This window comes from Mesorhizobium sp. WSM3864 (assembly GCF_002294955.1).
Lineage (GTDB): Bacteria > Pseudomonadota > Alphaproteobacteria > Rhizobiales > Rhizobiaceae > Mesorhizobium.
Genome location: NZ_NSGD01000001.1, coordinates 115344 through 171505, shown reverse-complemented (window position 1 = coordinate 171505; position 56162 = coordinate 115344). Strand labels below are relative to the sequence as shown.

General features: G+C 63.6%; 55 protein-coding genes (1 of these 55 only partly in view). 34 read left to right on the top strand and 21 right to left on the bottom strand.

Translation table 11 applies throughout. The features are described from left to right. The 4 genes in view from CK215_RS00810 to CK215_RS00795 are tightly spaced (at most 38 nt apart) and all read left to right on the top strand, a layout consistent with a single transcriptional unit that may run on beyond the window. Positions 1-1058 carry the 3' portion of a beta-ketoacyl-ACP synthase gene (locus CK215_RS00810; RefSeq protein WP_066999798.1) on the top strand. It extends 133 nt beyond the left edge of the window, so only the last 1058 of its 1191 coding nucleotides appear in the window; its start codon lies beyond the left edge, outside the window; the stop codon is at positions 1056-1058. A gap of 17 nt (positions 1059-1075) precedes the next feature. Beyond that, entirely contained in the window at positions 1076-2347 is a 1272-nt protein-coding gene (locus CK215_RS00805) for a beta-ketoacyl-ACP synthase (protein ID WP_095829830.1), read from the top strand. A gap of 38 nt (positions 2348-2385) precedes the next feature. Then, on the top strand, positions 2386-3414 hold the full coding sequence (locus CK215_RS00800; RefSeq protein ID WP_095829829.1) for a zinc-binding dehydrogenase: 1029 nt from the start codon (positions 2386-2388) through the stop codon (positions 3412-3414). Positions 3415-3420: 6 nt separating this feature from the next. Then, positions 3421-4407: a lipid A biosynthesis lauroyl acyltransferase gene (locus CK215_RS00795; protein ID WP_095829828.1), complete on the top strand. Its 987-nt coding sequence runs from the start codon at positions 3421-3423 to the stop codon at positions 4405-4407. Between the two features lie 141 nt (positions 4408-4548). On the opposite strand, the gene CK215_RS00790 is transcribed toward CK215_RS00795, so the two are convergent. Both CK215_RS00790 and CK215_RS00785 read right to left on the bottom strand, forming a co-directional pair. After that, the gene (locus tag CK215_RS00790) at positions 4549-5511 is read right to left on the bottom strand and encodes a hypothetical protein (protein ID WP_141245435.1); all 963 of its coding nucleotides are present in this window, start codon (positions 5509-5511) and stop codon (positions 4549-4551) included. Between the two features lie 76 nt (positions 5512-5587). After that, positions 5588-6019: a L,D-transpeptidase gene (locus CK215_RS00785; protein ID WP_066999783.1), complete on the bottom strand. Its 432-nt coding sequence runs from the start codon at positions 6017-6019 to the stop codon at positions 5588-5590. Positions 6020-6273: 254 nt separating this feature from the next. Here CK215_RS00785 and CK215_RS00780 point away from each other — a divergent pair, with 254 nt between their 5' ends. The 5 genes from CK215_RS00780 (at position 6274) to CK215_RS00760 (ending at position 12607) form a co-directional block, all read left to right on the top strand. Next, positions 6274-7551 (top strand): acetylornithine deacetylase/succinyl-diaminopimelate desuccinylase family protein, encoded by a 1278-nt coding sequence (locus CK215_RS00780; RefSeq protein WP_095830143.1) that lies wholly within the window; start codon positions 6274-6276, stop codon positions 7549-7551. 115 nt (positions 7552-7666) lie between these two features. After that, positions 7667-9145: an ABC transporter substrate-binding protein gene (locus CK215_RS00775; protein WP_095829826.1), complete on the top strand. Its 1479-nt coding sequence runs from the start codon at positions 7667-7669 to the stop codon at positions 9143-9145. Positions 9146-9174: 29 nt separating this feature from the next. Then, on the top strand, positions 9175-10122 hold the full coding sequence (locus tag CK215_RS00770) for an ABC transporter permease (protein ID WP_095778476.1): 948 nt from the start codon (positions 9175-9177) through the stop codon (positions 10120-10122). After that, complete coding sequence (locus CK215_RS00765) at positions 10119-10988, top strand: ABC transporter permease (protein ID WP_095829825.1); 870 nt, start codon at positions 10119-10121, stop codon at positions 10986-10988. Before CK215_RS00770 ends, CK215_RS00765 begins: the two co-directional genes overlap by 4 nt. Then, a complete protein-coding gene (locus CK215_RS00760) occupies positions 10985-12607 on the top strand; it encodes a dipeptide ABC transporter ATP-binding protein (protein ID WP_095829824.1) in 1623 nt (540 codons plus the stop codon). The genes CK215_RS00765 and CK215_RS00760 overlap by 4 nt, the downstream gene beginning before the upstream one ends. A 15-nt stretch (positions 12608-12622) precedes the next feature. Here the strand turns inward: CK215_RS00760 and CK215_RS00755 are convergent, their stop codons facing one another. Then, positions 12623-13048 carry a TerB family tellurite resistance protein gene (locus tag CK215_RS00755; RefSeq protein WP_066999766.1) on the bottom strand — a complete coding sequence of 142 codons (426 nt, stop codon included), beginning with the start codon at positions 13046-13048 and terminating at the stop codon, positions 12623-12625. 113 nt (positions 13049-13161) lie between these two features. On the opposite strand from CK215_RS00755, the gene CK215_RS00750 reads away from it, so the two are divergent. From CK215_RS00750 to CK215_RS00735, 5 genes are all read left to right on the top strand, one after another. After that, the gene (locus CK215_RS00750) at positions 13162-13947 is read left to right on the top strand and encodes a TSUP family transporter (protein WP_095829823.1); all 786 of its coding nucleotides are present in this window, start codon (positions 13162-13164) and stop codon (positions 13945-13947) included. Positions 13948-13999: 52 nt separating this feature from the next. Next, the gene (locus CK215_RS00745) at positions 14000-14170 is read left to right on the top strand and encodes a hypothetical protein (protein WP_082954093.1); all 171 of its coding nucleotides are present in this window, start codon (positions 14000-14002) and stop codon (positions 14168-14170) included. A gap of 139 nt (positions 14171-14309) precedes the next feature. Next, positions 14310-14726, top strand: a complete 417-nt coding sequence (locus tag CK215_RS32380) for a DUF6597 domain-containing transcriptional factor (RefSeq protein ID WP_348628577.1) — start codon at positions 14310-14312, stop codon at positions 14724-14726. Further along, positions 14710-15144 carry a helix-turn-helix transcriptional regulator gene (locus tag CK215_RS32375; RefSeq protein WP_348628576.1) on the top strand — a complete coding sequence of 145 codons (435 nt, stop codon included), beginning with the start codon at positions 14710-14712 and terminating at the stop codon, positions 15142-15144. The genes CK215_RS32380 and CK215_RS32375 overlap by 17 nt, the downstream gene beginning before the upstream one ends. Positions 15145-15230: 86 nt before the next feature. Then, complete coding sequence (locus CK215_RS00735) at positions 15231-15650, top strand: VOC family protein (protein WP_095829822.1); 420 nt, start codon at positions 15231-15233, stop codon at positions 15648-15650. 152 nt (positions 15651-15802) lie between these two features. Here the strand turns inward: CK215_RS00735 and CK215_RS00730 are convergent, their stop codons facing one another. After that, complete coding sequence (locus CK215_RS00730) at positions 15803-17278, bottom strand: cobyric acid synthase (protein WP_095778482.1); 1476 nt, start codon at positions 17276-17278, stop codon at positions 15803-15805. Continuing rightward, the gene (locus CK215_RS00725) at positions 17278-17883 is read right to left on the bottom strand and encodes a dimethylsulfonioproprionate lyase family protein (RefSeq protein ID WP_066999751.1); all 606 of its coding nucleotides are present in this window, start codon (positions 17881-17883) and stop codon (positions 17278-17280) included. The genes CK215_RS00730 and CK215_RS00725 overlap by 1 nt, the downstream gene beginning before the upstream one ends. 138 nt (positions 17884-18021) lie before the next feature. On the opposite strand from CK215_RS00725, the gene CK215_RS00720 reads away from it, so the two are divergent. Next, positions 18022-19188 carry an isobutyryl-CoA dehydrogenase gene (locus tag CK215_RS00720; protein ID WP_095829821.1) on the top strand — a complete coding sequence of 389 codons (1167 nt, stop codon included), beginning with the start codon at positions 18022-18024 and terminating at the stop codon, positions 19186-19188. A 24-nt stretch (positions 19189-19212) separates the two neighbouring features. Beyond that, entirely contained in the window at positions 19213-20097 is an 885-nt protein-coding gene (gene mmsB / locus CK215_RS00715) for a 3-hydroxyisobutyrate dehydrogenase (RefSeq protein WP_095778484.1), read from the top strand. A 320-nt stretch (positions 20098-20417) separates the two neighbouring features. Here mmsB and CK215_RS00710 read toward each other — a convergent pair whose 3' ends face one another. The 4 genes from CK215_RS00710 to CK215_RS00695 form a co-directional block, all read right to left on the bottom strand. Next, positions 20418-21797, bottom strand: a complete 1380-nt coding sequence (locus CK215_RS00710) for an aspartate aminotransferase family protein (RefSeq protein ID WP_095829820.1) — start codon at positions 21795-21797, stop codon at positions 20418-20420. A 50-nt stretch (positions 21798-21847) separates the two neighbouring features. Beyond that, a complete protein-coding gene (locus CK215_RS00705; RefSeq protein ID WP_095829819.1) occupies positions 21848-21970 on the bottom strand; it encodes a capsid protein in 123 nt (40 codons plus the stop codon). Positions 21971-22002: 32 nt separating this feature from the next. Continuing rightward, the gene (locus CK215_RS00700) at positions 22003-24072 is read right to left on the bottom strand and encodes a prolyl oligopeptidase family protein (RefSeq protein WP_095829818.1); all 2070 of its coding nucleotides are present in this window, start codon (positions 24070-24072) and stop codon (positions 22003-22005) included. An 89-nt stretch (positions 24073-24161) separates the two neighbouring features. After that, positions 24162-25322: an MFS transporter gene (locus CK215_RS00695; protein ID WP_095830142.1), complete on the bottom strand. Its 1161-nt coding sequence runs from the start codon at positions 25320-25322 to the stop codon at positions 24162-24164. A 255-nt stretch (positions 25323-25577) separates the two neighbouring features. Between CK215_RS00695 and CK215_RS00690 the strand changes: the two genes are divergently transcribed. From CK215_RS00690 to CK215_RS00675, 4 genes are all read left to right on the top strand, one after another. Beyond that, positions 25578-27155 (top strand): trimethylamine methyltransferase family protein, encoded by a 1578-nt coding sequence (locus CK215_RS00690; protein ID WP_095829817.1) that lies wholly within the window; start codon positions 25578-25580, stop codon positions 27153-27155. 53 nt (positions 27156-27208) lie between these two features. Next, entirely contained in the window at positions 27209-29779 is a 2571-nt protein-coding gene (locus tag CK215_RS00685; protein WP_095829816.1) for an FAD-dependent oxidoreductase, read from the top strand. A 92-nt stretch (positions 29780-29871) separates the two neighbouring features. Continuing rightward, the gene (locus CK215_RS00680) at positions 29872-31380 is read left to right on the top strand and encodes a glycosyltransferase family 39 protein (RefSeq protein ID WP_170950189.1); all 1509 of its coding nucleotides are present in this window, start codon (positions 29872-29874) and stop codon (positions 31378-31380) included. Between the two features lie 17 nt (positions 31381-31397). Next, positions 31398-32744 carry a Xaa-Pro peptidase family protein gene (locus CK215_RS00675; RefSeq protein ID WP_095828853.1) on the top strand — a complete coding sequence of 449 codons (1347 nt, stop codon included), beginning with the start codon at positions 31398-31400 and terminating at the stop codon, positions 32742-32744. Here CK215_RS00675 and CK215_RS00670 read toward each other — a convergent pair. After that, positions 32706-33551, bottom strand: coding sequence for a PhnD/SsuA/transferrin family substrate-binding protein (locus tag CK215_RS00670; RefSeq protein WP_095829814.1), 846 nt, complete (start codon positions 33549-33551; stop codon positions 32706-32708). The two genes, CK215_RS00675 and CK215_RS00670, sit on opposite strands and share 39 nt — an antisense overlap. Positions 33552-33626: 75 nt before the next feature. Beyond that, entirely contained in the window at positions 33627-34637 is a 1011-nt protein-coding gene (locus tag CK215_RS00665) for a fatty acid desaturase (protein WP_066999712.1), read from the bottom strand. A 228-nt stretch (positions 34638-34865) separates the two neighbouring features. Here CK215_RS00665 and CK215_RS00660 point away from each other — a divergent pair, with 228 nt between their 5' ends. Together CK215_RS00660 and bmt are read left to right on the top strand one after the other, a co-directional pair. Beyond that, positions 34866-35723 carry a helix-turn-helix transcriptional regulator gene (locus tag CK215_RS00660; RefSeq protein WP_095829813.1) on the top strand — a complete coding sequence of 286 codons (858 nt, stop codon included), beginning with the start codon at positions 34866-34868 and terminating at the stop codon, positions 35721-35723. A gap of 155 nt (positions 35724-35878) precedes the next feature. Further along, entirely contained in the window at positions 35879-36895 is a 1017-nt protein-coding gene (bmt, locus tag CK215_RS00655; RefSeq protein WP_066999705.1) for a betaine--homocysteine S-methyltransferase, read from the top strand. Between the two features lie 12 nt (positions 36896-36907). On the opposite strand, the gene CK215_RS00650 is transcribed toward bmt, so the two are convergent. The 6 genes from CK215_RS00650 to CK215_RS00625 form a co-directional block, all read right to left on the bottom strand. Then, on the bottom strand, positions 36908-37309 hold the full coding sequence (locus tag CK215_RS00650; protein ID WP_245299688.1) for a hypothetical protein: 402 nt from the start codon (positions 37307-37309) through the stop codon (positions 36908-36910). 14 nt (positions 37310-37323) lie between these two features. Beyond that, positions 37324-39492 (bottom strand): VWA domain-containing protein, encoded by a 2169-nt coding sequence (locus CK215_RS00645; RefSeq protein WP_095829812.1) that lies wholly within the window; start codon positions 39490-39492, stop codon positions 37324-37326. 2 nt (positions 39493-39494) lie between these two features. Then, the gene (locus tag CK215_RS00640) at positions 39495-40058 is read right to left on the bottom strand and encodes an RNA polymerase sigma factor (protein ID WP_095829811.1); all 564 of its coding nucleotides are present in this window, start codon (positions 40056-40058) and stop codon (positions 39495-39497) included. Positions 40059-40131: 73 nt separating this feature from the next. Next, positions 40132-40863, bottom strand: a complete 732-nt coding sequence (locus tag CK215_RS00635; protein WP_095829810.1) for a dienelactone hydrolase family protein — start codon at positions 40861-40863, stop codon at positions 40132-40134. A 104-nt stretch (positions 40864-40967) separates the two neighbouring features. Then, entirely contained in the window at positions 40968-41657 is a 690-nt protein-coding gene (locus tag CK215_RS00630) for a hypothetical protein (RefSeq protein ID WP_095778495.1), read from the bottom strand. Between the two features lie 89 nt (positions 41658-41746). Further along, positions 41747-43321 carry a trimethylamine methyltransferase family protein gene (locus CK215_RS00625; RefSeq protein WP_095829809.1) on the bottom strand — a complete coding sequence of 525 codons (1575 nt, stop codon included), beginning with the start codon at positions 43319-43321 and terminating at the stop codon, positions 41747-41749. A 281-nt stretch (positions 43322-43602) separates the two neighbouring features. On the opposite strand from CK215_RS00625, the gene CK215_RS00620 reads away from it, so the two are divergent. Continuing rightward, the gene (locus CK215_RS00620; RefSeq protein ID WP_066999684.1) at positions 43603-44301 is read left to right on the top strand and encodes a B12-binding domain-containing protein; all 699 of its coding nucleotides are present in this window, start codon (positions 43603-43605) and stop codon (positions 44299-44301) included. An 83-nt stretch (positions 44302-44384) separates the two neighbouring features. Here CK215_RS00620 and CK215_RS00615 read toward each other — a convergent pair whose 3' ends face one another. After that, entirely contained in the window at positions 44385-44522 is a 138-nt protein-coding gene (locus CK215_RS00615; protein ID WP_019858698.1) for an entericidin A/B family lipoprotein, read from the bottom strand. A 56-nt stretch (positions 44523-44578) separates the two neighbouring features. Between CK215_RS00615 and CK215_RS00610 the strand changes: the two genes are divergently transcribed. The 7 genes from CK215_RS00610 (at position 44579) to CK215_RS00580 (ending at position 50089) form a co-directional block, all read left to right on the top strand. Further along, positions 44579-45208: a DUF1638 domain-containing protein gene (locus tag CK215_RS00610; RefSeq protein WP_066999681.1), complete on the top strand. Its 630-nt coding sequence runs from the start codon at positions 44579-44581 to the stop codon at positions 45206-45208. 167 nt (positions 45209-45375) lie between these two features. Further along, positions 45376-45951: a DUF4893 domain-containing protein gene (locus CK215_RS00605; protein ID WP_095829808.1), complete on the top strand. Its 576-nt coding sequence runs from the start codon at positions 45376-45378 to the stop codon at positions 45949-45951. A 115-nt stretch (positions 45952-46066) separates the two neighbouring features. Next, on the top strand, positions 46067-46849 hold the full coding sequence (locus tag CK215_RS00600; RefSeq protein ID WP_095829807.1) for a formyl transferase: 783 nt from the start codon (positions 46067-46069) through the stop codon (positions 46847-46849). Between the two features lie 135 nt (positions 46850-46984). Further along, entirely contained in the window at positions 46985-47287 is a 303-nt protein-coding gene (locus tag CK215_RS00595) for a virulence factor (protein WP_066999671.1), read from the top strand. After that, positions 47280-47879, top strand: coding sequence for a methylenetetrahydrofolate reductase C-terminal domain-containing protein (locus CK215_RS00590; RefSeq protein ID WP_066999668.1), 600 nt, complete (start codon positions 47280-47282; stop codon positions 47877-47879). The genes CK215_RS00595 and CK215_RS00590 overlap by 8 nt, the downstream gene beginning before the upstream one ends. Beyond that, positions 47876-48970 carry a methylenetetrahydrofolate reductase gene (locus CK215_RS00585; protein ID WP_095780812.1) on the top strand — a complete coding sequence of 365 codons (1095 nt, stop codon included), beginning with the start codon at positions 47876-47878 and terminating at the stop codon, positions 48968-48970. The genes CK215_RS00590 and CK215_RS00585 overlap by 4 nt, the downstream gene beginning before the upstream one ends. A gap of 141 nt (positions 48971-49111) precedes the next feature. Then, a complete protein-coding gene (locus tag CK215_RS00580) occupies positions 49112-50089 on the top strand; it encodes a methyltetrahydrofolate cobalamin methyltransferase (protein WP_095778498.1) in 978 nt (325 codons plus the stop codon). A gap of 79 nt (positions 50090-50168) precedes the next feature. Here CK215_RS00580 and CK215_RS00575 read toward each other — a convergent pair whose 3' ends face one another. Beyond that, positions 50169-50411, bottom strand: coding sequence for a hypothetical protein (locus CK215_RS00575; RefSeq protein WP_245299687.1), 243 nt, complete (start codon positions 50409-50411; stop codon positions 50169-50171). An 89-nt stretch (positions 50412-50500) separates the two neighbouring features. Between CK215_RS00575 and CK215_RS00570 the strand changes: the two genes are divergently transcribed. The 3 genes from CK215_RS00570 (at position 50501) to CK215_RS00560 (ending at position 54132) form a co-directional block, all read left to right on the top strand. Continuing rightward, positions 50501-52570: an ASKHA domain-containing protein gene (locus tag CK215_RS00570; protein WP_095829806.1), complete on the top strand. Its 2070-nt coding sequence runs from the start codon at positions 50501-50503 to the stop codon at positions 52568-52570. Between the two features lie 185 nt (positions 52571-52755). Continuing rightward, positions 52756-52941, top strand: a complete 186-nt coding sequence (locus CK215_RS00565) for a hypothetical protein (protein ID WP_067329623.1) — start codon at positions 52756-52758, stop codon at positions 52939-52941. Positions 52942-53172: 231 nt separating this feature from the next. Beyond that, positions 53173-54132, top strand: coding sequence for an alpha/beta hydrolase (locus CK215_RS00560; RefSeq protein ID WP_095829805.1), 960 nt, complete (start codon positions 53173-53175; stop codon positions 54130-54132). A 1-nt stretch (position 54133) separates the two neighbouring features. On the opposite strand, the gene CK215_RS00555 is transcribed toward CK215_RS00560, so the two are convergent. Continuing rightward, on the bottom strand, positions 54134-55033 hold the full coding sequence (locus CK215_RS00555; protein ID WP_066999645.1) for a LysR substrate-binding domain-containing protein: 900 nt from the start codon (positions 55031-55033) through the stop codon (positions 54134-54136). 220 nt (positions 55034-55253) lie between these two features. On the opposite strand from CK215_RS00555, the gene CK215_RS00550 reads away from it, so the two are divergent. Then, on the top strand, positions 55254-55439 hold the full coding sequence (locus tag CK215_RS00550; protein WP_066999640.1) for a hypothetical protein: 186 nt from the start codon (positions 55254-55256) through the stop codon (positions 55437-55439). Between the two features lie 254 nt (positions 55440-55693). Here CK215_RS00550 and CK215_RS31175 read toward each other — a convergent pair whose 3' ends face one another. Continuing rightward, positions 55694-55960 (bottom strand): hypothetical protein, encoded by a 267-nt coding sequence (locus CK215_RS31175; RefSeq protein WP_170950188.1) that lies wholly within the window; start codon positions 55958-55960, stop codon positions 55694-55696. Positions 55961-56162 lie beyond the last annotated feature (202 nt).

Here is a 56162-nt window from a genome sequence, read left to right as displayed (position 1 = left end):
CCTACACAATTCATCCCCTGCCCGAGATCGACTGGAACCTGCAGATCGCCAAGCGCGGCGACCAGCGCCAGATGGAAACCTGGCAGCGGCTCGGCACCTATGTCGCCGGCCTGGCGCTGGACGACGCCGGGATCAAGGGCAATGACGAGCTTTGCGCGACCATGGACATGGTTGTGGCGGCCGGCGGCGGCGAGCGCGACGAGGCCGTGGACAGCGCGATACTCGCAGCATCCGAGAGCCGCAACGACCGCGACGTGCTGCTCAACGAGAAGCTGACCACGGAGTTGCGGCCGACGCTTTTCCTCGCCCAGCTTTCCAATCTGCTCGCCGGCAACATCTCCATCGTGCACAAGGTCACCGGCTCGTCTCGCACCTTCATGGGCGAGGAAGGCGCCGGCGTCTCGGCGGTTGAGACGGCCGCCGCGCGCATCCGCTCGGGCCAGTCGACCCATGTGCTGGTCGGCGGCGCGTTCCAGACCGAGCACTCAGACATGCTGCTCGGCTATGAACTCGCCGGCTATCTGCATCGCGGCCCGTGGAGGCCGGTCTGGCAAAGACAGGGCGCGGAAGGCGGCGGCGTGGTGACGGGCTCGGGCGGCGCTTTCTTGGTGCTCGAACAGCGCGAGCATGCGGAGAGCCGCGGTCGCAGGATCTATGCTGAGCTCGGTCCTGTGGTTTCCGGCCGGGCCCGGCGCCGGCGCGGCGAGCTGAATGCCGACATCGCCGCTTTGCTGAAGCAGGCGGGGCTGCCCGCCGGCCAATTGCTGACGATTTCCGGTGCCTCCGGCGCCCATGCCGCCACGGCGGCCGAAAAGGCGGCACTCGATGCCGACCCGGCGCTTGCAGTGCGCGCCTTCTCGACGCTCACCGGCCACATGAAGGAAGCGCAGTTCCCCTTCGCCGTGGCGCTTGCCGCGCTCGCCGTCGACCGCAAGGCTCCCTACCCTGTCTTCGATGCCACAGTGGAGCAGCCATTCGAAGGCGCCCCCAGCTCCGTCCTTGCAACGGCTATCGGCTATCACCAATTCGAGGGCCTGGGGCTGATCAAGGCCGCTTAGAGCGAGACAGACAGAACATGGCCAATCTCCGCGATCACATGGGCAGGCCGATCGTTGCCGTGACCGGCATCGGCGTGGTGACTTCGCTTGGCGTCGGCAAGGCCGACAACTGGGCGGCGCTGACCTCAGGCAAATCCGGCATCCATCCGATCACCCGTTTTCCCGTCGATCATCTGAACACCCGCATCTCCGGCATGGTCGATTTCCTGCCGTCGAGCTCCAAGGGTGCCAGTCCCCTCACCTACGAGCTGGCCGAGACGGCCGCCCAGGAAGCGGTGTCGGAGGCCGGCCTCGATTCCGGCGATTTCGGCGGCCCGCTCTTTCTCGCCTCGCCGCCGGTCGAGCTCGATTGGGCCGACCGCTTCTCGCTCTACAATTCCGACAAGAAGGAAAGCGGTTCCGAGAGATTGCTGCGCGTGGCGCGCGGACTGAAGGAGCTCGGCATTTTCGAGACCACCCAGTTCGGCTCGATCGCCGATCGCCTGGCCGATCGTTTTGGCACGCGCGGCCTGCCGATCACGCTGTCGACAGCCTGCGCGTCAGGCGCCACCGCCATCCAGCTCGGTGTCGAGGCCATCCGCCGCGGCGAATGCGACAAGGCGCTGTCGATCGGCGCCGACGGCTCCGCGACGGCCGAAGCCCTGATCCGCTTCTCGCTGCTCTCGGCGCTTTCCACCCACAACGACATTCCCGAAAAGGCCTCGAAACCCTTCTCCAAGGACCGCGACGGTTTTGTCCTTGCCGAAGGATCCGGCGCGCTGGTGCTGGAATCGCTGGAGGCGGCACTTGCCCGGGGAGCCACCATCCTCGGCACAATGCGTGGCTGCGGCGAGCGCGCCGATGACTTCCACCGCACCCGCTCCAAGCCTGACGGTTCGCCGGCCATCGCCGCGGTACGCGCCGCCCTCGCCGATGCCGGCCTGAGCGAGGACGAGATCGACTACGTCAACGCGCACGGCACCTCGACGCCGGAAAACGACAAGATGGAGCATCTGTCGCTGTCGACCGTGTTCGGCGAGCGGATCGGCTCGATGCCGATCTCGTCGAACAAGTCGATGATCGGCCACACGCTGTCCGCCGCCGGCGCGGTCGAGGCCGCGTTCTCGCTGATGACCATGCGCGAAAGCGTCATCCCGCCGACGATCAATTATGACAATCCTGATCCGGCAATCGTGCTCGACGTGGTGCCAAACAGGAAGCGCAACGCCGAGGTCGGCACGGTTCTGTCGAATTCCTTCGGCTTCGGCGGCCAGAACACCTGCCTTGTCATGGCGCGGGAACCGGTCTAAGCGGACGTTTTCCCGCTCCCAAAGCACCGACAGGCCAAATGCGCGCATTGCAACTTATCGAGGACCGCCGCCTTGAAACGGTGGACCTTCCGCCTCCCCCGCCGCCTTCGCAAGGTGAAGTGACGCTCCGCATCAAGGCGGTGGCGCTCAACCATATCGACGTCTGGGGCTGGCGCGGCATGGCCTTCGCCAGGCGCAAGCTGCCGCTGGTCGTCGGCGCCGAAGCCTCGGGCGAGGTCGAGGCGGTCGGACCCGGCGTCTCCACCCTCCTGCCGGGGCAACTGGTGTCGATCTACGGCGCGCGAACCTGCGGGCTCTGCCGTGCCTGCCGCGAGGGCCGCGACAATCTTTGCGAGCACGTCTCCGGCGTCCACGGTTTTCATCTCGACGGCTTCGCGCAGGAAAAGATCAACCTGCCTGCCCGTCTCCTGGTGCCTGCGCCGCCCGGTGTCTCCGAGATCGGCGCTGCCGTCGCACCCGTCACCTTCGGCACGGTCGAGCATATGCTGTTCGACAACGCGAAACTGGAGCCCGGTGAGACCATCCTCGTCCATGCCGGCGGCTCCGGCATCGGCTCCGCAGCCATCCAATTGGCGAAGCGCATGGGCTGCACGGTCATCACTACGGTCGGCTCGAACGACAAGATCGACAAGGCGAAGGCGCTTGGTGCCGACCATGTCATCAACTATCGCGAGGATCGCTTCGAAGGCGTGGTGCGCAAGCTCACGAAGAAGAAGGGCGTCGATGTCGTGTTCGAGCATGTCGGCGCCGACACCTTTGCCGGCTCGATGCTGTGCCTGAAGCGCGGCGGCCGCCTCGTCACCTGCGGCTCGACCTCCGGCGTCTCGACGCAGGTCAATCTGATGCAGCTTTTCCAGCAACAGCTGAAGCTGCTCGGCTCCTTCGGCTGCCGCATGGAGAACATGGCCGATGCCATGCAGAAGATGGCGGCCGGTCTCGTCGCGCCCGTGATCGACACCGAAGTCGGCTTCGACGACATCGACGCCGCGCTGAAGCGCATGGAAGGCCGCGACGTCTTCGGCAAGATCATTCTTCGCGTTTCCTAAGACAAGATGGTCGGCAAGGTGCTCAAGAAAGCCCGCCGGGACTTCATGTTCCGCTATGGCCGGCGGCTACGCCAAATGGAGCACTGGCTGGTGGCGCGGCTTGCCATGGCGATCATCGGCCTGCTGCGCCTTTTGCCGCCTGACAGCGCGCTCAACTTCGCCGACCGCGTCGCCCGCCGCATCGGGCCGATGGTCGGACGGCACAGGGTAGCCGTCAACAATCTGCGCCTTGCCTATCCGCAAAAGAGCGATGCCGAAATCGAGGCCATCGCGTCCGACATGTGGGGCAACATGGCCCGGCTTGCCGCCGAATACATCTTCCTCGATGCCCTCTTCGATTTTGACCCGAATGCCGCCAAGCCGGGCCGGGTCGAGGTCAGCGGTATCGAGCATTTCGTCGAAATCGCAGGCGAAAAGAAGCCGCATATCCTGTTCACCGGCCATCTCGGCAATTTCGAGCTTTTGCCGGTCGCCGCCGCCACCTTCGGCATGAACATTACGGCACTGTTCCGCCCGCCCAACAATCCCTACCTTGCCGACTACATCCACTCGACTCGCCGCTCGAGCATGGGAGGCCTGCTGCCGTCCTCGACCGGCGCATCGTTCGCCCTTGCCGCCATCCTGGAAAACGGCGGCAATATCGGCGTGCTGGTCGATCAGAAATTCACGAACGGCGTCGAGACGACCTTCTTTGGTTGCCCCTGCCAGAGCAATCCCGTGCTGGGCATGCTCGCCCGCCACTATGACTGCGATGTCTATCCGGCGCGCTGCGTCAGGCTGCCGGGAAACCGTTTCCGATTGGAAATCGAAGACAAGCTCGACTTGCCGCGCACCGAAACCGGCAGCGTCGATGTTCACGCCGCCACGCAGCTGCTCGCCGACGTCGTCGAGCGCTGGGTGCGCGAGGATCCCGGACAGTGGATGTGGTTCCACAAGCGCTGGGAGATGAGCGGCCGCCGACGTAAGCGGCGTGAGCAGGCCAAGGTCAGCTAAAGCGGCCCAGAACGTTCAGATCGCTTTCGTCTGGATCAAACACGGAACCGCTTTGAAATAGCTTTCCCCTAGCCCTGTTGCGACCCATGCGCAACGCAAAGCCGCGAGGACTAAGTCCACGCGGCTCCAGGTTCAGCTGTCTCAAAGCGGAGCGGGGATGGTGAAGTTCGGCCGGAACGTATCCATCGTGGCACCGTTGCGATCCTCGGAAAGCAGTGTGTCCGAGCCGAAGCTTGCCCGCAGGCCAACCACGTATTTGTGGATGTTCACGCTGCCTGAAGCCTCCGAGAAGGTCAGGTGATCCAGCTGATAGCGGCCAAATACCGACCAAGGGGTCCCCGAGAACCGATAAGTAGCCTGCAATGCCGCCGTGACCGTATCGAAATGTCCGCCAAAACCGGACAGCCGCGAGAAGCCGAGTTCACCGTCGAAGCGGAGATTGTCTTGCGCGAAATACCGCACGACACCCCGGCCGCCCCAATTGTCGAAATGTTCGGACTCGCCGCTGGCCCGCAACTGCCCGTAGTAGGCCTGCCCGTAGATCGTCACGTTGCCGAAATAGGCCTGAGCCTCTGGACCGACAGTGAAGGTATAAAGGTCTAAGTCACCGATGCCGTTATTGCCGCCAAATCCGTTTATCGTCGCAAATCCACCCAGCGCATATGAGCTCGGATCGCGCCAGTAACCGTGGATCGCACCCCCGTAGCTGTAGATGTTCGTGCCTTCGACCCAAAGCGAATCGATCACCCCGTCGGTCTGGATGTTCCAGCGGGCGTCGATCGGGAAATTCACCCGAACGGCGCCGCCGGCAGTCGTGCCATCCGAGTCGTCCCCGGGGGTCGCGAAATAGAGACCTCCGAGATAGATTTCGCCATAACCTGATATATGCGGCTGCGCGAGTTCCTGGTCCAGAAGAACGGGTGCATCGGCAGCAAAAGCCGAGGTTGCGGTTGCCGCGATCGCAGCGCTCAATAGAAATCGATACATTAAAGTCCCCAAGCAGCCAGAACAACGCTTCGCACTTACCACTGCGCCGTCATGCAAACCAGCTTCGGCGATGCTCACGCTAGTATAAGCTGTTTGTTTTCGAAGCATGTGCGGCATTGCTGCAACGCTCCGAAAGGAGCAGGCGCAGCCATCAGATGCTGCCTGCGGCGTAGTCAGCCCTCTCCGGCCCGTTTCAATCGGTGACGACGATTCGCGTGTTGCCGTAGCCGGCTTCCTTCACCATCGAATAGAAAGTCGCGGCATTGGCCGTATGCAGGCGCACGCAGCCATGCGAGGCCGGACGCCCGAGATACTTCACGGCGCCGGTGCCGTGAATAGCGTAGCCGCCGCGGAAGAACACCGAATACGGCATCGGCGAATTGTCGTACTTGCGCGAGTACCACATCCGCGCGGTCCATTGCGGCCGGTAGCTGCCGCGCGGTGTGAAGTAGCCCCTACGGGCCGTCGATACATTCCAGCGATACAGCACCTGGCCGTATCTGCTGACGGTCATCGTCTGCGTCGAGACGTCGATATTGGCGACCAGCGAAGCCGCCCGGCTTGCGATCGACGTGCCGAGCAACGTGGTTGCCAGCACGGCCGCCATGAGGCTGGATTTTTTCATGCGATGAACCCCCTTCGATTGCCCCCTGCCATCACGTGGTTCTTTTCCATCATTTTTGCCGGCAGGTGCGTTAAGTACCACACACTCCTTGACAAATTCGCCAATTCGATTCGCGAATTTGAATGATTTCCCGTCATAGTTGCTGGGCCGCCACCCACTCTCAACGGTTTAAGCGCGAGCCTGCCCTCAATCATTGTCCGGCAACCGCGAAAGGCAGCTTGCAAAAGCGCCGCGTTGCTTTTTCAATCGGCAGGATGAATGAACGACTCCTCCGGGCCGTCGATGACCGGGTCGACGACCTGATAGCGCTGACCGCCGAGCTCATCCGCTTTCCGACCGTCAATCCGCCCGGCGAGGCCTACCGGCCATGTGCCGAGTATCTCGGCGCACGCCTCAAGAAGCTCGGCTTCGAAACCGAATTCATTCGCGCAGAAGGCACACCCGGCGACACCGACCGCTACCCGCGCGTCAATGTCGTCGCCCGCTTCGACGGCCGCTCGCCCGGTGCCTGCGTCCATTTCAACTCGCATATCGACGTGGTCGAGGCCGGCGAAGGCTGGACCGTCGATCCTTTCGCCGGCCTGGTGAAGGAAGGTAGGGTCTACGGCCGCGGCGCCTGCGACATGAAAGGCGGGCTGGCGGCTTCTGTCATTGCCGCCGAAGCCTTCATGGAGGTCTACCCCGACTTTCCCGGCGCCATAGAGATATCCGGCACGGTCGACGAGGAATCTGGCGGGTTCGGCGGCGTCGCCCATCTGGCGAAGCTCGGCTATTTCTCGAAGCCGAAGGTCGACCACGTCATCATCCCCGAGCCGCTGAACAAGGACCGCATCTGCCTTGGCCATCGCGGGGTCTGGTGGGCCGAGATCGAGACCAAGGGCGAGATCGCGCATGGCTCGATGCCGTTCCTCGGCGACAACGCGGTGCGCCATATGGGTGCCGTCGTGCAGGCCTTCGAGGACGAGCTTTTCCCGGCGCTCGACCGCAAGGTGACGCGCATGCCGGTGGTGCCCGAGGGCGCCCGGCGCTCGACCATGAACATCAATTCCGTCCATGGCGGCCAGACCGAGGATTTCCGGCCGGGACTGCCCTCGCCCAACGTGCCGGATTCCTGCCGGCTGACCATCGACCGCCGCTTCCTGCTCGAGGAAGACCTCACCACCGTCAAGGGTGAAGTCACCGGCATCCTCGACCGGCTGAAGCGCGAGCGAGAAAAGTTCGACTACGAGATCCGCGACCTGATGGAGGTGCTGCCGCTGATGACCGAGCGCGACGCGCCGGTGGTGAAAGCCGTCGCCAAGGGCATCATGGAAATCTTCGACCGCGAGCCGGAATACGTCATCTCGCCCGGTACCTACGACCAGAAGCATGTTGCCCGCATTGGCCAGATCTACGACTGCATCGCTTATGGCCCCGGCATCCTCGATCTCGCGCATCGGCCGGACGAATGGGTGGGCATCGCCGACATGGTGGACGCGGCCAAGGTGATGGCGATCGGCCTCGACGTGCTGCTGCGCGGTACGACCGGCTGATCGGGAAAAACATTTCCCTTGGCGCCACCCGGCAGCACGAAACGCAATTTACTCACAGGCCAAATCACGCTTCTATCCGCTGGGCTTGTCCGTTTGACCGCATGGGAGTTCGGCAATGAAACTGTGGAAGACCATTTTGGCCGCCGCTGTGCTTACTTTCGCTGCCGCCACGTCGGCATTTTCGGCCCGCACCGACCTCGTCATCGGCATTCCGCTCGAACCCCCGCATCTCGATCCGACCGCGGGCGCCGCCGCCGCCATCGACGAGGTGCTCTACGCCAATGTCTTCGAAGGTCTCACCCGCATCGGTCCGAACGGCGAGGTGATCCCCGACCTTGCCGAAAGCTGGACCATCTCGGATGACGGCAAGATCTACACTTTCAAGCTGCACACCGGCGTGAAATTCCACGACGGCAGCGATTTCAGCGCCGATGACGTGAAATTCTCTCTCGACCGTGCCCGGGCCGACAATTCGGTCAACGCCCAAAAGGGGCTGTTCGCGCAGATCGACAAGGTCGATGTCGTCGATCCGGCGACGGTGAAGGTCACGCTGAAAAACCCGCAAGGCTCCTTCCTGTACAATATGGGCTGGGGCGACGCAGTGATCGTGTCACCGAAATCGGCCGACACCAACAAGGAAAAGCCGGTCGGCACCGGCCCCTTCAAGTTCCAGAGCTGGGCCAAGGGCTCGTCGATCACGCTTGTGAAGTCGGATAATTACTGGGGTGCCCCGGTTGCGCTCGACAAGGTCGAGTTCCGCATCGTACCCGACGCCGCCGCCGCCGTGCCGGCGCTGCTTTCCGGCGACATCCAGGCCTTCCCCTTCTTCGATCCCGATAGCGTCTCTCAGGTCAAGGACGATCCGCGTTTCAAAGTGGTGATCGGCTCCACCGAAGGCGAGACGATTCTTTCGATCAACAACAAGAAGCCGCCCTTCGACAAGCTCCAGGTGCGCCAGGCCATCTCCTTCGCGCTCGACCGCAAGGCGATCATCGACGGTGCCTCGGCGGGCCTCGGCGTGCCGATCGGCTCGCATATGTCGCCCGCCAACAAAGACTATGTCGACCTCACCGGCCTCTATCCGCACAATGTCGACAAGGCCAAGGAACTGCTGAAGGAAGCCGGCCTAGAAAAAGGCTTCAAGGCGACGCTAAAGCTGCCACCGCCGTCCTATGCGCGGCTTGGCGGCGAGATCATCGCGTCCGAACTGCGCGATGTCGGCATCGATCTGGAGATCATCCCCGTCGAATGGGCGCAATGGCTGGATCAGGTCTTCACCAAGAAGGACTACGACCTCACCATCGTCTCCCACACCGAGCCGAACGACATCGATATCTATTCGCGCAAGGACTATTACTTCAACTACGACAACCCGGCCTTCGACGCCATCATCGCCAAGCTCAACCTGACCTCGGACGAGGCGAAGCGGAAAGAGCTGCTGGCAGAGGCGCAGAAGATCCTGGCCGACGACGCCGTGGTCGGCTTCCTTTACGAGCTGCCGAAGGTCGGGGTCTGGGACGCGAAGCTGCAGGGCCTGTGGGAGAATGCACCGATTCAGGCCAATGACCTTACCAAGGTGAAGTGGACGGATTGACGGCCGGCGCGGTCGCCTGATCGCCTCCCATGGCCACCTATCTCCTCAAGCGCCTCATCATCGCGGCCATCACGCTGGTGCTGGCCTCGATGGTGGTGTTTGCGGTCATGGAAATCCTGCCTGGCGACCCGGCGCGCCTGATGCTGGGCTTCAACGCCAGCGCCGACCAGGTCGAGCTGTTGCGCAACCAGATGGGCCTGAACGCGCCGCTTGTCCTGCGCTACCTGCACTGGGCGGGCGGGTTGCTCAGCCTCGATTTCGGTCGCTCCTACACCTATTCGGTTCCCGTCATCGACCTCGTGGGTGAGCGCGTCGTCGTTTCTCTGCCGCTGGCGCTAATCGCGCTGGCGCTGTCGACCGTCATAGCCATTCCGGTCGGGGTGTTTTCCGCCGGCCGCCAGGGCCGGGCCGGCGACACAGTCGCCATGGGTGCTGCCCAACTCGGCGTTGCCGTGCCGAATTTCTGGTTCGCGCTGATGCTGATCTATCTCTTCGCCGTCTGGCTGCGGCTGGTGCCGGCGGGTGGGTTTCCTGGCTGGGGCGCCGGGATCTGGCCGGCGGTAAAATCGCTGCTGCTGCCGGCGGTGGCGCTGGCGCTACCGCAGGCGGCGATCCTGGCGCGCGTCGCCCGCTCGGCGCTGATCGAGGTGCTCAACGAAGACTATATCCGCACCGCCCGCGCCAAGGGCCTGCCCTACCGCGCCGTGCTCTGGCGCCACGCGCTGCGCAACGCCATGATCCCGGTGCTCACCATTCTCGGCCTGCAATTCGCGTTCCTGCTTGCCGGCACCATTATCATCGAGAATGTCTTCTATCTGCCGGGGCTTGGACGGCTGGTGTTCCAGGCCATCACCCAGCGCGACCTGATCGTCGTTGAGAGCGTCGTGATGCTGCTGGTCGCCGCCGTGATCGCCGTCAATCTGCTGGTCGATTTCTCCTACGCCGTTGTCGATCCGCGGCTCAGGGGGCGACAATGACGGTGCGCGTCGACCTGCCCGAGGAAACGCTTGCCGGGGTTTTGGCCAAAGCCTTCGGCAACCGCTCATTTCTGATCGGCTTCGCCATCACGCTGCTGGTGGCCGCGATCGCGCTGCTCTCCTTTGTATGGACGCCCTACGACGTCACCAAGCTGGTGATCGCAGACAAGACGCAGGCGCCCTCGTGGACGCATTGGTTCGGCACCGACCATTTCGGTCGCGACATCCTTTCGATGATCATGGTCGGCGCACGCAACTCGATCGCGGTGGCGCTGGTGGCGGTCGGTATCGGCATGGGCATCGGCGTGCCGCTCGGCGCCTTCGCGGCGGCGCGGGGCGGCCTTGCGGACGAGGCGCTGATGCGCATCAACGATCTCGTCTTCGCCTTCCCGGCGCTGCTGTCGGCGATCATGATCACGGCCATTTTCGGCCCGGGCGCCGTCAACGCCATCATCGCCATCGGCATATTCAACATCCCGGTCTTTGCGCGCGTGGCCCGCGCCGGCGCCTTGGCGATCTGGCCGCGCGAATTCATCCTCGCCGCACGGGCTGCCGGCAAGGGCATGACGCAGATTTCTATCGAGCACATCCTGCCCAACATCGCGACACTGCTGCTGGTACAGGGCACGATCCAGTTTGCGCTGGGCATCCTCGCCGAAGCGGGGCTTTCCTATGTGGGCCTGGGCGCGCAGTCGCCAATGCCGAGCTGGGGCCGCATGCTGTTCGACGCGCAGACGCGGATGGTGACGGCGCCGTGGATGGCGATCTTTCCCGGCATGGCGATCATCGTGACCGTGCTTGGGCTCAACCTGCTCGGCGACGGCATCGCCGACATCCTCGATCCGAAATCGCGGCGGCGGCGATGAGCCTGCTCCAGATCGAGAACCTGTCGCTTGTCATCGGCGGAACGCCGATCCTGAAGCAGGTCGATCTTGCGATTGCGCCCGGCGAGGTGGTCGGCCTGGTCGGCGAATCCGGTTCCGGCAAATCGATGACGGCGCTGACGATCATGAGCCTGCTGCCGCATCTAGCTCAAGCCCGCGGACGCGTCACTTTCGACGGCATCGACCTCCTTGCAGCGAGCGAGGACCAGATGTGCGCGCTGCGCGGCGACGACATCGGCATGGTTTTCCAGGAGCCGATGACGGCGCTCAATCCAGTCAAGACCATCGGCGAGCAGGTGGCCGAGGGCATTCGCTGGCACACCAGGGCGGGCCGCGCCGAGGCCGAGGATCGCGCGCGAAAAATGCTCGACCGTGTCGGCCTGCCGGAAGCCAAGTTCCCACTGTCGCGCTACCCGCATGAGCTCTCCGGCGGGCAGCGCCAGCGCGTCGTCATCGCCATCGCCTGCGCGCTGAAGCCAAAACTGCTGATCGCCGACGAGCCGACCACGGCGCTCGATGTGGTGCTGCAGGCGCAGATCCTCGACCTGCTGCGCGACCTCGTCAGCGAAAACCGCATGGGCCTGCTGCTCATCTCGCACGATCTCGCGGTGGTGACCGAGATGGCCGACCGTCTGACCATCCTGCGCGGTGGCGAAGTGATGGAGGCCGGCGACACCGCGCGCACGCTGTCGGCACAACACCACCCCTACACGCGCGAGCTGGCGCTGGCTTCCATGCATGTGCCGGCGCGGCCCAAAAAACACCTTGCCGGTTCGGCAAGGCCGCTGCTCGAAGTCGAAGGCCTGAGCCGCGACTATCCGGGTCGGCGCAAATCCTTGTTCCGGGCGGCAGAACCGATTCGCGCCGTCGACGATGTCTCGCTAACCATCGAGCCGGCCCAGTCGGTAGCCCTCGTTGGCCGTTCCGGCTGCGGCAAATCCACGCTCGCCCGCATGATCCTGGCACTGGACAAGTCGACGGCGGGCTCAATCCGCTTTCGCGGCGAGACCATCACCGGCAAGTCAGAGGCCGAACTGAAGCCGGCCAGGCGCGACATGCAGGTTGTCTTCCAGGACCCTTACGGTTCCTTCGATCCACGCCAGAAGGTCGAGAAGCTGGTCGCCGAGCCGTTGCATCTTCTCGAGACCCAGCCGTCGAAAGCCGAGCGGCGCGAATTGGTCGCGCATGCGCTGCATGAGGTCGGACTCGGCCCGCGCGACATGGACAAATATCCGCATGAATTCTCGGGCGGCCAGCGCCAGCGCCTGTCGATCGCCCGCGCCATCATCACCCGCCCGAAACTGGTCGTCGCCGACGAGCCGGTCTCGGCGTTGGATGTGTCGATCCGCGCCCAGATCCTCGACCTCTTCGCCGAGCTTAACCAGAAGCTCGGCATCGCCTATCTGTTCATCACCCATGACCTGACGGTTGCCCGCGCCATGTCGGACGAGGTGCTGGTCATGCATGAGGGCAAGATCGTCGAGCGCGGCAGGACGGCCGATGTGCTCGACAGCCCGCGCTCGGAAGCCGCGCAGGCGCTGGTCGCGGCGGCGCCGGACCTTCACCGTGCCATAGCGCGACGCATGCAGGAACAAGGGTAAGCGGCGAGCCCGCGCTCAGCCCTCCGGTTTGACCAAATCCACCGGGCTGATGTCGAGCAGGTCGAGCGTGCGACGCAGCAGCTTCACCTCGCTCTCGGCAAGCTTGGAATCCGCCTTCGCGATCTCGGCCATGTGGCGCGCAAGCAGCTTTCGCCGCTCGACATCGAGGTCGCGGAACAGCGCGATCGCTTGTGAGCCGTTGGTCTCGTAGCCGTAGTCGTTGAGATATTCGACGACGCTGTCGATCGAGGCTTCGGGAATGCCAAAGGCTTCCTTGCAGATGTGCCGGAAGGCGACCATCTCGCTCTCCGACACCGCGCCGTCGGCCAGGATCATCCGGAACAGCATCAGAAGCTCGGCCGACAGCACCGGATCGTCCGCTACCTTGCGCACGCCCGGGTCGCCGTCGAAGATCGAGCGTATCTGGTCGAGCAGCGCCATCGCCGTAAGCCTCCCTTTGCGATTCCGTTGAAATTGTTAGCGTGGAATCGGTCTTGCGCAAACTGTCTAGGCATGATGGAAGCAGCCGTCCCCCCGCCTTGACCCACAGCCCGATGATCGACCTTACCTTGCAGACTGTCTTCATGCTCACCGCAGCCGCTTTCGCGGCGGGCTTCGTCGACTCGATCGCCGGCGGTGGCGGCCTGATCACCATCCCGGCGCTGCTCCTGGCGGGCTTCTCTCCGGTGGCAGCGCTCGGCACCAACAAGCTGCAGGGCATGTTCGGGTCCGGCTCGGCCACGATCCATTATGCCGCCAATGGCCAGGTCGATCTGCGCCGACAACTGCCTCCCGCGCTGCTGGCCCTTGTTGGGGGCGCCATCGGCGCCCTGCTGGCGACGATCGTGCCCGGCGACTTCCTGCGTGCCCTTTTGCCGGTTCTCCTGATCGCGATCGCTCTCTACTTCGCGTTCAAACCCAACATGAACGACGTTGACCGCGCAGAACGTCTGTCGCCGCTCCTCTTCGGCCTAACGATTGTGCCTGCCATCGGCTTGTACGACGGTCTGTTCGGCCCAGGCACGGGCTCGTTCCTTATGCTCGCCTTCGTCAGCCTTGCCGGCTATGGTCTGCTCAAGGCGACCGCGCACACCAAGCTGCTCAATTTCGCCTCCAACATCGGCGGCTTCGTCGTCTTCGCCGCCGTCGGCGTCATCGACTGGAAGATCGGTCTGATGATGGGTGTCGCCCAGTTTCTGGGCGCCCGCCTCGGCGCAGGCCTCGCCATCAAAATCGGCGCAAGACTGATCAAGCCGCTGCTGGTGATCGTGTGTGTAGCGCTGGCGGTGAAGCTGCTTGCCGACCCGGCCAATCCTCTACGCCAACTCATTGGTGTGTGACTGTCCTGCTGGTAGAATTCGGGTGTTGCGAATCATGTTGGAGGGACCGGACATGAATCTTAGTGCGCCCACGCAGATCGTGTTCATTATTTCGTTGGTCATCGCCGCCATCGGCCTACTCGCCGCTCTCGGCCTTCTTGCGTTCATTCCTCTCGCGTCAGTGTGGATCATGCTCATCGCCTATGTCGTGCTCGCCGGCGGCTGCCTGATGCGCGGCGCTTGACGCAATTCCAGGAAAAGTGTGCAGCGGTTTTCCGTCCGGAATTGCGTTAACCGCCAACACCAATCTCCAGGCAACTCGGAGCGCCCGGCCCTGCCGGGCGCTTTTGATTTTTGCGAGCGTGTTCTGCTAGGCTCGCGGCATGTCCGACGAGACGGAGCGCCATCGGGAGGATACTCGCTCTCCCGCCCTCCATTTCGAGATGGTGCGGCGCAAACCCGCCGCCTCGCTCGCAGGCATCGTCACGGATATCTGCGGCTACCGGGAAATATGGCCCGGCCATTTCCGCATGGTCGAATATGCCTCGCTGACCGTACCGCTGGTGATCAGCTTCGCCGGAGCCTTCGCCATCGGGCTCGGCCGCAGCCCGGGCGACAGCGATCGCTACGCCAGCTTCGCCGCCGGTCTCTATGCCGGCCCGGTCATGATCGAATCCTTCGGCGCCGCCTGCTGTGTCAAGGTCAATTTCACGCCGCTCGGCGCCAGGCAATTCTTCGGCCTGCCGATGAGTGAGTTGCGCGACCGCATGGTCGGGTTGGACGATGCGATGGGCTTTTGATGGCATCGCGCTGCGCGAACAGCTCGGCGAAGCGTCGGATTGGGACAAGCGCTTCGACATTGCCGAGGGGTTCATCGCAGGCCGCCTCGCGGACGCGCATGCGCTTTCGCCCGAAATCGCCTGGGCCTACCGAACGGTCATCGCATCGGGCGGCCGCACCCGCATTTCGGCGCTCGCCAGCGAGATCGGCCGGAGCCGCAAGCATCTGGCGGCGAAATTCACCGACGCGATCGGCATCGGCCCGAAGACATTGTCACGCATCGTGCGCTTCAACCGCGCGCTGTCGCTGTCGAAGCGGCAGGACGACAACTGGGCCGGCATTGCCGCCGATTGCGGCTACGCCGACCAGGCGCATCTGGTGCGCGAATTCCGTCAGCTTGCCGGCGAAACGCCGTCTGGGCTCGCCGCGCGGATCTAAGCCTCAGGCGAGGTAACATTTCTTCAAGACGTGGAAACCGCCTTCGCACAGACTGGCATTCATTCAACCGGCACAGGGATATTGTCATGCCAGCAACAAACGAAGCACCCCGTCTCTATCCAGTCCTTCGATACAGGAACGCCGCTAGCGTGATCGACTGGCTCAGCGAGGCCTTCGGCTTCGAACTGCGCGCCCGTTATGGCTATGGCGACATCGTTCACCACGCGGAACTGACCTTTGGGTCCTCGATGATCATGCTGGGCACCGCGCGCGACGACGATTACGGCAAGATGGTCGGCGAGCCCGGCGGTGGCGGCGGCAAGTCCATCTACATCGCCGTCGATGACGCCGATGCCGCCTATGCCAAGGCGAAGAAGGCCGGCGCCAGGATCACCCAGGAACTGGTCGACCGCGACTATGGCAGTCGCGAGTTCATCTGCCTCGACCCCGAAGGCAATGTCTGGTCCTTCGGCACCTACTGGCCGAAGGCGGGCGAGAAGGCGTAGTTGCTATCCGCGCCGGCATTTGCGGCTGGCGAAAACGCCTGAACTTCGTCATCCACGGGCGGAGCGGGAGCGAAGCGGACGCGAAGACCCGAGGATGACGATGCGACGGAAGCTTTCGCTAATGGCAAGCGTATGCGCATCGACGGGAGGACCTACCGCGCCAGCCCGAAAAGCGCATCGCAGTCGAGATGCTTCTCCAGCTCGGCCGCGACCTCGTCCAGCGCCTTCTCGACCTCGGCGCGATAGTCGATGCCCCCATCCTTGACCCCGAGGCTCGCAAGGTAGGCCGCGCGAAAAGCGTCCGCTGCAAACAGCCCATGCAGATAGGTGCCGATAACCTTGCCATCGGCGGAGACCGCGCCGTCCTCGAAGCCGTTGATGATCGCCGAAGGCCGCGCCGTGTCCGGGCCGGTGGTGCGGCCGAGATGGATCTCGTAGCCTTCGAGCGGCAGGCCGAACTGCACCGAATGAGCGCTCGAGTTGCGCACCGTTTTTTCCGGTTCCATCACCGTCTCGATGTCGAGCAGGCCAAGGCCCTCCGTCTCGATGACGCTGCCTTCGATGCCATTGGGGTCGCGAACCTTGCGGCCGATCATCTGATATCCGCCGCAGATGCCGACGACATGGCCGCCGCGTTTGCGGTGCGCGGCAAGGTCGCGATCCCAGCCATTCTCGCGGAATTTTATCAGATCGCCGATGGTCGATTTCGAGCCCGGAATGACCACCAGCCCGGCATCTTCCGGCAGCGGCTTTCCCGGCGGCACGAACACCACCTCGACCTGCGGCTCGGCCTTGAGCGGATCGAGATCGTCGAAATTGGCGATCCGCGCCAGCATCGGCACCGCCACCTTCAGTGCCCGCCTTTCGCCCGAGGCAAGGCGCTCGAGCACAACCGAATCTTCGGACGGCAGCCTTGCCGCGGACTTCAGCCAGGGCACGACGCCGAAACAGCGCCAGCCGGTAAACTTGCCGATGGCACTGACCCCATCGTCGAATAGCGAGACATCGCCGCGGAACTTGTTGATGAGATAGCCAGCGATCATGCGCCGGTCTTCCTCCGGCAGGATCAGATGCGTGCCGGCGACGGAAGCAATGACGCCGCCGCGGTCGATGTCGCCGATAAGCACCACCGGGACGTTGGTACGCGTGGCAAAGCCCATATTGGCGATGTCGCGGCTTCTAAGGTTGATCTCGGCCGGCGAGCCGGCGCCCTCGACGATGACGAGGTCGGCGTCCTCGCCGACCTTCGCCCAGGAATCGAGCACCGCATCCATCAGCCTTGCCTTCATCGCCTGATAGTCGCGCGCCCGCGCCTCGCCAAAAACCTTGCCCTGCACCACCACTTGCGAGCCGATGTCGCTTTGCGGCTTGAGCAGCACCGGGTTCATGTGCACGGTCGGCCTCACCCCGCAGGCCAGCGCCTGCAGCCACTGCCCGCGGCCGATCTCGCCGCCGCCGGTCTTGTTGTTGCCGGGGATGTCGGCGACGGCGGCGTTGTTGGACATGTTCTGCGGCTTGAACGGCCTGACCTTCAGTCCGCGTTTTTTTGCTGCCCGGCAGAGCCCCGCCACCAGCACCGTCTTGCCGACATCCGAGCCAGTGCCTTGCAGCATGATCGCCCTCGCCATCAGCCCCTGCCCTCCGAGCCGATGATCGATTTCTGCGCGAGCGGTCCACCTCGCCAGATATAGAGCGCCATCAATGGCTCCTTGCCGGTACGCATGGCGTGATTGACGTTGGACGCATGGTGGATGATTTCGCCCGCCGCTCGAACCCGAAAGCCGGCCTCGCCCATGCGCCACTCGGTGCCGCCGGTCAGCGGAATGTAGATCTCCTCGGCGGTGTGGTGATGGTCTGGGTAGACACTGTCGGGCCCGAGGATCAGCAGGCCGCCGGCGACCTCGTCATTGACGAAATGCCCCCGCGTGCCGAACACCTCCAGCCAGCCGTAATTGTCGATGAAGAGCTGTCCGAAATCGGCAGCGGTATAAGTCTGCCCCCAGCACAGCTCGTTGCGATGGTCCGCGATGAACCGCGTCAGCGGCCCGGCGTCCCGCGGCGCAAGCTCCGCAATCCGATCGAGATGGCGGAGGCAACGAAGCGCACGTGGTTCGCGCGAACGAGAGGGCATGTGCCAATCGATGCGCGCGACGGCGTCCGCAACCAGATCGCTGTCGATGCCGGCGAGATAGAAGTGGAACCGGTCCAGCAGCTGATCGAAAATTGTCGGCACGCAAGACTCCGTTGATCAATCCATGCACAGCCGGTCCGCGGCGGGCTGGGTTGCGCGGCGGCATCATTGGTCTAAATTGATCGCTGCGCAAAGCCAAAAACGACAGGCCACAAGGCCTGAAACGACAGGGAGCACGCCATGGACGCGGCAGTCGATGCGGGCACTGGCCAATTCGAACTCACCGAGCAACAGCGCGCCATAAAGGAGATGGCTGAGGCCTTCGCGGCCGATCGGGTCGCGCCGAACGCGCTCGACTGGGACCGGGCAAAGCACTTTCCGGCCGACGTGATCCGCGAGACAGGGCCGCTCGGCCTGGGCGGCATCTATGTCCGCGACGATGTCGGCGGCTCGGCGCTCGGTCGGCTCGATGCGGTGCTGATCTTCGAGGCGCTGGCGCATGCCGATCCGGCCTTCTCCTCCTTCATCTCCATCCACAATATGGCGGCCTCGATGATTGACCGCTTCGGCAGCGACGAGCAGCGCCGGCGCTTCCTGCCGAAGCTGACCACGATGGAATGGCTGGCGAGCTATTGCCTGACCGAGCCCGGCTCCGGCTCGGATGCCGCCGCCTTGAAGACGAGAGCGGTGAGGAGCGGCGGCGACTATGTCTTGAACGGCGCCAAGCAGTTCATCTCGGGGGCTGGCGACAGCGACCTCTATGTCGTCATGGCGCGCACCGGCGGCGACGGGCCCAAAGGCATTTCGACCCTGGTGGTGCCCAAGGATGCGCCCGGCCTCTCCTTCGGCGCCAATGAGCATAAGATGGGTTGGCATATGCAGTCGACCCGCCACGTCATCTTCGAGGATTGCAAGGTGCCGGTCGAGAACCTGCTTGCCACCGAAGGCGCGGGCTTCGGCATCGCCATGGCCGGGCTCGACGGCGGCCGGCTCAACATCGCCGCCTGCTCGCTGGGCGGCGCGCAGTCGGCGCTCGACAAGGCGCTCGCCTACACGAGCGAGCGCAAGGCCTTCGGATCGAAGATCAACCAGTTCCAAGCCCTGCAGTTCAGGCTGGCCGACATGGAGACGGAGCTGCAGGCGGCCCGCATCTTCCTCTATGCCGCCGCCTCGAAGCTCGATCTCAAGGCGTCGGATGCCGGCAAATGGTCGGCGATGGCCAAGCGCTTCGTCACCGACATCGGCTTCGACGTCGCCAACGAGGCGCTGCAGTTGCATGGCGGCTACGGCTATCTGCACGATTACGGCATCGAGAAGCTGGTGCGTGATCTGCGCGTCCACCAGATCCTCGAAGGCACCAACGAGATCATGCGCGTCATCATCGCGCGTACGCTGATCGGCCGCTGAAGCAGCAAATTTCGGGAGACAACGATGGCAACGATCGCCTTCATCGGCCTTGGCAATATGGGCAACCCAATGGCTGCCAACCTCGTAAAGGCGGGGTATGCGGTGCAAGGCTTCGACCTCGTGCCGGAGAACCTCACGATCGCAAAAGAGCATGGCGTCACCGTCATGGCCAATGCCGTCGCCGCGGTGAAGGACGCCGACGTGGTGATCACCATGCTTCCCGCCGGCAAGCATGTGTTGTCGGTCTACGAGGACATCGCGCCCAAGGCGAAGAAAGGCGCCTTGCTGATCGATTCCTCGACCATCGATGTCGAATCGGCACGCAAGGCTCACGCCATTGCCGCCAGGCACGGCTTGCCTTCGATCGACGCGCCTGTGTCCGGCGGCACCGGCGGCGCCACCGCCGGCACGCTCACTTTCATGGCCGGCGGGTCGGATGCAGCATTCGCCTCTGCCGAACCGATCCTGAAGCCGATGGCCGGCCGCATCGTTCATTGCGGCGGTGACGGCGCCGGCCAGGCCGCCAAGATCTGCAACAACATGATTCTCGGCATTTCGATGATCGGCGTCGCCGAAGCCTTTGTGCTCGCCGAGAAACTCGGCCTGTCGCACCAGGCGCTGTTCGACGTCGCCTCCACCTCCTCCGGCCAGTGCTGGTCACTGACCACTTACTGCCCGGTGCCCGGCCCTGTTCCGGCGTCGCCCGCCAACCGCGACTACAAGCCGGGTTTTGCTGCCGCCCTCATGCTCAAGGACCTGAAATTGTCGCAGGAAGCCGCGCAAAGCGCCGGCGCCGTGACGCCTCTGGGCGCCGAGGCGACGCAGCTCTACGCGCTGTTCAATGCGCAGGGCAACGCAGGCGCCGACTTTTCCGGCATCATAAATTTCCTGCGCGGCGATCAAACCTAAGCAGCTGCTTGCAAAGGGTTATTAGCAAATTTTTTCGACAGAAATCCGGCAAATTTAGATTTGCTTAAGGTCTCGCTAACTCACCGGTAACGATGTGCCTTTAAAACGGACTGCGAGGCGGACATCGCAACCGCCCGGCGCTCCGGATCAGGTCTCGCGTACCGGAGCCCGTAAGTTTCGCAGGTCTCGAGTAGCGAAACGCCATGCGTATCTGGCAAAGCCGCGTTCCCTTCTGGGACGCGGTTTTTGCGTCTGGGCAAGGCTTCGCTGCAGATTCGGGTCGCCGGGCACCTCCAGCAAGGGCGCCCGGCTGTGTTTTCTCAGCGCTTCCGCAAATCCGCCTCCGCAAGGTCGAGCGCCTTGGCGATGCGCTCGCAGGCCATGTCGATGGTGTCGCGCGTCCAGATCAGCGGCGGCGACAGTATCATCGTGTCGCCGGTGGCGCGCAGCATCATGCCCTGCGAGATCGCGTGATCGCGCACGACGACCGCCGCACTTCCCGACGGCAGGTATCGTTCCTTGGTCGCCTTGTCCTTGACGATCTCTATCGCACCCATAAGACCGATCGAGCGCACCTCGCCGACCAGCCTGTGGCCGGCGATGCGCTCCTGCAGCGCCTGCGCGAAATAGGGACCGGTGTCGGTCCTGACGAGCTCGACCAGACCTTCCCGTTCAATGATCTCGAGGTTCTTCAGGGCCACCGCGCACGCGACCGGGTGACCGGAATAGGTGTAGCCGTGGTAGAACTCGCCGCCCTTTTCGACGAGCGTCCTGCTGATGCGGTCGCCGACCAGGAGCGCCGACAGCGGCTGGTAGCCGGAGGTCAGCGCCTTGGCGGTGGTGATGGTGTCGGGCTCAACGTCGAAGGTCTGCGCCGCGAACCATTCGCCGGTGCGGCCATAGCCGGTAATCACCTCGTCGAGCATCAAGAGCACGTCGTATTTGCGGCAGATGCGCTGCACCTCCGGCCAGTAGCTGATCGGCGGGATTTTCACACCGCCCGCACCCATCACCGGCTCGCCGATAAAGGCGGCGACCTTGTCGGCGCCGGCTTCGAGGATGGCGTCCTCGACGGCCTTGGCGGCGCGCAGGCCGAAATCATGGTCGCTTTCGCCGGGCAGCGCGAGCTCATAGGCATAGGGCATCATCACATGGACGATGTTCGGCACCGCGCCGCCGAGCTGCTTGTGCATCGGCTCCATGCCGCCGAGCGAGGTGCCGGCGATCGTCGAGCCGTGATAGGCCATCTTGCGCGAGATGATCCGGTTCTTCTCAGGCTTGCCTTCGAGCGCCCAATAGTGGCGCACGAGCCGCAGCGCTGTGTCGTTGGCCTCGGAGCCGGACGAGCCGTAGAAGACCTGACCGACATGCTCCGGCGCCAGGTCCGCCAGCTTCTGCGACAGCAGCACCGGTGTAGGCGTCGAACACTTGAAGAAGGAGTTGTAGTAGGGCAGCTCCTTCATCTGGGCGTAGGCGGCCTCCGCCAGTTCGTCGCGGCCGTAGCCGACATTGACGCACCAGAGGCCCGCCATGCCGTCGAGGATTTCCGTTCCGTCGGAATCATAGATGAACGGCCCTTTGGCGTGGGTGATGATGCGAGAGCCCGCTTCACGCAGTTCCTTATGGTCGGTGAAGGGATGAAGGTGATGCGCGGCATCGATCTGCTGAAGCTGCTTCAGCGAATAGTTCTGATAGGTCATGGGTTTGTCTTTCCTCTTGAATCAATCCGGCGGTGGCCGGGGCGGATTCGTCAGAGGAAACGGGGCGGCGAATAGCCGATGCGGGCGCACAGCCGCAAAAGCTCGGCGCGCAGCGTGCGCGGTGACGGCGTCACCGCGACCCCGAAGGCGTCTGATGTGCTGATGCGGACCATGGCGGCACCTTAAGCCGCCAACGGCCAGCAATTCAAGCTGGACCGGCAAGCGTGCGCTGTAGAAAGACGTAGCGCATCGCCGTTTGCGCGGCCTGGGGCCGGCGATCGCCGCGCCCGCCATGGCCGCCTTCGGTCTCCTCGAAGAACAGCGTTTTGCCGTGACCGGCGGCCTGCAGCCGCGCCGCCATCTTGCGCGCATGCCCCGGATGGACGCGGTCGTCCGCGGTCGAGGTCATCAGCAGCACCGGCGGATAAACGGCACCTGTCGCCACACGCTGATAGGGCGAATAGGCGGCGAGCCATGCCGCCTCCTCCGGCTTTGACGGATCGCCATATTCCGCCATCCACGAGGCACCGGGCGGCAGTTCGGTGTAGCGCAGCATGTCGAGCAGCGGCACGTCGATGATGACGGCGCCGAACAGCTCCGGACGCTGTGTCAGCGACACGCCCGTGAGCAGGCCGCCATTCGATCCGCCCTGGATGCCGAGTTGTGCCGCCGTGGTGATACCGCGCCTGACCACATCCTCGGCGACCGCGGCGAAATCATCGAACGCTTTCTGGCGCTTGCCCTTGAGCGCCGCCTGATGCCAGGCCGGGCCGAACTCGCCGCCGCCGCGGATATTGGCCTGCACATAGGCATTGCCCTTGTCCAGCCAGAGCCTGCCGCGGATCCCGGCATAGCCGGGCAAGAGCGGCACTTCGAAGCCGCCATAGCCATAGAGCAGCGCCGGCACCGGTCCCATCTGGTCGCGCCGCCTGACGACGAAATACGGGATCATCGTGCCGTCCTTCGAGCGCGCCTCGAACTGCTCCGAAGTATAGGGCGATGCATCGAAGCGCGGCGGCTGCGATTTCACGGTTTGAAGCGAGTCGCCATTGTCGTCCGACCAAATGATCGAGCTCGGCGTCAGGAAATCGGTGAAGGAGAAGGAGACGCTGGAGCCGAAATGCTCGGCATGGCTGATGCCGACATTGCCGTTGTCGGGCAGGTCGACCGGCTTCACCGACCAGCCATTGCCGGTGCGGTCGCAAACGACGACCTTGCCGCGCACATTGTCCATCAGGTTGATGAACAGCCGGTCCTGCGTCCTCGCGAGACCTGCGATTGAAACGCGGGGCTCCGGTTTGAGCAGCGTCTCGACCGGTTCGAACGAACCCGTTTCAATCCAGCGGTCGAAATCCACGGAATGGAGCCCATCCGGCAGGCAGCGCGTGCCGTCCGGCGCCGTCCACGGACTGCGGACGCCGAAGACGAGCTGTCCCTTGAAGATCGCGGTGTCGGTCGCGTCGTCGGGCAGCGGGATGCGCCGGTTCTCGCCCGAAGCCAGCCGAAGGAAACTGTGCGAGGTGAAGAAGTCGATGGTCTTGCCGAGCATGACATGTTTCTTGTCGCCATCGAACTCCACGCCGCCGCCGACCGCGAGATGATTTTTTTCGCCCTCGAAGATCGGCGTCGCCTTCTCCAGCTTCGTGCCGCGCCGCCAGAGCTTGATCACCCGCGGATAGCCTGACTGAGTTTTGTCCTCGTCCTCGAAAGCCGCCGAGACGATCACCGTATCCCCGTCCAGCCAGGAAAACCCCGACTTCGAAGCCGGTGCCCGAAACCCGTCCTCGACGAAGGATTTGGTCGCAATGTCGAACTCGCGCATCTCGCTGGCGTCGCCGCCGTCCGGCGACATGAACAGCAGGCAGCGGTCGAAATCGGGATAGAGCCGGCTCGCGCCGCCGAACACCCATTTCACGCCTTCCTTGGCCGAGAGCTGATCGAAATCGAGGATCGTTTCCCATTCCGGCTTGTCGGTCTTGTAGGAGGCGACCGTCGTGCGGCGCCACAAGCCCAGCGCGTTGGTCTTGTCCTGCCAAAAATTGTAGACGTAACCGGCGAGCGCCGATCCGACCGGGATATTGTCCTCGGCCGTCATCAGGTCGAGCGCGGTCTCGAATGCCGCCTGATAGGATGGATCGCCCTGCAGTTCGGCGACAGTCGTCGCATTCTGGCGATGGACCCACTCAAGCGCTTCCTTGCCGTTGCGATCCTCCAGCCACAGGAAAGGATCCTCGACCGGCAATTCAGGCTGGGTTTGGGTCATCGGGCTGGTCATGCTGGTCTCCGGGTCTGGCGGCCCTGCCTACATCGCGTTCGCCGCGCCAACATTCAAGAGCAGCGCTGCCTGCGCTCAGCCAGCCGGCCCTACATCACCCGCCGGCGAATGATGGTGGCGACAGCCAGCGCCGCGCAGATCGTGCCGAGCGTCACCGGAAGCCCCGCGGCGCCGATCAGGTCCATCACGCCGCCGGTCAGCGGCGGCACGAGGATGCCACCGACGCCCCACATCAAGGAGAAGGCGGCATTGCCCGCGACCAGCGCCGAGCCGGTAAAACGCTCGCCGAGCTCGATGATCGACATCGTGTAGATCCCGTAGGACACCGCGCCCCAGATGAAGACGCAAGGCCAGATCAGCGGCGTCTCGATGAGCGCCGGCAAGAGCGCGCAGCCAAGAACCGTCACCGAGACACAGCCGAAGCGCACGAGGCGCGCTGTCAGTCTTTCGGCGAGCAGGCCGAGCGGCACCTGCATGGCGATGTTGCCGGCGATCATCGTCGACAGCAGCGCCGACATGCGCGTCTCGGGAATGTCGAAGTGGGTGCCATAGACGGGAAGCAGCGCCAGCACCGACTGCTCGAAACCGGCGGCAGCGACGACCGCCGACAGGAGCAGCCAGGCGAGCGGCATGAAGCCCAGCACCGAAACTTTTTCACCTGCCTCGTCGACCCTGGGCAGACGTTTCACCACGACCGCCAGGCAGGCGCCGCAGAAAAGAAAAGCAAAGATGCCGACCAGAAAAGGCGGCCAACCGTCCGTGCCGACCGCCAGCAGGCAGAGCGGCCCGGCCGCGAACCCAGCCGAGATGATGGTCGAATAGACCCCCATGACGCGCCCGCGCCGCGACGGCGGCGCCAGCGCGATCACCCAGATTTCGCTGAGCACATAAAGCGGGTTGGTGACCACGCCGACCAGGAAGCGCAGTGGGAACCACAAATAGACGTCCTGCGTCCAGCCGATCAGCGCCAGCACCAGTGCCGAGAGCCCGGCGCACGTGAGGGCAGTGCGCCCTGCTCCGAACCGGCGCGCCAGCCCCGGAATCAGTGGCGAGGACAGGATGAAGCCGACCGGCGTCATCGCGGCCGACAGGCCGATCACCGCCGGCGACACGCCCTGACGCTGCAGGATGAAGCTCAACAGCGGATAGGAAAGCCCCTGCGCGATGGCGAACACCGACACGGTCGCGATCACGCCGGTAATCGCCGCCCACTGCACCGTCTCGCCGGTCTCTGATTTCGCCAGAGCCATCATTCCTGCTCCATTCAACGGAGGCTTAGCCGCTGCCGGCGACAGCCGTAAGGGCCAACTGACGGCAAGGGCGCATGTTCCAGCCAATCCTTGTCAGGAACGCCGGCAGGGAATGCTTTGGCGGCGGCAATTCGGCGGGCCAATCTGCCCTTCCGTCATGTCGCTTCCCTCGCCCTAGTGGTCGCCGCCTCCTTACCGGCAGCATTGCCGCCGGTCCATTATGCCGACCACTTTCGCATCCCCACGAGGCCTCTCATGACTGCCGCCCTTCATCCCGCCGAACCGGCATTGGCAACAGATCGCGCCCGCCGCGGCGGCCGTGCTGGCAAACGCGCCGGCGGATCGGCAGCCTTCGAGCAGCCGCCGTTCCGGCAGCTTAAGAACCCGCTGGTGCCCACGAGGCTGGTGTCCGACGACGAACTGGAATCGATCCACCTCGCCTCACTGCGCGTTTTGAAGGAGATCGGCGTCGACGTGCTGCATGACGAAGCCCGCCGCATCATGAAGGCGCATGGCGCCGACGTTCGCGAAGGCAGCGAGCGCGTTCGCTTCGATAGCGACATGATCCTCGAGCTCATCGCGCACTGTCCGCCGGAGTTCACGTTGCACGCCCGCAACCCGGCGCACAATCTGCGCTTTGGCGGCAACAACGTCATCCTGTCGATGATGGCCTCGGCGCCCAACTGCTCCGACCTCGACCGCGGCCGCCGCCCCGGCAACCAGGTCGACTACCGCAATTTCCTGCGCCTGGCGCAGATGCACAACATCCTGCAGTGCACCGGCGGCTATCCGGTCGAGCCGATCGATATCCATCCCTCGGTTCGGCATCTCGAATGCATCCGCGACCTCGCCACGCTGACCGACAAGGTCTTCCACATCTATTCGCTCGGCAAGGAACGCAATGTCGACGGCATCGAGATCGCCCGCATCGCGCGCGGCATCAGCCGCGAGCAGCTGATGGAGGAGCCGTCGGTCTTCACCATCATCAACACCAATTCGCCGCTCAAGCTCGACGTGCCGATGATGGAAGGCATCATCCAGATGGCCAGCATGGGCCAGGTAGTGATCGTCACGCCGTTCACACTCTCCGGCGCCATGGCGCCCGTCACCATCGCCGGCGCGCTGGTGCAGCAGAATGCCGAGGCGCTTTCCGGCATCGCCTTTGCCCAGATGGTGAAGAAAGGCGCGCCGGTCGGCTATGGCGGCTTCACCTCCAATGTCGACATGAAGTCGGGCGCACCGGCCTTCGGCACGCCCGAATACATGAAGGCGCAGCTCGCCGGCGGCCAGCTCGCCCGCCGTTACAATATCCCTTACCGGACCTCCAACACCTGCGCCGCCAACACGGTCGACGCTCAGGCCGCCTATGAAAGCGTCTTTTCGCTCTGGGGCGCCATCCAGGGCGGCGGCAATCTGATGATGCACGGCGCCGGCTGGCTGGAAGGCGGCCTGCGCTGCTCCTACGAAAAGACGATCCTCGACATCGACCTCCTGCAGATGGTGGCCGAATTTCTCACCCCGCTCGATCTCTCCGAAGACGCGCTCGGCTTCGACGCCATCCAGTCGGTCGGCCCGGGCGGCCATTTCTTCGGCACCCAGCACACGCAGGAGCGCTACAAGACAGCCTTCTACTCGCCGATCGTCTCCGACTGGCGCAATTTCGAGACCTGGACCGAGGCGGGCTCGCCGACGGCGCTGGAACGCACCAACAAGGTGTGGAAGGAGCGCCTCGCGGCCTACGAAGAGCCTTATATGGACCCGGCCATCCGCGAGGAGCTCAACGACTTCGTCGAGAAGCGTCGCGCCGAAGGCGGCGCGCCGACCGATTTTTGATCTTTCACGCCCCGCTCACTCGATTCAGTCTCTGCAAAAACGGACCTATCTTCATGAAATCCCACGTTAAAGCGGTTGTCATCGGCGGCGGTGTCGTCGGCTGCTCGGTGCTCTACCACCTCGCCAAGGCCGGCTGGACCGACATCATACTGATCGAGCGTTCGGAGCTGACCTCCGGCTCGTCCTGGCACGCGGCGGGCGGCTTCCACACGCTGAACGGCGACCCGAACGTCGCCAAGCTGCAGGCCTATACGGTCCAGCTCTACAAGGAGATCGAGGAGCTTTCCGGCCAGTCCTGCTCGCTGCATCTGACCGGCGGCGTGATGATGGCCGACACGCCCGAGCGCATGGACTTCCTGCGGCTCGCCCACGCCAAGGGCCGCTATCTCGGCATGGATACCGAGCTGATCACGCCGTCGGAAGCCAAGGCGATGTTCCCGCTGATGGACGAGAAGAATTTCGTCGGCGCCATGTGGGATCCGGTCGAAGGCCATCTCGACCCCTCCGGCACGACCCACTCCTACGCCAAGGCCGCGCGAAAACTCGGCGCCGAGATCGTGCTGCGCAACCGCGTCGTCGAGCTGACGCAGGAAGCCGACGGCACCTGGAACGTCGTCACCGAGCAAGGCACCGTGAAAGCCGAGCATGTCGTCAATTGCGGCGGGCTGTGGGCGCGCGAGATCGGCCGCATGGTCGGCGTCGAGCTGCCGGTGCTGGCGATGGAGCACATGTACCTGCTCACCGAGCCGATGCCGGAGGTCGAGGAATTCAACAGGTCGACCGGCCGCGAGATGATCGGCGTGCTTGACTTCAAGGGCGAGATCTACACCCGCCAGGAGCGCAACGGCATCCTGCTCGGCACCTATGAAAAAGCCTGCAAGCCGTGGTCGCCGGTCAACACGCCCTGGGATTTCGGGCATGAACTCTTGCCACCTGACATCGATCGCATCGCGCCGTCGCTGGAGATCGGCTTCAAGCATTTCCCCGGCATCGAGAAGGCCGGCATCAAGCAGATCATCAACGGCCCCTTCACCTTCGCGCTCGACGGCAACCCGCTGGTCGGCCCAGTCCAGGGCCTGACCAACTTCTGGTGCGCCTGCGCCGTCATGGCCGGCTTCAGCCAGGGCGGCGGCGTCGGCCTGGCGCTGTCCAACTGGATGGTGCACGGCGATCCGGGCTTCGACGTCTGGGGCATGGATGTCGCCCGCTTCGGCGAATGGGCGACGCTGCGCTACACCAACGCCAAGGTGCGCGAGAATTATTCGCGGCGCTTCTCGATCCGCTTCCCGAACGAGGAACTGCCGGCCGCCCGGCCGGCGCAGACGACGCCGCTCTACGACACGATGCTCGCCAACAATGCGGTCATGGGCGACTCGTGGGGACTGGAAACCCCGCTCTGGTTCGCGCCCAAGGGCACCGAGCCAAAGGACATCGTCTCCTTCCATCGCTCGAACGATTTCGGCCCGATCGGCGAGGAAGTTCGCGCGACGCGCGAACGGGTCGGCGTCACCGAGATCGCCAACTTTGCCAAGTACGAAGTTTCCGGGCCGGGCGCCGAGGATTTCCTCAACCGGCTGATGACCAACCGGATGCCGAAGACCGGCCGCATTGTGCTCACCCCGATGGTCAACGAGTTCGGCAGGCTGATCGGCGACTTCACCATCGCCAAGACCGGTGAGGACCGTTTCATGATCTGGGGCTCTTCGGCCGCGCAGAAATACCATATGCGCTGGTTCGAGAAGCACCTGCCCAAGGATGGTTCTGTGCGCATCCACCGCTTCGACCAGACACTGGTCGGCTTGTCGATCGCCGGACCGAGCGCGCGGAATTTGCTGCAGAAACTTGTGGACGTCGACGTCTCGACCAAGGCCTTCCGCTTCATGGACTTCCGCGAGATGGCGGTCGGCGGCGCGCCCTGCATGGTCAACCGCATCACCTATACCGGCGACCTCGGCTTCGAGATCTGGATGGCCCCCGCCTATCAGCGCCTCGTCTACAAGGCGATCAAGGAAGCAGGCGAGGAATTCGGCCTCGTCGATTTCGGCATGCGCGCGCTGCTGTCGATGCGTCTCGAAAAGAACTTCCCAACCTGGTTCCGCGAGTTGCGTCCGATCTACGGGCCGTTCGAAGGCTCGATGGACCGCTTCATCAAGCTGGAGAAGAACGACTTCATTGGCCGCGAGGCGGCTGCCAGGGAGCAGGCGCAAAGGCCGAAGCTGCGCCGCGTCTCCTTCATCGTCGATGCTGCCGACGCCGACGTGATGGGCGACGAGCCGATCTGGGCCAAGGTCAGCAAGGATTACGGCACGGTGGAGAAGCCGCATGGCTACGGCGCGCCGCGCTTCGACGAGACGGGCAAGGAAGTGCGCGGCTCCGAAGCCGCCGAAGGCGCTTCGGCCGTGCGCGGCATCGTCGATGGCGAGTGGCGCGTTGTCGGCTGGGTGACTTCGGGCGGCTATGCGCATTACGTGCAAAAGTCGATGGCGCAGGGCTATGTGCCGGCGGCCCTTGCCGAGGACGAGAGCGCCGGCCTGTTCGAAATCGAGATCCTCGGCCACCGCCGCCCGGCCCGCATCAACGTCGAGCCGCCCTTCGACCCGAGCGGCGAGAAGATGCGCACCTGATTCCAGGAAGCCGTAATGTACCGCTTTCGGATCGTGTTGGTGGCCGGCTATATAGCAACCGGCCACCAACGCATCAGATGAGAAGACGACCCTTGCGGCAGCTGGAGAAATGGACCGACTGGCTCTGCGATGAACGGGTCGGCCCTTTCAGTGCCGCAATCGCGTTTGCACTTGCCTATTGCCTGGTCCAGATCGTGGTGATGCCGCTTTCGTCCCATTTCGTGGGCACCGGCGTCGGCGTCGACGACTCCGAACAGTTGATGGCGATGCGCTTCCTCGCGGCCGGCTATGGCGGCTCGCAGCCGCCTTTATACACCTGGTTCGGCATCCTCACGGCCTCGCTGGTTGGAACCAGCATTCTCGCGCTCAAGATCGTCAAATACACGCTGCTGGCCGGTGGATTGGTCGCGTCCTTCGCCACAGTGCGCCGCCTGGGCTATTCAGCCCGCGCGGCGACCACCGCCATGTTCGGCCTGCTGCTGTTTCCACAGATCGTATGGGAGATGCAGCATGCCCTCACCCACTCGGTCGCGGTTTTTTGCTTTTCATCGCTGCTGCTCCTGGCAGTCGCCGAGTTGCAGAAACGGCGCTCGACTACCGCGTATGTGCTGCTTGGCTTGGCGACGGCCGCCGCAATGCTGTCGAAATACAATGAGGTGATCTTTCTCGCTGCGCTGTTCCTTGCGGCGCTGTCCGTCCGCGAAACACGTGAGGCGATCTTCGATCGCCGTTTCCTGATCAGTGTGGTTGTGGCGATCCTTGCCTGCCTCCCCACATTCTACTGGAGCCTCACGCATCTCGGAGACCTGCTGGCGCACAGCGGTGGCCTGGGCGTCGCCGAAGGGGGCAGCGCGGCAAAGACCCTGTCTCGCGGCATCCGCGGCTTGAGCAATGCGATGCTCAATTTCGCCGGGCTGCCGGCCACGATCTTTGCCGTCGCGTTTTTCCTGGCGCGCAAGCAATCCGCTCCACCGCCCGAGGCCGCACCGTGGCCAGAGACGCTGGTCTGGCGGGCGATAGCCTTCGCCTTGCTGATCACGCTCGTGGTGGTGCTGGCGGGCGGCATCACACAGTTTCGCGATCGCTGGATGCTGCCCGTATTCGTGCTGTTGCCGGTCGCCATTGCCATGCGGCTGGACGCGATGGGGGAAAGGGGCAGGAAGACGCAGGCGACAATCGTCTTCGTCGGCGCCGTGATGGCCACCCTCGTGCTTCCGGTAAGCTGGTACATGCAGGTCCACGGCGGCGATAACCGCGGCAGCATCGTGCGCATGGACTACGCTTCGCTCCATCGTCAGCTGACAGCCGACGGACCGGTCGGCACTGTGGTCTCGAGTTGGTTCTGGATCGGCAATCTCCGCCTCGTCGATCCCGATCTCATCGTGCTCGACGACGAGATACCCGATTTCGCCAGATCGATCCGCGAGCCCGCGGTGCTTGTGCTCGCGGATGACGAGGAACCGGCCTCCGTCATCTTCAAAAGGATCACCGAGGCCGGCTATGTGATGGATACCGTCCATCGGCGCATCGCGGTGCCGCAGTTGGGGAGCGCACCGCGCCAGGTCACGATCACCAGGCTGCACAAGATGAAGCCGCAATAGACAGACAGGGGGACCGCATGGACACACAACGTTTCGGCCGCCACCGCAAGATCATGCCGTTCGAACCCGGTTCCGTCGAGGCGCTCCGCGCCGCCTCCCGCGAGAAGGCTGGCGCGCTCAACCAGCACGCTCTGGGCTATGGCGCGGTAGCCGAAGCCGAATGGGCGGCGGCAGGCATTGCCGCTCCCGACCTGCCTGCCATGCGAACCTATCGGCTCGAGCGCATCCGCGCCGAACTCAGGCGCCGCGACTATGCCGGCGCCCTGCTCTACGACCCGGTCAACATCCGCTACGCGACGGATTCGACCAACATGCAGCTCTGGGTCGCGCACAATCCGACCCGCCACTGTTTCGTCGCCACAGAAGGTCCTGTGGTGCTGTTCGACTATTTCTCCTGCGAGCATTTGTCGGATCACGCCGGCGTCGTCGACGAGGTGCGACCGGCGGTGTCGTGGATGTACCTTTATAGCGGCGAGCTGACCGACAAGAAGGTCCGCCGCTGGGCAGCCGGCATCGCCGAGCTCCTTGCCGAGCACGGCGGCGGCAATCGGCGGATCGCCGTCGACCACATCAACCCGGAAGGCGTCGAAGAGCTTGCCCGCCGCGGCATCACGGTCGGCAATGGCGAGGCGGTGATGGAGAATGCGCGCCTCATAAAGTCGCCCGACGAGATCCTCGCCATGCGCCGCGCCATTGTCGCCTGCGAGGCGGCGATGGGCGAGATGGAAGCGGCGCTGAAGCCGGGCATTTCCGAGAACGAACTCTGGGCGGAACTGCATCGCGGCAACATCGCGCGCGGCGGCGAATGGATCGAGACCCGGCTTCTGTCGTCCGGGCCGCGCACCAACCCCTGGTTCCAGGAATGCTCGTCGCGCATCGTCGAGGACGGCGATCTCGTCGCCTTCGACACCGACCTCATCGGTCCCTATGGATTTTGCGCCGACCTATCGCGCACCTGGCTCTGCGGCGATGGCCGGCCGTCCGACGAGCAGCGTGACCTGTTCCGCATCGCCGCCGACCAGATCGCCCACAACACGGCATTGATGCGGCCGGGCATTTCCTTCCGCGATCTCGTCGAACGCTCCGCCGTGCCGCCTGGAGACTGCTTCCCGGCGCGCTACGGCGTGCTCTACCACGGCGTCGGTCTGGCGGACGAATATCCGACCCTGCCGCATGCCAGCGACTGGACGGACGACACGCCGGATGGCGTCCTGGAACCCGGCATGGTGCTGTGCGTGGAAAGCTATATCGGCAGGCTCGGCGGCCGCGAGGGCGTCAAGATCGAGGAGCAGATCCTCATCACCGAGACCGGCAACGAAAAACTCTCAGCCTACCCGCTCGACGAAAAGCTGCTTGGCAGCTGACCCGTCCAAGCCAAAGTCGGCGATGGCCTCGCGCATGGACGCAACGACGTCCGCCGATGTGGCCCTGGCCGAAATAAATGGCAATCCCTTCCGCCTAGTCGTCCAGCCGACGACTTTCACGCGCCGCGCCGCCGGCTCGAATCGCTGCGCCAATGCCCAGCTCTGGCAGTCGATGGCGGCGATATCGGCCCTGCCCTCGGCGATGGCGACGATCGACGACCGGTGGCCGCCGCTTTCGCCGCACGAGGCGAAGACGCCCAGACTTTCGCCGATCGCCTCCAGGTCGCGCGTCAGCCCGAGCAGCCCGGACATCGAATCCGGATTGTTGAAGATGAAGCGCTTGCCGCGGATGAGATCGAGCGGGATGACGGCCTTGCCATCCTCGGGCGAGCCAACCGACCGCCCGCCATCAGCCGGCATCACCAGCGCGCTGGAATAGAGCTCGCCCTGCCCGCCCTCGAACGCGTCATAGCTTGGCTGAGCGACCACCTGCACATGCCTGGCCAGGCCGAGCTCCATCGGCCCCCAGCAGGTCTGGCCGAAAAGCAGCGCCGGGCTCAGCCAGAGCTGGTGAAAATCGAACTCGTCCGGGGGCAATGTCGCGGGGTCGGGCGCTATCAGCTTTCCGGCGCCGTCTTGGATGCCGCCGGACACCGGCGGCAGGTCGCGATTGCTGCGCGCCATTCTTTCCGGCGCGTCGATACCTCTCCGTCGAAAAGCGTCGCGGAGCTGCGCCCATTGCGCGTCGATCTCGCCACGAACTTCCGGCCAGTCATACATCGGCAGAGCCGCAATCAACTTGCTCATGACGAACAGCTTTCAAAACAGGCGGTCATCGGCGCCTGAATTCCGCGGCGATAAAGCAGTCGCGAAAGTTCGAAATTACTCTTTGGGCGGCTCAGCCGGCACCGGAGCCGTGCCAAGTCCACTCACATTACGCGCTCTGATACGCGGTTTGAAGGCGCGGCCGGGTTCGGGCGCGCGGCGCAGCACCGGATGCACCACTGGCTCCTTGGCTTTGAAGGCAAATGATTTGATCAGCGCGAAATAGTTCGGATAGACGTAGCCGTTGTTCATCCGCAGCCATTCTTCGCGGCGATCGCGAAACATCTTCGGCAGTCTGTACCAGGCGACGGTCGGGCTCTTGTGGTGCACGAAATGCAGGTTGTTGTTGAGGAACAGGAAGGAGAGCGGCGACCGCTCGACGATGATCGTGCGGCCCTCCGGGTGTTCCGACCACTGATGCTCGGCATAGGTGCGCACCGAAATCAGGGACTGGCCAAGCCACACCGGCCCCAGGATGTAGAGCCAGAGCGGGATGCCGAAGCCGAAGGTCACGATCGGCACGACCACTGCAAGTCCGACGGCATGCAGCAGCCAGGCTTTGCGGATCGCCTTGTCGCCGGCGGCCATCTGTCTGGCGTCGTCGAGGAAGAAGCCGATCGACGACAGCCAAGGTCCGAGAACGAAGCGGCCGACCATTGTGTTGTTGATCTTGAGCAGGAACTTCATCGCCGGCGGCATTTCCGCATGCATCCAGAGCGCCTGGTAATAGCTTTCCGGATCGTCGAGCGGGTCGGTCAGCCGCTCGTCGGCGTGGTGGCGAAGATGGATCGCCTTGAAACGGCGGAACGGCCAGACCAGCCCGATCGGCAGGACGACGAAGGCTTCGTTGATGCTGGCGTTGCGGGTCGGATGGCCATGCAGCACTTCGTGCATCAGCGAGGATTGCAGGGCCAGTATCAAGGCCAAGGCGACAAGGGCCAGCAGCGAATAGGAAGGCCAAAGCAGGAAGCCGGTGGCAAGCCAGGCGCCATAACAGAACAGTGTGAGGAATACTGTCGGCCATTCCACGGCCGGTGTGCTGCTGTGTCTCTTGCGTATGCCAGTCATGCTATCGACCACTGCCTTCCAGTCGCCGGAACCACTTTGATTCCTGACAGCATTGTGTCAGGAGCCTGCCGTTGTCGCAACGCGACAAAGTGAACAACCTGTTGCGAATGCGCATTTTTGGCTGCAGATGTTATATATTGTAAACAGATTTGGGGATTCATTTGCGCCTGAGCACCTACCCAGTAGGCCTGGGCGCAAATTTTTCCTCCACTGGAAAGGAGCGGCGTGATGGACAAGCGTGATCTGTCGACGGTCTTCCGAGAGCGCCTGAAATTGCTCTTGACACGCTCGGACTTGAACCAGTCGGCCTTCGCGAGCGCCGTCGGCATCGATCGTTCGGCGCTGTCGCAACTCCTGTCGGGCGCCTCGCCGCGCCTGCCCCGCGCCGAGACGCTTCTCAACATCGCCGCCGAGTTCAAGGTATCGCTCGACTGGCTGCTGGGCCTTAGCCAGGACGAAGGCGTCACCGGCGAGATTCGCGAAAGCCTCGAGATCGAGGAGGCGCCGGACGGCTTTGACCGCACGCTACTTGCCAAATGGCACGCCGAGGCGGTCGGCACCAAGATCCGCTACGTGCCGGCGGGCATTCCGGACCTCCTGCGCACCGAGGCCCTTGTCGAATACGAGGCCGGCATTACCAACAAGAGCCGCGAGGCGCAGGCCGGCGAAACGCAATACCGCATCGACTACAACAGGCGGCCCGAGACCGACATGGAGGTCTGCATGCCGCGCCATACGCTGGAGATTTTCGCTCGCGGGCTCGGCGTCTGGGACCGGTTCCCGGAAGCCGAGCGCCGCCGGCAATTGCTGCACATGGCAACGCTCCTCGACGACCTTTACCCGACCTTCCGCCTGTTCCTCTATGACGGCCGCATGCGCTATTCGATCCCTTATACGATCTTCGGGCCGTACCGCGCCGCAATCTATGTCGGCGATATGTATCTGGTGTTGAACGCCACCCAGCCGGTCCGTACCCTGACCAGCCACTTCGACAATCTGATCCGAGCCGCCGACATCAACGCGCATGAGGCGGCGAGCTTCACGCAGAAGCTGGCCGGCATCTCTTTCCCCTCAGGCTCTGTCTGAACGTGACCATCATCGCCATGCTGGCATGCGGCGACCAACCTGGCCGACCCGTCCGTTTTAGGAAACTCATGCAAGAGCGGGGGCGCAAATTCATTGACTAGATATAAAGACTTCTTTATATCGTTATTTGAATTCAAGATGCGAAAGCCAGAGCCATGACCGCCACCAATCCGATCGACGCATTGCTTGCCGAAAAAGGCGTGCTGCTGGCCGACGGCGCCACCGGCACCAATTTATTCGCGATGGGACTTGAGGCCGGCGAAGCCCCCGAGCTGCTCAACGAGACGGCGCCCGACACCATCGCCGCGCTGCATCAGAATTTCGTCGATGCCGGCGCTGACATCATCCTGACCAATTCCTTCGGCGGCACCCGTCATCGGCTGAAGCTGCATCACGCTCAGGACCGCGTGCATGACTTGAACAAGCGCGCCGCGGAAATTGCCCGTTCGGTGTCCGACAAGGCAGGCCGCAAGGTGATCGTTGCCGGCTCCGTCGGCCCGACCGGCGAGCTTTTGGTGCCGCTCGGCGCTATGTCTTATGAGGAAGCGGTGGATGCCTTCGCCGAGCAGATCGAAGGCTTGAAGGCCGGCGGAGCCGAAGTCGCCTGGATCGAGACCATGTCGGCGCCGGATGAGATCCGCGCCGCGGCCGAAGCCGCGATCCGTGTCGGCCTGCCCTACACCTATACCGGTTCCTTCGATACGGCCGGCCGCACCATGATGGGGCTGTTGCCCAAGGACATCCACGGCGTTGCGGATGGACTGTCGCAGGCTCCGCTTGGGGTGGGCGCCAATTGCGGCGTCGGCGCAGCCGACATCCTGGCCTCGCTGCTCGACATGACCGACGCGAAGCCGGAAGCCACCGTGATCGTCAAGGGCAATTGCGGCATTCCGGAATTCCGCGGCAGCGAGATCCACTATTCCGGCACGCCGGAACTGATGGCCGACTATGTCCGGCTGGCAGTCGATGCCGGCGCCAAGATCGTCGGCGGCTGCTGCGGCACCTCGTTCGCTCACCTTGCCGCGATGCGCAAGGCGCTCGACGCGCACACCAAGTCGGCGCGTCCGACAGTCGAGTCCATCGTCGAGCGCATCGGGCCGATGCGCAACAAGATAGCGAGCGCTGCCGAGGCAGGCGAAGGCCGTCGCGAACGCCGGCGCAGCCGCGCCTGAAATTGGCCTGCTCTATTCGCTGTTTTCAGCGTAACGCGACAGCGCCGTACCGAGATCGGTGGCGGCGCTGTTCTTGCCGTCGGCGCCCATCGTCATCAACGCGCCGGACGCGCGCGGGTCGCTGATCTGCTCCAGCATCACGCGAAAGCGGTCGTTGTTGAGCGCAGAGAGCGCCGTGTCGCGGGCCGCATCGACATTATTCCTGATCCGCGCGGATTCCGCCGACGGAGCGGACGGTGCTCGCGTCTGAAGATTGCCCGCAGTCGGCGTCACATTCCCGGTGATATGCAATTCCAGCCCCTCACTTCTATCAGCTTTGACTAACAGGAGGGCATTGCGATCAAGTTCCGGAAAAGCCGCGCAATTTAACGATCGGCAAAAGCCGGCAGGTCCTCCGCCGGCTTTTTGTTCCATGGCCGGCACCCGCCCTATTTGTTGGTGCCCAGCGACGAGGCTAGCCGCACCAGCGACAGGAATTCCGCCCTGTAGCCGAACGGATCAACGCCGCGCGCGGCGTTGGCGATCTCCAGGATCCGGTCGTAGCCGAAATTCGCCGTCTGATCTTCGTCGCGCAGCTTCTGCCCGAAAGCCGCAACCGCTACCGAAAAGCGCTGGTCGACGCCGGCTTCATCGAAGGACGGCACCTCGTTGGCCGCGGTCACCGGTGTCGTGATCAGTTTCGAGACATTCTCGTTCGGCAGCTTGTAGCGGATTTTTACGAAGGCATATTCGCCCGCATTGGCAACGCCGCCATTGTCGACCTTCGCCTCGCCATAGCGCAACGGATCGACCTGCTCGGCGCCACTTCCCTTGGGCGTGACCTCGTAGATCGCCGTCACCGAATGGCCGGAACCGATATCGCCGGCGTCGACGCGGTCATTGTTGAAATCCTCGCGCTTGAGCGCCCGCGTCTCATAGCCGACCAGCCGGTATTCCGAGACCTTGGCCGGGTTGAACTCGACTTGGATTTTCACATCCTTGGCAATGGTGAACAGCGTCGAGGACGCGTCCTCGACCAGCACCTTCTCGGCCTCGGCAAGCGTGTCGATATAGGCGGCCGTGCCATTGCCGTTCTGGCCGATGGTCTGCATCATCTGGTCGTTGAGATTGCCGCGGCCGAAGCCGAACACCGAGAGAAACACGCCGGTCTTGCGCTCCTTCTCGATCAACCGTTTGAGGTCGTCGTCATCGGTCTGGCCGACGTTGAAATCGCCGTCGGTGGCAAGCATCACGCGGTTGATGCCGTCCTTGACGAAAGACTGCTGCGCAAGTTTGTAGGCTTCCTTGATGCCTGCCTCGCCGGCGGTCGAACCGCCTGGCTCCAGATTGTCTATCGCCGCAAGAATCTTCTGCCTTTCCGCGGCCTTTGTCGGCATCAGCACCGTGCCGGCATTGCCGGCATAGGTGACGATGGAGACGGTGTCGTCGGCCTTGAGCTTGCTGACCAGCAACCGGAACGCCGACTTCAACAGCGGCAGCTTGTCCGGCTCGTCCATCGAACCCGAAACGTCGATCAGGAACACCAGGTTTGCCTTCGGCGCCTCGACCGGCTTCACGTCAAAACCCTTGATCGCAACATGCATCAGCTTGGTGCGCTCGTTCCAGGGCGTCGGCATGACGGTGACGGTCGAATTGAACGGCGTCGCGGCCGAGTCCGGCCCCTTCCAGTCATAGGGGAAGTAATTGATCATCTCTTCGACCCGCACCGTACCTGGGTCGGGCAGAATACCTTCCTTCAGCGAGCGGCGGACGAAGGAATAGGACACCGTGTCGACATCGATCGAGAAGGTCGACACCGGATCCTGGGCGGCTTGGTGAACCGGATTGGTCTTGAAGGTCTCGATGCGGTCGCGGTTTTGCTCTTGCGGCTGCATTTGATCGGCCGGCATGGGCGCCGGCTGAACCATCGGCCTGGAACCAGCGACGGCGCCAGCCGGCATCTCTGCAGGTTGCATGGCGGTTGCCGGCGCCTGGGCATCCGCGCGTCCGCCGGCGGCCAGCTGGTCAACCTCCGCAGGTGCAGGCGGCGGCACAGGCAGCGCCTGTGGTGCTTGCTTGGCAAAGTCCTTCAACGCCCCGTATTCCTGCCTGGTCCGATCATCGGATCGGCTCAATTCAGTTTTCGGCGGCGATGCCGGTGCGACCTGCGCCTCGTCTTCGACACGCCTCTCGCTGTCGGCGCCGGTCTTCTTCTCCTTGGCAGGCGCGGCCGCCAGCGGCTCGCTGATCGCGGGCTGGTTCGGTATCGGCTTCTGCGCAACCGGCTTGTCGGCCACCGTTTCGGTGACCTTCCCGTTTGAAATAACGGGCGGCTGCTCCCTCAGCATCTCAAAAGCGGCATAGCCGGCGATAGGCAGCGCGACCAGCGCGGTCAGGGCCGGGGTGGCAATGAGTTTCCGTTGCATGATCTCTCTCCAGAGCCTTTGTGCTCGCTCCGTGAGACGAAGACCTGCCGGCGATCCTTGGGGGACGGTCGAAATTTTTTCGTTCAAGTCGAAGGCCTGCATCGCGGCGGCCAACGCACGCGTTTGCGCTTCGCTGTCCGGCGCCGGAACTGCCAGATTGCGCAGCCTTTCGAGTTCGTTGTCGTCGACCATGGTCACACTTCCCCGGCTGAGCGCATGAGCAGCTTCAGCCGTTTCTTCGCTTCATGGATGTGCCAGGAAACCGTCGCCTCCGAGATCGCCATCACCACGGCCGCAGCCGCGTGGCTCAACCCTTCGCCATAGACGAGCAGCACCGCGTCGCGCTGCTTGTCCGGCAGCATGCGCACCGCCGCCCACAGCGCCTCTGCCGGGTCCTGGATTTCCGCCGATCCCTGTCCCGCAATCAGCGCATACGTGCCGAAGGCCTCGGTCTTGGCGCTGTCGCGGGCGCGCTTGCGCATCATGTCGCGCGAAGCGTTCAGTGTCATGGCGTAGAGCCAAGTCGTGAACGCGCCGTTGCCCTGATAGTCGCGGATTGCCCGGCCGAGCCGCACGCAGACATCCTGGGCGATGTCTTCGGCATCGGCCTTGCGGCCGCACCAGCGATAGGCGGCGCGATAGACGAAACCATAGTGCCTTTCGAGCAGTTTGCCGAAAGCCCCCCTGTCTCCGCCCCTCGCCCGCCCGATCAATTCGGCATCGGAGGCTTCGCTGTCGTCCAGCATCATCGCCGTCATTTGCCTGTTGGACGAAGGCTAATGGCGATTCCTTGGGGCGATGGAAAGATTTTTTTGCGGCAGCCTCCGCACCCTACCCTAAGGTCTCGGCGAACAGCGTGATGAGCCGCTTCCAATGGCGCTCGGCGCCCGCTTCGTCATAGACGCTGTGGTCCTTGACGCACCAGCCATGACCGACGCCGACATAGTTCTCGATCGTGTGGTCGACTTCGGCGACCCTGAGCGCCTCTGCCAGCCGGGCCGATTGCTCCGGCGGAAAGCTGCGGTCCACGCCGGCGACCCCGACGTAGATGCGTGCCTTGATCGACGCCGCCTTCCGGTGCGGGCTGTCGGGCGCGTCGCTTGCCAGATTGCCGCCGTGGAAGCTGGCCGCGGCAGCAATGCGGTCGGGATAGGCCGCGGCGGCATTGAGAGCCCGAGCGCCGCCCATGCAATAGCCGACGACGCCGACCGGCCCGTCCAGGCCTTCGGCAGTGAGCGCATCGAGGAAGGCCGCGCTGTCGCGGATGGTCATCTCTTGCGTGGTGCCACCGCTCAGCGCCGTCAGTTGAGCCCTGGTCTTATCCTCAGCAAACGCAGTCTTAGGGTCGAACGGTCCATAGGGCACGCTGCGATAGAACAGATCGGGCACCAGCACGGCATAGCCATGCCCTGCGAGGCGTTCGGCCATCTGGTCGAGCGTCGGCCGCGGGCCGAAAATATCCATGTAGAGAATGACGCCGGCCCTGGCCGCCGCCGCCGGTCGGAACAGCCCGGCCTTGGCCTTCCCGTCCCGGGTTTCGATCTCGATCTCTTGCTTGGCCATGCTGCTCTCCGTCGTCTGTCCGCGCGATAGATATCCGGCTGGAGCGGCCCGGCAAGACAATCCCGGAGCCTGGCGTTCAAGATTTCGTGCGGTTGGCCTTCATCTTACAGCCGAGCAAAGGCCGCCATATGAAAGGCCTGCACCTCTGGCGGATAGCGATAGTCCGCCCCGTAGGGACATGCGTTGCGGTCGAGGCAGCCGCTCGTGCGGCACAGGCCGCCTCCGGGGCCGCGCACATGCCCAAGACAGGCTTCATGGGCAAAACCCTGCTCGGAATAGGCATCGACCGGACAGGAATTCATGCAGGGTTTTTCGACGCATGTGTCGCAGAGATGAATCGCTTCTCGAGGCTCGGGGAGGAAAATCTCTTCCTCGAACAGCAGCGCGCCGCGATAGGCATGCCACAACCCATACTGCGGATGCATGAGGATGCCGAGCGGCGACGGCTTCAACCCTTCCGCCCGCATCGCCCATTGCTGGAACGGCAGATAGGGCCTGTCGGAGGGCGACACGGCGCGAGCGCCGAACGCTTGCGCCACCGCGCCGATCACCTCCCGCGACCAGGTGTCGAGCGGGTTGACGATCCCGCTGGCCCGCTGCCCGAGCCAGCGCTGGAAGTGCGGCCAGGGTGCGGCGCCGGCCTGCCCAACCAAGAGGGCGGACTTCGCAGGCGCGCCTGAAAGCCCCGCAGGCACGGCTTCATCACTAGCGAAGCGAAAGCCGCCCCGAAGGATCAGGCCGTGGGCGGCAAGCGCGGCCGCGGTCCCTTCGATCGTGCCGCGCGAAAAAGTCATCCCTTCTTGTCCGGGTCGGAGAACGCGCTCCGCCAGACTTCCTTATGGATGATGTTGGCGACTTTAGCCCGGCCTGACTCGGGCTCCTTTCAAGTGAAGGCGTCGGCCATCGAGGCCTTCTTCCTGTCGATGAAATCCTTCAGTGCCTCGTCAATCGCCGGATCGAGATGCGGTGCCTCGTAGCTTTCCAGCCAGCGGCGGGCGAGCTCGTTGGCGCGCTGCGGCGCTGTCTTTTCGCCTTCGGCCAGCCACTGCTCATAGGAATTGTTGTCGGCGATGTTGGAGCGGTAGAAGGCGGTCTGGAAATTCGCCTGCGTGTGGTCGCAGCCGAGATAGTGGCTGCCCGGACCGACCTGGCGGATGGCGTCCATCGCCTGGCCGTTCTCCGACAGGTCGACGCCCTCGGCGAATTTCTGCGTCATGCCGAGCTGGTCGATGTCCATCATGAATTTCTCGTAGCAGGAGGCGAGACCGCCCTCGAGCCAGCCGGCCGAATGCAGCACGAAGTTGGTGCCGGCAAGGATGGTCGAGTTCAGCGTGTTTGCGCTCTCATAGGCCGCCTGCGCATCCGGGACCTTCGAGGCGCAGAGCGAGCCGCCGGTGCGGAACGGCAGGCCTAGCCGGCGCGCGAGCTGCGCTGCGCCATAGGAAACCAGCGATGGTTCCGGCGTGCCGAAAGTCGGCGCGCCCGACTGCATCGAGATCGACGAGGCGAAAGTGCCGAACAGCACCGGCGCGCCGGGCCTGATCAGCTGCGTGAAAGAGGCGCCGGCAAGCACCTCGGCCAGGATCTGCGTCAGCGTTCCGGCAACCGTCACCGGGCTCATCGCGCCGGCCAGGATGAACGGCGTGACAATGCAGGCCTGGTTGTGGCGCGAATAGACTTTCAGCGCGCCGAGCATGGTCTCGTCGAACACCATCGGCGAGTTGGCGTTGATCAGGCTGGTCAGCACCGTGTTTTTCTCGACGAAATCCTCGCCGAACACGATCTTGGCCATCGCCACCGTATCCTCGGCCCGCTCCGGCGCCGTCACCGAGCCCATGAACGGTTTGTCCGAATAGCGGATATGCGAATAGACCATGTCCAGATGGCGCTTATTGACCGGCACGTCGACCGGCTCGCATACCGTGCCGCCCGAATGGTGGATCGACGGCGCCATATAGGCGAGCTTCACGAAATTCTGGAAATCCTCAAGCGTTGCGTAGCGGCGGTTGCCGTCGAGGTCGCGCACGAAGGGCGGGCCGTAGACCGGCGCGAACACCGTTCCCTTGCCCCCGATCTGCACCGAACGCTCCGGATTGCGCGCATGCTGGGTGTAGATCGAAGGCGCGGTCTTGAGCAGCGAGCGGCAAAGCCCCTTGGGAAAATGCACGCGCTCGCCTTTCACATCGGCGCCGGCCTCTTTCCACAGCGCGAGCGCCTCGGCGTCGTCGCGGAAGATGATGCCGATCTCTTCCAGCACCGTGTCTGTGTTCTTCTCGATCAGCGCCAGGCCTTCCTCGTCGAGGACCTCGTAGACGTTAATCTTGCGCTTGATATAGGTGAGCTGGGTGCCCGGACCGCCGCCTGCGCGCGCCGCGCGCCTGGCCGCCGCGCCGCCGCTGGCGCCGCGTCCGCGTCGTCCGCCCGACGCTTCCTGCTCGACTGCCGCGTTATCGCTCATGATCGTTCTTCCTATAGATTTTAGATTTGGGCCTGAATTGGCTCGCGGCCGGTTCGCCGCCGCTTCTTTCCGGATCGTAGCCATGCACCCTATTGGAAACGGCCCGCCAGCGCCAACGCCTGTCGCAAAATCGACAAGAAAACCGCCAACTTTTCAGTCGCTTTCCTTTTGCGGGAAGTCGCAAATCAGCTATGGCTACCTTGCCCTCGCGGGTTAGGTATTGGCGCATCGATTTTTGAGCTGCAGCAAGCATTCCGAGCAGCAAGGAGCCCGAGGAAAAAATGTCCGACGACGAGATCATCCTTTCCGAGCTTTCCGACGAGGAACTCGTGCAGCAGATGCATGACGACCTTTATGACGGGCTGAAGGAAGAGATCGAGGAAGGCACGCATATCCTTCTTGAGCGCGGCTGGCAGCCCTACACGGTGCTGACCGAGGCGCTGGTCGAAGGCATGCGCATCGTCGGCGAAGATTTCCGCGACGGCATCCTGTTCGTGCCGGAAGTGCTGCTCTCGGCCAATGCCATGAAGGCCGGCATGGCCATCCTGCGCCCGCTGCTTGCCGCCACCGGCGCGCCCAAGCAGGGCAAGATGGTGATCGGCACCGTCAAGGGCGACATCCACGACATCGGCAAGAACCTCGTCGGCATGATGATGGAAGGCGCCGGCTTCGATGTCATCGACCTCGGCATCAACAATGCGGTCGAGAAATATCTGGAAGCGATCGAGCAGCATCAGCCCGACATCATCGGCATGTCGGCGCTGCTCACCACGACCATGCCCTATATGAAGGTCGTCATCGACACGATGAAGGAAAAGGGCATTCGCGACGATTACGTCGTGCTGGTCGGCGGTGCGCCGCTCAACGAGGAATTCGGCAAGGCCGTCGGCGCCGACGCCTATTGCCGCGATGCCGCTGTGGCGGTCGAGACCGCCAAGGACTTCATGAAGCGCAAGCACAACGTTCGCGCTTCCGCCTGATCCCAGGGCATCAGGATGGATCGAAAAAAGCCGCGCCTTGCAGCGCGGCTTTTTTGTTCCCAGATGATGATGAGGCTGAACGATCAGTTGGCGACAGTGTCTTTGACCGCCCTCGCCGTCGATTTGACGTCCTTGCCGACGCCTCGAATGGTGTTGGCGCAGGCGGTGAGTGCAAGCGCGCAGGCAAGGATGGCAATCGGCGCGATGCGAAGCAGTTTCATGGGTGTCTCCCTCAACAGATAATTAGCCCCGCAGCGAAAACCGGCTCGACTGGTTCATGGTCAAAACGCAAAAAACGAAACCGAATCAAACAGACAGGCTGCTCGTCATCGCCTGCGGGATGATTGCGCGCGAAGTTTTGGCCGTCAAGCAACAGCTAAAGCTCGATCACCTTGAGTTGACCTGCCTGCCGGCCGAGTTCCACTTCTATCCGGACCGCATCGCGCCGGCCATGGACAAGGCCATCGAAAAGGCCAAGGCGGAAGGCTACAACCACATCTTCGTCGGCTATGCCGATTGCGGCACCGGCGGCATGCTCGACCGCGTCATCGAGAAGCATGGCGTGGAGCGCATGGCCGGCCCCCATTGCTTCGCCTTCTACCAGGGCATGGACGCCTACGCGAAGGTCGCCGACGGCGACATGATGTCGTTCTACATGACCGACTTCCTCTGCCGCCAATTCGACGCCTTCTTCATCAAGCCGCTCGGGCTCGACAGGCATCCCGAGCTTATCAAGGACTATTTCGGCAATTACGAGAAGCTGATCTATCTCGCGCAAACCGACGATCCGGAACTCGACAAGGTTGCCGAGAAAGCCGCCGCCATGCTCGACCTCGCCTACGAGCGCCGCTCGACCGGCTATGGCGATCTCACGGGTGAACTGGCACGGGCGGCAGCCAACGCTTGAGGCTCTCGCAGGGCTGCTTCAACGGCGGCCTGCGGATCGGAAAATCGACTTGCAGACGAAGCCCCCTCGCCTCCGCTGTTAAGCCGGATGACAGCGGCCTGCGAACGGGTAAGTTGTGCCCCAAGCAGACCAAACAGCTGTTCCAGCCACCGATTCGGGAAACGCCCATGATCCCTCGCCTGCTGCTTGCCGCCCTTTGCCTTATCGGCTTCGCCCTGCCCGCCTATGCCGACGGCGAGCTGCAGAAGCTGATCACCGCCGCAGACAAGGCGCGACTGGATAAATATGGCGAAACGCGCAAGGCGGCTCTCGAAGAGGCAAAGGCCGGCGATCCGGCTGAGGTCAAGCAACTCGATGCGCTGCTCGCGAAGCCGCTGGTCGCTTTCTCCGACAAGGATCTGACCGGCAACTGGAAATGTCGCACCATCAAGGCCGGCGGCTTGAGCCCGCTAGTCATCTATGGCTGGTTCAAGTGTAAGGTCACCGGGGACGGCTCGGGTTGGCGGCTGCAGAAGATCAGCGGCTCGCAGCGCACCACCGGTCGCTTCTTCGACGACGGTGAGAAGCGCGCCATCTATCTCGGCTCGTTTTCGGTCAATGACGAAAAGGCCAAGCCCTATGGCAGCGGCGCCGAAAGCGACCAAGTGGGCTATGCCTTCCGCAACAGTGCCACCGAGTGGCGCATCGAATTCCCCGCGCCCTATTATGAATCGAAACTCGACATCATGGAATTCAAGCGCTGACTGAGCCCGAAAAGTTGCAGACTTTTCGGACCAGGATCATGCGTCGACCATTGGCTCACTAAGGGTTAACCCGCTCTCCCTAGCATGCGCCCGACTTTGAGAGCGGGTGCTTGCCATGGCAACGTCGGAATCCAGTCCGCGACGGATTGTGGTCGTCACCGAAGGCGGTCCGCATATCTGGGCCATCGTCAACGCCATCGCCGATCGCGTCGGCCCTGTCAGTGTCATCCTCGAAACCCCTGAATCAAAAAAGCGTTTGCTGCTCGGCCGCGCCCGCCGCCAGGGCTGGATCTCGGCCATCGGCCAGCTCGGCACGATGCTGCTGACCAGGCTTGGCAAGCGGTTCTTTGCCGGCCATGCTGCACGGCTGATTGCCGAGGAAAAGCTCGAGACAGAACCTCGCCCGACCCAGACGATCATTCATGTGCCTTCCGCCAACGGTCCGGAATGCCTTCAGGCGATTGAGAAGATCGGGCCGGGCGTCGTGCTCCTCGCTGGCTGCCGGCTGCTGTCGAGGAATATGCTCGCGAAGGTGCCTTGCCCGGTGCTCAACTATCACGCCGGCATTACCCCGAAATATCGTGGCATGAATGGCGGCTACTGGGCGCTGGCCTCCGGTGATCGAGGGAATTTCGGCACCACCGTGCATCTGGTCGATGCCGGCGTCGACACCGGCGGAGTGCTGAAGCAGGCGCGCGGCAAGTCGAAACGCGGCGACACCATCGCCAGCTACGCGCTGCGGCAGGCGGCATTTTCCCGCGACATCTGCGTCCAGGCAGTGGCCGAGACGCTGGCGGGAAAACTTACGATGATCGATCCCGGCCTGCCCTCGAAACAGTGGTTTCACCCGACGATTTGGTTCTACCTCTGGACCGGCCTGACGAAGTGCGTCTGGTAATCTGCCAGCGTCGGAAATTCAGCACTCGCTTTGCGTCATCGCCAGCGTCGCTTTTGAAGGCGCGCGCGTCGTCCCATAACAAGCGGCACAAGGGCGCATGCGGCAATGCTCCCAACATCGAGGAGTTGAGAATTCATGGCCGATCTGATCGTCGTCTATTGGCGCGATATCCCTGCGCAGGTCATCGTCAAGAAAGGCCGGCAGAACGCCAAGCGCGAGCTGCCGCTGCGCTTCACCGAGGCGATCGACATGTGCGCCATGCGCACCGGCGCCGGCGGCACCGACGATTACCTCGCCGAATGGCGCAAGGCCGATCCGGTTCCGGTCGGCGACGACATCGAAGCCGAGGTTGAGAAGGCCTACCAGGAACTCGATACGAAATATGACCGCGAGCGGCTGGTCGCTCTGGTCAAGGCTGGCGGGAAAGAAAATGTCTGAGAAGCAGCCGGCGGTCACCCAGGCCACCCTGGTCAAGAAGGCAGCGCCGAAGTCCGACTACAAGCCCGCGGACGTGTCGCCGCAACGCCGCGTTCAGCGCACTTTTGCCGTGAGGTTGTGGTCCATCCGCCATTCGCGACTGCTCGAATGGTTTTATGGCAGGTTCGCCGATGTCTTCCTGCTCTTGCATCCTTTGTGGAAGGGCATCGGCTACGGCCGCGTCGAAGCGCCGGTGAAATTCGTCGAGAAACGCGTCAAGGGCTTCATGTTCGACTGCCGCATGTGCGGCCAGTGCGTGCTCTCCTCCACCGGCATGTCGTGCCCGATGAACTGCCCGAAGCAGCTGCGCAACGGCCCGTGCGGCGGCGTGCGCGCCAACGGCAATTGCGAGGTCGAGCCGGACATGCCCTGCGTCTGGGTCAAGGCCTGGGAAGGCTCCCGCAACATGAAGCATGGCGACAAGATCCTCACCGTGCAGAAGCCGGTCGATCAGTCGCTGCGCGAAACCTCGGCCTGGCTCAGGGTGACCGCGCAGGCGGCCGCGGCGCGTGAAGCCGCCCAGAACCCGCAGAACCCCGGAGCTTCAGCATGAGCATCCGCCACCAGCGCGACGAGAACCCGGCCGGCGTTCACCTGCCGCTCGATCCCCTGCCCGGCCATTCGTCGCGCGGTCGGTTGGAGCGCGTGCTGCGCCGCGGCGAGTTCGCGGTGACGACCGAGCTCAACCCGCCCGACAGCGCCGACCCTGAAGACGTCTACAACCGCGCCAAGATCTTCGACGGTTGGGTCGACGCCATCAACGCGGTCGACGCCTCCGGCGCCAATTGCCACATGTCTTCGGTCGGCATCTGCGCGCTTTTGACCCGCATGGGCTACGCCCCGATCATGCAGATCGCGTGCCGCGACAAGAACCGCATCGCCATTCAGGGCGACGTGCTGGGCGGCGCGGCAATGGGCGTCGCCAACATGCTCTGCCTCACCGGCGACGGCGTGCAGGCCGGCGATCAGCCGGGCGCCAAGCCGGTCTTCGACCTCGATTCCATGTCGCTGCTCGAAACCATCCGCATCATGCGCGACAACGGCAAGTTCCTGTCCGGCCGCAAGCTGACGACGCCGCCGCAGGTCTTCCTCGGTGCTGCCGTAAACCCCTTCGCGCCGCCTTTCGATTTCCGTCCCATCCATCTCGGCAAGAAGATCGCCGCCGGCGCGCAATTCGTGCAGACGCAATATTGCTTCGATGTGCCGATGTTCCGAACCTTCATGCAAAAGGCGCGCGACCTCGGCCACACCGAAAAAGTCTTCATCCTGTGCGGCGTCGGGCCGCTCGCCTCTGCCAAGACCGCCAAATGGATCCGCTCCAACGTGCCGGGTATCCATATCCCCGATGCGGTGATCAAGCGGCTCGAAGGCGCGCAGGACCAGAAGAAGGAAGGCAAGCAGCTCTGCATCGACATCATCAACGAGGTGAAGGAAATTCCGGGCGTCGCCGGCGTCCATGTGATGGCCTACCGCCAGGAAGAATATGTCGCCGAGATCGTCGATGAATCCGGCGTGCTGAAAGGCCGCCAGCCCTGGAAACGGGAGATCCGCCGCGACGACCAGATCGTCGCGGAGCGGCTCGACCACATACTGCACGACGAGATTACCGAAACCCAGGTCGACATGGTGAAGACCGCGCATTGATGTATGTCGCCCAAAAGTGAGAACCGGTTTGGGGCAACGACATACATGAACTTAAAGTCCAAGGCGCGGCCGGCACCCGTCCGCTTGAACAAGACCAGATAACGATATAAAGAACTCTTTATATCCCGACGGAGAGATTGCATGACCCGCACCATCGTCGCCTCGGCGACCCGAGAAATCGTCATCGGCTTCGATCAGCCCTTCTGCGTGATCGGCGAGCGCATCAACCCGACCGGCCGCAAGAAGCTGGCCGCCGAGATGGTGGCCGGCAACTTCGAGACCGTCATCAAGGATGCGCTGGAGCAGGCCGCCTGCGGCGCCACCATGCTCGACGTCAATGCCGGTGTCACCGCCGTCGACCCCAATGCGACCGAGCCGGCGCTTTTGGTGCAGACGCTGGAGATCGTGCAGAACTTGGTCGATCTGCCGCTGTCTATCGACTCTTCGGTGACCGCCGCGATCGAGGCGGCGCTGAAGGTCGCCAAGGGGCGCCCGCTGGTCAACTCCGTCACCGGCGAGGAAGAGAAGCTCGAAGCCATCCTGCCGCTGGTCAAGAAATACAACGTTCCGGTCGTCGCCATCTCCAATGACGAGACCGGCATCTCGATGGATCCGGACGTCCGCTTCGCGGTCGCCAAGAAGATCGTCGAGCGCTGCGCCGATCACGGCATTCCCGCGCATGACGTCGTCGTCGATCCGCTGGTGATGCCGATCGGCGCGCTGGGCGATGCCGGCCGCCAGGTGTTCGCACTGCTGCGCCGGCTGCGCGAGGAACTCAAGGTCAACACCACTTGCGGCCTTTCCAACATCTCGTTTGGCCTGCCGCATCGCCACGGCATCAACGCCGCCTTCATCCCGATGGTGATCGGCGCCGGCATGACGAGCGCCATCATGAACCCGGTCCGCCCGCAGGAGATGGAGGCCGTGCGCGGCGCCAACGTGCTCAACGGCACCGACGAGAACTGCACCAACTGGATCCGCACCTACAAGGACTACAAGCCGGCCGAAGGCGGCCATGCGGTCGCGGCTCCGGTCGCGGTCACCGCCCCTGGCGATGGCGCCGCCGCTGCCGGCGGGCGTCGCCGCGGCGGTCGTGAAGCCCGCATGGCCAGGGGGTAAGCGCGCAATCGTGAGCCGCATTGCAAACAGCCCTGATCCGGTCGCATCGTCGATGCGGTCGGAGAAGTCTGCTTTGCGGTCAGGCGACGCCCAATATGGCGTCGAACAACGCCATTCCAGCCCAGGATCCGAAGATGCCTGTGCCGCCGCCGACGATGACATCATCGTCGTAGGCGGGCCAGAATGCGTGGAGCAGGAGCGCTCCGACGATCGCGCCGAGAATTCCGGAGGCCAGATATTGCGGATTGCGCAGCCATGGGCCTTTGAGCACGCGCACCATGGTGAAAGCGGTGAAGATGGCGGGCAGCAGAATATCCGACATGTTTGGCCCCTGGACCAACGTACACTCCACCCAACAGTAAAACGATCCGTTAAACGGTATCGGCAATTGCCATCGAGACGCGTGCCAGCATGAATCCCCCGCCCAACATCACCGATCCGCTTGTGCTGTTTATGCCGTCAGGCAAGCGCGGGCGGTTTCCCGTTGGCACGCCGGTGCTGGACGCCGCGCGCCAGCTCGGCGTCTATGTCGAGAGCGTGTGCGGCGGCCGCGCCACTTGCGGGCGCTGCCAGATCGAGGTGCAGGAAGGCAATTTCGCCAAGCACAAGATCGTCTCTGCCAACGACCACATCTCGCCCAAGGGCGCCAAGGAAGAGCGCTACGAGCGCGTGCGCGGCCTGCCCGAGCGCCGCCGCCTCTCCTGCTCGGCGCAGATTCTCGGCGACCTCGTCATTGACGTGCCGCAGGACACGGTCATCAACGCCCAGACCATCCGCAAGGCAGCTGACACCAGGGTTATCGCTCGCGATACGGCAATCCGCATGTGCTATGTCGAGATTGAAGAGCCCGACATGCACAAGCCGCTCGGCGACCTCGACCGACTCAAGATCGCCTTGACGAAGGACTGGGGTTTCAAGAACGTCGAGTTCGACTTCTATCTCATGCCGCAAGTGCAGGGCATTCTGCGCAAGGGCAATTGGACCGCCACCGCCGCCATCCACAAGGATGCGGACAGCGACATCGCGCGCGTCATCGCGCTGTGGCCAGGCCTGAAGAACGAGGCCTACGGGCTCGCCTGCGACATCGGCTCGACGACCATTGCCATGCATCTCGTGTCGCTGCTGTCGGGCCGCGTCGCCGCCTCTTCCGGCACCTCCAATCCGCAGATCCGCTTCGGCGAGGATCTGATGAGCCGCGTCTCCTACGTGATGATGAACCCGGACGGCCGCGAGGGCATGACGGTCGCCGTGCGCGAGGCCGTTTCCGGACTGGTCGACAAGGTCTGTGCGGAAGGCAATGTCCAGCGCAACGACATCCTCGACGCGGTGTTCGTCGGCAATCCGATCATGCATCATCTGTTTCTCGGCATCGATCCGACCGAGCTCGGCGGCGCGCCGTTCGCGCTCGCCGTTTCCGGCGCCGTGCGCATCAAGGCCTCCGATCTCGGCTTGAAACTGAACCAGGGCGCGCGCCTTTATATGCTCCCTTGTATCGCCGGCCATGTCGGCGCCGACGCAGCCGCGGTCACGCTCTCCGAGGGTCCGCACCGCCAGGACGAGATGATGCTGATCGTCGACGTTGGCACCAATGCCGAGATCGTGCTCGGCAACAGCACGCGCGTCGTTGCGGCCTCCTCTCCCACCGGCCCGGCCTTCGAGGGCGCCGAGATTTCCGGCGGCCAGCGCGCGGCGCCCGGCGCCATCGAGCGCGTGCGCATCGATCCCGACTCGCTTGAGCCGCGCTACCGCGTCATCGGTTCGGAACTCTGGTCGGATGAGCCGGGCTTTGCCGAAAGCGTTCAGGCGACCGGCGTCACCGGCATTTGCGGCTCCGGCATCATCGAAGTGGTGGCCGAGATGTATCTCGCCGGTATCATCTCCGAGGACGGCGTCGTCGACGGATCGCTTGGTGCGCGCTCGCCGCGCATCGTCGCCAACGGCCGCACCTTCTCCTATGTGCTGAAGGACGGCGAGCCGAAGATCACCATCACCCAGAACGACGTGCGCGCCATCCAGCTCGCCAAGGCGGCGCTCTACGCCGGCACCAAGCTGTTGATGGAAAAGCAGCACACCGACCATGTCGACCGCATCCATTTCGCCGGTGCCTTCGGTTCTTTCATCGACCCGAAATACGCCATGGTGCTGGGGCTCATTCCCGATTGCGATCTCGACAAGGTCTCGGCCGTCGGCAACGCCGCCGGCGCCGGCGCGCGCATGGCGCTCCTCAATCGCGGCTACCGCCGTGAGATCGAGGAGACGGTGAGCAGGATCGAAAAGATCGAAACCGCGCTGGAGCCTAAATTCCAGGAGCACTTCGTCTACGCCATGGCGCTGCCGAACAAGGTTGACCCTTTCCCGAAGCTCGCGGCCACAGTGAAGCTGCCGCCGCGCAAGACGGTCGGCGAGGATGGCACCGCGGGCGACGCCACCCCGCGCCGGCGCTCGCGCGAGGAACGGGCGGCGCGGCGCGGGCGCGAATAGGTTCCCTTCGCCCGAAGCCTCTCTTTGGTTCGTATGCATGCAAACGTTTCCGGATCCATCGATCCGGAAACCGGAACGCTGTTTTCGTGAAATCCGCCGGAAACATGCCGGGCGCATTTAGCCCGCCATCGAAGGGCTGGCGCGAAATGTCTTCGAGCCGGCGCGACCTTCCGGAGGAACCCACTATGTCGATGTTCGATAACCTCGGCCGCTTCGGCGTGACCATCAGGCAGGCTCATGCCCGGAGCAAGGCGATCCGCGCGCTCAACGACCTGCCCGTGCATGTGCAGAAGGATATCGGCTGGCCGGCTTCGCCGCCGAGCGACCCGCAGGCAGCCCTGCACGCGCTGCTCCTGGGCACCGCCCGCTGATGACCTTCGCCGACAAATGTAAGCTGCTCGGCAAGCGCCGAGGCCGGCAAGCGGCCTCGGCGATCGGCGACAACAAGTTGCGCGCCGCGCTGCTGCCAGGGCGCCGTTGACGCGACCGGCGTCGCATCACGCCGATGTGCCCGCTGCGAACCTTGACATTTTCAACCTGACTACAATCTTCGCATAGCAGGGGGAATTTCTCTTAGTCGGCTCGACCGATCCGTGTTCCGTATGCCCAGTTTGAAAAGCCACGTCGTTTCGTTCATTCTCAGGCACAGCCGCAAGAAGGCCTTTTCCAGTCCCGAGAATCTGCAGCGCTGGATCGCCTACGCCCGCAAGACCGAAGACTATCATCCGCCGGCTCTTCTGAAGGCGCGGCTGGATATCGCCGAGACCAGCGTCGATGGTTTCCCCGTCTATGAGATCGCACCGAAATCGGGCGAGCGCCGGCGTATCCTCTATTTGCATGGCGGCGCCTTCGTCTTTCAGATCACGTCCTATCACTGGGTGCTGATTGCCGAGATGGCGGAGCGGCTGGGCTTCGGCATCACCGTGCCGATCTATCCGATCGCGCCGGAGCACAATTTCCATGACATGTTCGGCATGGTCGGCGACGTCTACCGGCGCATGCTGCAAGAGACCAATGCCGAGAACATCGTCTTCATGGGCGATTCCGCCGGCGGCAACATGGCAGTCGTGCTCACCATGATGGCCGCCGAGGAAGGCCTGCCCTCGCCGGCGCGCCACGTGCTGATCTCGCCCGGCCTCGATATGTCCTTGTCCAATCCGGAAGTGTTCGAAGCCGAACGCAACGACCCCTGGCTGGGCATCCCCGGCGGGCTCGAGGCGATCCGGCTCTACAGCGCCGGCATCGACCGCTCCGACTGGCACATCAGCCCGCTCTACGGCGATCTCTCGGTGCTGCCGAAGACGCTGCTGCTCACCGGCTCGCGCGACCTGCTCAGCCCCGACAATCTGATCTTCGCCGAACGGGCGCGCGCCGCAGGCGTCGAGGTCGATGTCGTATACGAGGAAGGCATGTTCCACGTTTGGCCGCTGATCGATATGCCGGAAGCGCGGCGCGCACGTGACAGCATCGTCGACTTCCTCACAGCCGAGATCCTACCGCAGCGAGCCCATGCATCGCGCCGAACCACTTATGCGGCGCGACCTGCGCCGGCGGCCGAATAGCTCAGAACTTGCCGGTTTCCCGGAACAGTTCGAAGGTCGCGCGGATGTGGTCGGCAACCGCCTTCACCGGCGCGCTGGCATCGGGTGCCACCACCATGGCGAGATTGTAGGTGCCGATATCGGGCATGCCGTCCTTCGCGCCCAGCGAAACCATCTCGTCGCCGAGGAAGGACTTCGGCAGCGGCGCGACGGCAAGGTCGGCCATGATGGCGGCGCGCTGGCCGGCGGTATGAGCGCTCATATAGGCGATGCGGTAGTTGCGGCCTTCCCGGCCCAGCGCTTCCAGGGCGCCGGCCCGCCAGGCGCAGCCTTCTTCCCAAAGCGAAACCGGCAGCGGTTCGCGCAGATGCGCGCAGCCGCCCTTGGCGCCGGCCCAGACGATCGGCTCGGTTAGCAGCACCTCGGCGCCGACCGCGCTGGTCTTGTAGGAATTGGTGAGCAACGTGATGTCGAGCGCACGGTCGTCCATGCGGCGGCGCAGATTGACGCTCTGGTCGATGGTGACGTCGACGGCGATCGACGGATGCGATTGCGCGAAGCGCTTCAACACGTGGGGCAGCACGCGCTCGCCATAGTCGTCCGGGGAGCCAAGCCTGACCACACCGACAATGTCGGGAATGATGAACTTCGACACCACTTCGCGGTTGATCGACAAAAGCCGCCGGGCATAGCCGAGAAGCATCTCGCCGTCCGTGGTCAGCGTCACCGAGCGCGCGTCGCGCGCGAAGACGGAACGGCCCAGAATGTCTTCGAGCTTCTTGATCTGCATGGAGACGGCCGAGGGGGTGCGGAACACCGCATTGGCGGCGGTGGTGAAGCTGCCGGTCTCGGCGATCGCCACGAAGGTGCGCAGCACGTCGAGATCGAGCAGCGGCAAAGGATGGTTGAGTGGGGCGTTCATCGGAGCTTGCCTTCAATTTTTCTGATGCAAATGATCATTCCATTTCGTTTGATTGAACATCACTTCGAGCGCATAGTCAACTCGATCGATGCAGGATGCTGCCAAAAGCAGCCATCGAACGACCATGATACAGGCCTGCACTCGACATGAAATGAAGCTGAAACAGACCTGACGTAACCCATTGCCGGGCGCCTCCCTGCCCGAATCGAGGAGAAAGAAAATGTCTATCCTGTCGTCTATCGGTCGGCTCGCGACCGAATTCAGCGCCGCCCGCGCTCGCTACCAGACCGAACGCGCAATCCATGCGCTGCCGATCGAACTGCAGAAGGATATCGGCTGGCCGGAAGCCGCCGATGCCAAGACTGGATTGCGCTACGGCGTGGGAACCTGGGCCGGAGCCAAGTAAATAAGTGTGCATCACGTGCTAAGGGCCTGCCGCGTGTCAGACCGGCAGGCCATTTTGTTTGTACTCAAATGACTTTTCCAGCCATGCGGCCGTCGCATGACGCATATGAAGCACTCGCATAGCGACGTCCGTTTCGAATTAAAGCCCTGTAACTAATAGTAAATTTCGAGCGCAGAGCTCAAAAATGTCGCGTGGGATGTCGCTTTTCATAACAAGCGCTTCGTTTTTGCGATTTAGTTTTGGCTGGAGCAGGCCTATATCACCGCCAGCAAAAACGAGCTGCCCCACTCCATTAAGCGAAGGCGACCCGTCTGAGCAACCAAATGGAGATGATGATGAAGCTCTTTGCCCGCCTGTTCCCCCGTCGCGAAATGAACCTGACGACCGCTCTTGAGCGTCAGCGTCTTGCCAAGACCATGCCCGGCCAGACCGGCGCCATGGCTGCCGCTCGCCTCGGCTTCGTTGCCTGAGACAGCAGTTTCGAACGGCACCTGGTTGCCGTCGCGCTGAATGAAATTCAACGTCGCCCGGCTCCGCCGTGGCGGCGTTTTTCTTCTGACGGCGCATTCGTTGGAACCTGAAGTGGCAATCTTCAGTCTCGCGCCATCGACGATTGCCCGTTTGCGACCCGTGTCGCAAATTTAATCGTCGCTTAGCCGTCTAGCCGATTGACAGGAATGATTTTTCCTGATGTCGCTATGCTATTAGCGACATTCTGTTCGC

Coding starts and splice junctions, on each gene's coding strand:
- CK215_RS00805 (WP_095829830.1), top strand. CDS start 1,076: ATGGCCAATCTCCGCGATCACATGGGCAGGCCGATCGTTGCCGTGACC.
- CK215_RS00800 (WP_095829829.1), top strand. CDS start 2,386: ATGCGCGCATTGCAACTTATCGAGGACCGCCGCCTTGAAACGGTGGAC.
- CK215_RS00795 (WP_095829828.1), top strand. CDS start 3,421: ATGGTCGGCAAGGTGCTCAAGAAAGCCCGCCGGGACTTCATGTTCCGC.
- CK215_RS00790 (WP_141245435.1), bottom strand. CDS start 5,511: ATGCCGCACATGCTTCGAAAACAAACAGCTTATACTAGCGTGAGCATC.
- CK215_RS00785 (WP_066999783.1), bottom strand. CDS start 6,019: ATGAAAAAATCCAGCCTCATGGCGGCCGTGCTGGCAACCACGTTGCTC.
- CK215_RS00780 (WP_095830143.1), top strand. CDS start 6,274: ATGAATGAACGACTCCTCCGGGCCGTCGATGACCGGGTCGACGACCTG.
- CK215_RS00775 (WP_095829826.1), top strand. CDS start 7,667: ATGAAACTGTGGAAGACCATTTTGGCCGCCGCTGTGCTTACTTTCGCT.
- CK215_RS00770 (WP_095778476.1), top strand. CDS start 9,175: ATGGCCACCTATCTCCTCAAGCGCCTCATCATCGCGGCCATCACGCTG.
- CK215_RS00765 (WP_095829825.1), top strand. CDS start 10,119: ATGACGGTGCGCGTCGACCTGCCCGAGGAAACGCTTGCCGGGGTTTTG.
- CK215_RS00760 (WP_095829824.1), top strand. CDS start 10,985: ATGAGCCTGCTCCAGATCGAGAACCTGTCGCTTGTCATCGGCGGAACG.
- CK215_RS00755 (WP_066999766.1), bottom strand. CDS start 13,048: ATGGCGCTGCTCGACCAGATACGCTCGATCTTCGACGGCGACCCGGGC.
- CK215_RS00750 (WP_095829823.1), top strand. CDS start 13,162: ATGATCGACCTTACCTTGCAGACTGTCTTCATGCTCACCGCAGCCGCT.
- CK215_RS00745 (WP_082954093.1), top strand. CDS start 14,000: ATGAATCTTAGTGCGCCCACGCAGATCGTGTTCATTATTTCGTTGGTC.
- CK215_RS32380 (WP_348628577.1), top strand. CDS start 14,310: ATGTCCGACGAGACGGAGCGCCATCGGGAGGATACTCGCTCTCCCGCC.
- CK215_RS32375 (WP_348628576.1), top strand. CDS start 14,710: ATGCGATGGGCTTTTGATGGCATCGCGCTGCGCGAACAGCTCGGCGAA.
- CK215_RS00735 (WP_095829822.1), top strand. CDS start 15,231: ATGCCAGCAACAAACGAAGCACCCCGTCTCTATCCAGTCCTTCGATAC.
- CK215_RS00730 (WP_095778482.1), bottom strand. CDS start 17,278: ATGGCGAGGGCGATCATGCTGCAAGGCACTGGCTCGGATGTCGGCAAG.
- CK215_RS00720 (WP_095829821.1), top strand. CDS start 18,022: ATGGACGCGGCAGTCGATGCGGGCACTGGCCAATTCGAACTCACCGAG.
- mmsB (WP_095778484.1), top strand. CDS start 19,213: ATGGCAACGATCGCCTTCATCGGCCTTGGCAATATGGGCAACCCAATG.
- CK215_RS00710 (WP_095829820.1), bottom strand. CDS start 21,797: ATGACCTATCAGAACTATTCGCTGAAGCAGCTTCAGCAGATCGATGCC.
- CK215_RS00705 (WP_095829819.1), bottom strand. CDS start 21,970: ATGGTCCGCATCAGCACATCAGACGCCTTCGGGGTCGCGGTGACGCCG.
- CK215_RS00700 (WP_095829818.1), bottom strand. CDS start 24,072: ATGACCAGCCCGATGACCCAAACCCAGCCTGAATTGCCGGTCGAGGAT.
- CK215_RS00695 (WP_095830142.1), bottom strand. CDS start 25,322: ATGGCTCTGGCGAAATCAGAGACCGGCGAGACGGTGCAGTGGGCGGCG.
- CK215_RS00690 (WP_095829817.1), top strand. CDS start 25,578: ATGACTGCCGCCCTTCATCCCGCCGAACCGGCATTGGCAACAGATCGC.
- CK215_RS00685 (WP_095829816.1), top strand. CDS start 27,209: ATGAAATCCCACGTTAAAGCGGTTGTCATCGGCGGCGGTGTCGTCGGC.
- CK215_RS00675 (WP_095828853.1), top strand. CDS start 31,398: ATGGACACACAACGTTTCGGCCGCCACCGCAAGATCATGCCGTTCGAA.
- CK215_RS00670 (WP_095829814.1), bottom strand. CDS start 33,551: ATGAGCAAGTTGATTGCGGCTCTGCCGATGTATGACTGGCCGGAAGTT.
- CK215_RS00665 (WP_066999712.1), bottom strand. CDS start 34,637: ATGACTGGCATACGCAAGAGACACAGCAGCACACCGGCCGTGGAATGG.
- CK215_RS00660 (WP_095829813.1), top strand. CDS start 34,866: ATGGACAAGCGTGATCTGTCGACGGTCTTCCGAGAGCGCCTGAAATTG.
- bmt (WP_066999705.1), top strand. CDS start 35,879: ATGACCGCCACCAATCCGATCGACGCATTGCTTGCCGAAAAAGGCGTG.
- CK215_RS00650 (WP_245299688.1), bottom strand. CDS start 37,309: ATGGAACAAAAAGCCGGCGGAGGACCTGCCGGCTTTTGCCGATCGTTA.
- CK215_RS00645 (WP_095829812.1), bottom strand. CDS start 39,492: ATGGTCGACGACAACGAACTCGAAAGGCTGCGCAATCTGGCAGTTCCG.
- CK215_RS00640 (WP_095829811.1), bottom strand. CDS start 40,058: ATGACGGCGATGATGCTGGACGACAGCGAAGCCTCCGATGCCGAATTG.
- CK215_RS00635 (WP_095829810.1), bottom strand. CDS start 40,863: ATGGCCAAGCAAGAGATCGAGATCGAAACCCGGGACGGGAAGGCCAAG.
- CK215_RS00630 (WP_095778495.1), bottom strand. CDS start 41,657: ATGACTTTTTCGCGCGGCACGATCGAAGGGACCGCGGCCGCGCTTGCC.
- CK215_RS00625 (WP_095829809.1), bottom strand. CDS start 43,321: ATGAGCGATAACGCGGCAGTCGAGCAGGAAGCGTCGGGCGGACGACGC.
- CK215_RS00620 (WP_066999684.1), top strand. CDS start 43,603: ATGTCCGACGACGAGATCATCCTTTCCGAGCTTTCCGACGAGGAACTC.
- CK215_RS00615 (WP_019858698.1), bottom strand. CDS start 44,522: ATGAAACTGCTTCGCATCGCGCCGATTGCCATCCTTGCCTGCGCGCTT.
- CK215_RS00610 (WP_066999681.1), top strand. CDS start 44,579: ATGGTCAAAACGCAAAAAACGAAACCGAATCAAACAGACAGGCTGCTC.
- CK215_RS00605 (WP_095829808.1), top strand. CDS start 45,376: ATGATCCCTCGCCTGCTGCTTGCCGCCCTTTGCCTTATCGGCTTCGCC.
- CK215_RS00600 (WP_095829807.1), top strand. CDS start 46,067: ATGGCAACGTCGGAATCCAGTCCGCGACGGATTGTGGTCGTCACCGAA.
- CK215_RS00595 (WP_066999671.1), top strand. CDS start 46,985: ATGGCCGATCTGATCGTCGTCTATTGGCGCGATATCCCTGCGCAGGTC.
- CK215_RS00590 (WP_066999668.1), top strand. CDS start 47,280: ATGTCTGAGAAGCAGCCGGCGGTCACCCAGGCCACCCTGGTCAAGAAG.
- CK215_RS00585 (WP_095780812.1), top strand. CDS start 47,876: ATGAGCATCCGCCACCAGCGCGACGAGAACCCGGCCGGCGTTCACCTG.
- CK215_RS00580 (WP_095778498.1), top strand. CDS start 49,112: ATGACCCGCACCATCGTCGCCTCGGCGACCCGAGAAATCGTCATCGGC.
- CK215_RS00575 (WP_245299687.1), bottom strand. CDS start 50,411: ATGTCGGATATTCTGCTGCCCGCCATCTTCACCGCTTTCACCATGGTG.
- CK215_RS00570 (WP_095829806.1), top strand. CDS start 50,501: ATGAATCCCCCGCCCAACATCACCGATCCGCTTGTGCTGTTTATGCCG.
- CK215_RS00565 (WP_067329623.1), top strand. CDS start 52,756: ATGTCGATGTTCGATAACCTCGGCCGCTTCGGCGTGACCATCAGGCAG.
- CK215_RS00560 (WP_095829805.1), top strand. CDS start 53,173: ATGCCCAGTTTGAAAAGCCACGTCGTTTCGTTCATTCTCAGGCACAGC.
- CK215_RS00555 (WP_066999645.1), bottom strand. CDS start 55,033: ATGAACGCCCCACTCAACCATCCTTTGCCGCTGCTCGATCTCGACGTG.
- CK215_RS00550 (WP_066999640.1), top strand. CDS start 55,254: ATGTCTATCCTGTCGTCTATCGGTCGGCTCGCGACCGAATTCAGCGCC.